The following is a 54,964-nucleotide window of genomic DNA, read 5'->3' as shown; positions in this document are numbered from 1 at the left end:
CCAATGCGTGCCGCACGCTCCCGTGCGAAAACAATAATTAGAAAACTTTCGTGGCAGCCCCGATGGAAATCCGTAAACCGATTGTTTATATCGTCGACGACGACAAGGACCTGCGAACCTCACTGGCCTGGTTGCTGGAGTCGGTCAGCGTGCAGGCGCAGTGCTTTGCCGGCGCCGAAGAGTTCCTCAGCCAGTACGACCCCAAGCAGCCCGCCTGCCTGGTGCTCGACGTGCGCATGCCGGAAACCAGCGGTTTCCAGTTGCAGGAAATCCTCAACCAGCGCGGCAGCACCTTGCCGACCATTTTCGTCTCGGCCCATGGCGACATTCCGATGTCGGTCACGGCGATGAAGAACGGCGCGCTGGATTTCGTCGAGAAGCCCTACAACCCGCAACAGATGATCGACCGCATCCAGGCCGCGCTGAAGACCGCCGTGCACGCCCAGGCCGATCAGCAGCAGCGTCAGAACCTGCAGGGCAAGCTGGCACTGCTGACCACCCGAGAGCGGGAAGTGTTGATGCTGGTGATCGATGGCAAGGCCAGCAAGGTGATTGCCCGGGAACTGAACATCAGCGTGAAGACCGTTGATGTGCACCGCACCAAGATCAAGGAGAAGATGGGCGTGAGCAGCATCGCCATGCTGGTGCGCGAGGTGCTGCATTTACCGGTGGATGAGCCGGCGCGGCACTGAGGGATCTGCGGCAGTCATGAGGCCGCCATCGCGAGCAGGCTCGCTCCTACAGGTCGATCCCGGCCAGGCACAAATTCTGTGTTCGCTGGAGATCCACTGTAGGAGTGAGCCTGCTCGCGATGAGGCCGGCAGACTCAACATCAATGGCGGGTGTCAGATCTGGCTATACCGCTTGCGATAAGCACCCGGTGACACGCCGAAGCGCGATTTGAACGCCGACGAGAAGTAGCTCGAATCCGAGAACCCCCACGCATAACACAGCGCCGAAAGCTTCTGCTCGACATCGGCGCGGCGCAGGTTTTCGGCGCAGAAATCCAGGCGTCGGTGCTTGATGTATTGCGCCACCACCAGCCCGCGCTTGGAGAACATCCGGTACAGGCCGCGCACGGAAATCCCGACTTCACGGGCAATCAGCTCGGGGCACAGTTCTTCGTCGCTCAGGTGCGCGTCGATGAAGGCGATGATCTTGCGAAATTGCCGCTCATGGGCGTCTGCACCGCAGTCGCGGGCGCTAATGCCCGGCAGCAACAAACTGGCCAGGGCATCGAGCACGGCCTCGCTTTCCTGCATGTCCAGCCCGTCCTGCTGGCGGGTGTCCAGCACCAGCTTGTTGGCCATCGCCGCCAGGGGGCTGCCGGCCGCGATGCGCGTGGCGCAGTTGACGGCATTGAAGTGCGAACCGCGCTCAACCACCTGGCGCGGAAGAATCAACGACAGTTGTCGGCAATCGTCGTTGTAGATCATGTCGCTGGGACGGCTGGCGTCGATCAGGGCGATGTCGCCACAGCCCAGTTGCGCGCGGTTGTCGCCCTGCTCCAGTTGCGAGCTGCCACGCAGCTGGAACACCGCGTAGTAGTGGCCGTCGCTGCTGGTGCTGACGTCCTTGCTGGTGCGGTACAAATGCACGTGCGCCATGTCGACCACACTGAGGTTGATCGCACCGCTGCGAAATTCTGCCAGTTCGCCGTAGAAATCGGTGTCCAGCGCCTGGGCATCGAAACGCCCACAAGCCTGGTTCACCTGGCTCAACCAACTTTCGAACGCCTCGTTGCGCACCGTCGATGCTGTAATCATGTCCGCAAGCCTCACGTTTTTGTTGTTATTTTTCGACCGCTTCATCGAGCGGTTCGTCAAAACGGTTACTTCTGTAGCCATCTCCTCCTTCGACGGCCGCCGGGCGCCCATTCAACAGGCTCCGGCCCAAGCTTTCCAGTCGACTTTCAGTTAAAGGTCCAATACCAGACGAGCGGAAAGCGCCCGTGATACACAGGCACAAATCTGCTTGTTGGAGGCCTTTTCCTTGTTCGACAGACAGTTGTCGCGGTGCTCCGGCAAGCCGTCCAGCACTTCGACGATGCAGGTGCCGCAGATGCCTTCGCGGCACTCGGTGTCGATGTCGCAACCATAGGCCTGCAACACATCGACCAGGCTGGCGTTGGCCGGCACTTGCAGTACCACGCCGGAACTGGCCAGTTCCACTTCGAACGTACCCGCCGGCGCGCTGTTGGCGGCCGGGTCTGCGGCGAAGTGTTCCAGGTGAATGGCATCGTCCGAGCGACTGCGGGACGCCACTTCCACCACTTTGTTCATGAAGGGTGCCGGGCCGCAGGTGTAGACGTGGGCGGCGCTGCCGGCACGCTCCAGGCATTCACTCAACGCTGCGTCGAGATCCGCGGGCTCCACGCCATAGTGAAACTCCACAGATTCAGCAAAGTTCGTCGCCAACAGTTCGGTAAACGCCGCGTACTGCGCCGAGCGGGCGAAATAGTGCAGGCGATACGGCTGGCCGCTTTCCGCCAATTTGTAGGCCATGCTCAGCAGCGGCGTGACACCGATACCGGCGGCGAACAACACATGTTCGCTGGTACTTTCATCGAGACGGAACAGGTTGCGCGGCGCACCCATTTCCAGCTCCATGCCCTCTTCCACTTGCTCGTGCAGCGCCAGCGAACCGCCGCGCGACTGCGCCTCTTTCTTCACCGCCACCAGATACGCACGGCGATCCTGTGGCGGGCTGCACAGCGAATACTGGCGGGTCACCCCGGTCGGCCCGGTCAGGTCGACGTGGGCACCCGGTTCATAGGTGTCGAGCGGCTGGCCGTCACTGCGCACGAGGCGAAAGGAACGGATATCCAGCGCTTCGTCGACGATCCTTTCGATCTTCACCTTCATCATTGCATCACCTAAAACTGGTTATTTCGGTTAATTCGGACAGCTAACAGTCTTGAGCCAGGCACCACCCTGTGGCGAGGGAGCTTGCTCCCGCTCGACTGCGCAGCAGTCGCAAAACTCTTCAGTGTCAGCAATATTTGGGGGCCGCTTCGCAGCCCAGCGGGAGCAAGCTCCCTCGCCACAGGTTCTAAATCACCCCTGCTTTCTCAGCGCATGAACAAACCGCCGTTGACGTCCAGGCACGCGCCAGTCACAGAGGTCGCGTTGTCGGCGACCAACAGCAACACGCTGTCGGCGATGAACTCGGGGTCACCGAGGGTGCCGGCCGGGATCATCTTGAGGATCTGTTCCAGTCGCTCCGGAGCCACGGTCTCGCGCACCACAGGCAAGTCCAGCGGACCCGGCGAGATGCTGTTGACCGTCACGCCCTGGGGCGCCAGTTCACGGGCGAAGACCTTGGTCAGGGTCGCCACGCCACCCTTGGCCGCCGCGTAGTGCGCGCCGGTGGCGGTGCCGCCGTTCTGCCCGGCAAGCGAAGCAATGTTGACGATGCGCCCGAAGCCGCGCTCGGCGAAGTGCGCGCCGAACACCTGGCAGGCAACAAAGGTGCCGCGCAGGTTGATCGCCATCGACTCGTCGAATTCTTCCGGCGTGATGTCCATCAGCGCCGCGACTTTCGACACGCCAGCGTTGTTCACCAGAATGTCAGTGCCGCCCCAGTGCGCGGCGAGCAGGTCGCGGGCGCGCTGGAAGTCGGCCTTGCTGCGCACATCCAGTTCGATGGCGACGGCCGTGGCGCCGCTGCCATCCAGCTCGGCGGCCAGATGCCGCACGCCATCGAGGCGCACATCGGCCAGGCCGACGCGATAACCCGCCGCGTGCAGACGGCGGGCGATGCACTCGCCCAGTCCGCGTGAGGCACCCGTTACAAGGGCTACTCGACTCATGATGTTGCCCTCACAAAAGGAAGCCGAGCGCGCTCAGGCTGTCGGTGGAGTTGATCAGGCGCACCACTTTGCGCTCCAGGGTCGGCACGCCATCGGTGAAGCGGATACGGTGGTTCAGGTCAGCCACAAACGGCGTGTGCACACCGCGCTTGTAGGCGTACAGCAGTTGCGCCGAGTTGACTTCGACGATGTCGCCGGCCGCTTCCACCAGACGGAAACGCGAGATCGTGCGGATGGTTTTCGCCGCGTCCACCGCCGACGGCGAGTAGCCGGCGGTCAGGCGTTCGATGCGCAGGTCACGCATGCGCGCATCGTCGTAGGCGTAGTTCAGGGTCGCTTCGAAATCTTCGGTGTCCGGGTCGATCGGCACGATGTACTTGCCGCTTTCGCTCCACAGGGTCGCCCATTCGGCGTAGTTCTTGTGGTCGAGCAGTTCGGCTTCGCGCCAGATGAATTCGATGGCCTGGGCCAACGGGCCGGAAAAACCATTCAGGGTGTCGTGATTGCTCATTGGCTCATCATCCTTTTCCACATGTCGTAGGCACCGCGCATGCCGCCTTCGTCGGTGGCGTGGCTGACCTTGTCGCCGTTTTCAGCGGTGATTTCGCGGTTCAGGCCGCGGTTGACCAGGATTGGCGCATCGACGCCGGCATACGAGCCGCGTTGCACGCGGTCCCAGGCCTCGGCATCGTCAGGGCTGCCGAAACCGAACGGGCCCTGGAAGTGTTCGTGGATGCGCATGCGTTCGCGGTTGGCGATTTCCGGGCCGCCGTCCATGCCGAGGGCAACGTGACGGATCTCGGTTTCGGTGACCGACACCGGGCGCAGCACGCGGAAGAACGACATCGACATCGCCACGTTGGGGAACAGGTTAAGGTTGAAACCGGCGCCGTGCAGCGAGCGCACGATGCGACGGACCTGATCGGCCGGCATGGTTTTCGACAGTTCTTCAGTCACATGGGCGAAGCGCTCCTGCAACTGCTCGGTGCCGTCGTCATGATCGAGATCGACGTGCTCCGGCACCATCACCATCACGCTGTGGCCGTTGCCCAGCGAGTGGGTGACGGCTTGTTCGTCGGTCATGAACGAGAGCATTTCCGAGGTTTCTTCATCCACCGACGACATGAACGACTTGTGCACGATCGGGAAGTGGTAACCGTCGGTGGTGTTTTCCAGCTGGATCTTCCAGTTGCCCTTGAAGCTGAACTTGTGTTCGCCCTGGGTCTTGATCGGGTAACCGGCGCCCTGCTTCATGAACAGGTCCATCCAGTGCTTGGCGCCGCCGAGGAAGTCTTCCAGCGGTTCGATCTCGTCGTTGTAGCTGGCGAAGATCATGCCGGCGTAGCGTTCGACGCGCAGGCTGGTCAGCGGCAGTTCGGATTTCTCCAGGATACCTTCGTAGCCATCCGGATACGGCAGCGCACGCAGCTTGCCGTCCAGGCCATAGGACCAGCTGTGGTACGGGCAGGTGAAACCGGTGGCGTTGCCCTTGTGCTTCTCGCACACGGTGGCGCCACGGTGCCGGCAACGGTTTTCCAGCACGTTGATGTTGTTCTTCTTGTCGCGCACGACAATCACCGGGCGACGGCCAATGGTGGCGGTCTTGAAGTCGCCGCTGTTGCGCACTTCGCTTTCGTGGGCAACCCACACCCAGGTGCGGTAGAAAATCTTGTCCAGCTCGGCTTCGAACAGCGCCGGGTCGTTGTACAGCGAGACATCGACGCGGTCGTGCTGGACCAGGTCTTCGGGGCTTTTCGACGTTGCGATCAGCTGATATTCATGAGTGCTCATGCGGTTCTCCTCATGGCTTCTTTTTATGATTTTGTTTTAGAGCCAGGCCGTTCGGCGGCCATGCTCTGTTGCAGTTGCGCACCAAAGGCGCAGACCAGTTCGTCCTGACCTTTACGACCGACGATTTGCAGGCCAACCTTCAGCCCGCCGCAGTCGAGTTCCACCGGCACCGTCAGAGCCGGGTGGCCGCTGAGGTTGAAAGGCCGAACCAGCGGAGTCATGCCGGCCACGGCCTTGCTGCCGGCGCGGGCTTCGCTGAGGGTCGGCGGCAGGGTCGGCATTGTCGGCAGCAGCAATACGGCAAAGTCTTCCAGCGCCGCGTCCACTTGTTGAGTGAACGCCGTGCGCACGGCTTCGGCCTCGGCCAGGTCTTGGCGAGTGGTGCGGCTGGCTGCCAGCAGACGTGTTTCCACATCGGCGCCGATCAGGCCCTTGCCGGTCAGGTGACCGAACGCCGCCCAGTTTTCAAAATTGATCACGGTCAGGCCGGCGGCGAACGCCGCTTCGAATTCGCTCAGGTGCAGGTTGCTTCGACGCCATCCGGCGCGGTCCGCGGCGGCACCCAGGCTGGCTTGCAGGTGCGCATCGCAGGCCACCTCGAGAAAACCGACCTTGGCGCCTTCGCCCGGCAAGTCTTGAATTGCAAAGCCCGGGCAGATCACCTGCATCGCGGCGATCAGGTCGTCCATGCTTTTGGCGAACGGCCCGACGCAATCGAGGCTGGATTCCAGCGGATGGGCGCCGACACGGCTGACGCGACCATAAGTCGGCTTGAGACCGGCAATCCCGCAGCAGGCTGCCGGCACCCGCACCGAACCACCGGTATCGGTGCCGATGGCGATGTCCGCCAACCCGGCCGCAACCGCCGAAGCCGAGCCGCTGGACGAGCCGCCAGGAACACGATCCGGCGCTTGCGGGTTGATCGGTGTACCGGTCCAGTCGTTGATGCCGGTGACGCCGAACGCCAGTTCATGCAGGTTGGTCTTACCGACGATCTGCCAGCCGGCGTCGAGGATCGCATCGACCACTTCGGCGTTTTTCGTCGCCGCCGGAGCATCGGCAAACGCGCGGCTGCCCGAGCGGGTCGGATGGCCGGCGATGTCGATGGAGTCCTTGATGGCGACGCGCTTGCCGTTGCCACCGAGGAGGAATTCGCTGATGAAAGTACTCATGTGCCCGCTCCCAAGGTGAAGAGCTCCGTATTGAACAGCCGTTGCGTGCGGAAATGCGCGATCAGCCAGACGCCGTCGTCACAACGAAAATCGATGTTCAGGCGCGTGCCGAACAGCTCGTTGCGGCCATCGGCGTAAGTCGAGATCTGCTGCATGATCCACTGCCCCTGCGCCGCCTTGCCGTCGACCAAAATCGATTCGCTGGTGAGGTAATGCAGGTTCAGCTTGAAGTGGTCGGACGGCGGCAGATAACCGCCGACAAACGCGGCCACCGCCTCACGCCCCTGGTGCTGACCGAAAGTCTGTGCGGTCTGGGTGCCGAGGCCTTCCCAGATCGCATCCTCGGTGAACAATTGCGCCAACTGGCTCAGATGAATCGCCGCCCGCGGCACGTCGCACAGGTCCATGTAGTGCGCCATCAGGCGACGCACTGCGCTTTCCCCTTCGAGCTTCGCCAGATCCCCTTCGAGCGTCGCCAGACGCTGCAGCAAGGCCTCGTTCATGGCTTACACCTTGGCCGCATCAGGAATGGTCAACGGGCGACCGATGCGCGCTTCGATCTTGGCGTAGCGCCACAGGCTGTATTGGCCGACCGGCGTGGTGCGGAACAGGTTGCAGGCGTCGATCACCGACTGGTGGCAGTCGACGTCGGCCATGATGTACACGGTCCACGGTGAGGTGGTGGACGGGCCGACCATCAGGCGGTCGTCGTCCATTGCGCCGAGCACGGTGATGCCGGGCATGGCGCCGAGGTCACCCATCATCTGGCTGAAGCCTTTCCACACGCTCAGGCCTTCGCCGGTGGGCAGGTCGAAAAAGTTCTGGGTGATGCCGATGCAGAAGACGACGCGCAACGGTTCCTGGGTAGCTTGGGACATGCTGTTGATCCTTGAAAAAGTGAAAAATCAATAGGGTTCAGATGTAACCCGGGAACGGCGGCACGCCGAGTAACACCGAGCCAGCGCCGTCGTACAGGCCTTCGCTGAGGAAGGCGTGCTGGGTCACCACCATCGAGTCGCGCAGGTAGCGTTGCAGCGGATGGCGCAGGTAAATGGCGGTGGTGCCGGCCAGGCTGTAGGCGCTCTGCACCACCTCGGCACCGGCTTGGGACACATGAATGGCCGACAGGCGCAACAGGCTGGTCTGCTCCGGGGTGACCGGGTTGCCGGCCAGGATCGAGTTCCACACCTGCTCGGTGGCGTTGTAGAAGAAACCGCGGGCGGCGCTGAGCTTGGCTTCAGCCTTGGCGATCTCGATGCGCACGTAAGCGCGGTCGGACAATTTCGGCGCGCCGGTGATGCCGCTGCCGCCAGCCATGCGGCTGATTTCGTCCAGTGCGGCACGGGCCAGGCCGAGGTTGACCACTGCCAGCACTTGCGCGGCGTAGGCGATCGACGGGTAGCGGAACAGCGGCTCGTCGATGGTTGCGGCACCACCACGGATAAACGTCCAGCGCTCATCAACGCGTTTATCGCTCACTCGCAAGTCATGGCTGCCGGTGCCTTTGAGGCCGACCACTTCCCAGTTCTCGACGATGTCTACCTGCTCCGGGCGGAACACAGCGGTGCGCGGCTTGCCGCCGGCGGCGCCGATGCCAACGCCCAGCAGGTCTGCGCCTTTGCAGCCGCTGGCGAATTTCCAGGTGCCGTTGACCTGATAGCCGCCTTCCACGGCCTCGGCCGGTTGCAAGGGGAACAGGCCGCCGGCGAATACCAGGTCAGGGCTTTCGGCGTAGAGCTCCGCCAGGGTTTCCCGCGGCAAGGCGGCAAGGTAGACGCCGGCGCTGCCGAAGCTGGCCACCCAGCCCGCCGAGCCATCGGCTTCGGAGATGCGCTCGATCATTTGCAGGAACAGCGACGGTGCCAGGGCATCGCCGCCGAAGCATTTCGGCGTGGCGGCGCGGTAGATGCCCACCTGCTTGAAGCGCTCGATCATGTCCCGAGGTACGTGGGAAACAGTGTCGAATTCTTCGCGACGCTGGCGAACCTCATCCAGCACTTGCTGAAATAGCTGACTCTCGACCATTGGTACGACCGGGGCGGACACAGGGTCTTGTTGCGCGACAGCTGAACGCAGCATGGGCTAGTTCTCCGTTTTGATTATTGTTAGTGGGGCTGCACCGAGAAGAGGTGTGGCTGCCCTTGCATTGAGGTCCAGTGTAAAAACCGCGTCCCGGCACAACTATTGGTGCGTGCAGCCCCCTCGCTAAAGAAAACCCCTAGACCTCCACCGGTTACCTCTGAGCGCATCCCGCTGTGCGAGCAGGTATAAAACGCCATACTGCAAATCTCTGCCGCCAGGGGCCGTGCGATGTACCAGCCAAAACCGAACGACTTTTATGCGCTGATCGAAGCCATGCCGCTGTGCATCATTCTTCATGACGCGCACACCAAGGAAATTCTCTGGGCCAACGCCGCTGCCCTGGCGGCGTTGGGCTTTACCCTGGAAGAACTGACGCCGCTCAAGGCCCCGGACATGACCCGCGACGCACCGAAGTACCGGCGCTCGGTGGGTTTGCGCTGGCTGGAAGGCGCCGCGCGCACCGGGCAACGGGCCATCGAGTGGTGCTATCGCTCCAAGCAAGGGGTCGAGATTCTTTCCGAGGCGGTGGCGACCCTGGTGCACCTGGACGGTCGCGATGTGTTGATGGTGCAGTTCCGCGACATTTCCAAGGAGGACAAGGTCAAGCGCGACCTCAAGCGGTTCGAAAGCCGACTCACGGCGTTCATGCAGGACCTGGCCGAAGGCGTGGCGGTGCTCGGCCCCGAGGGCGACATCGTTTTTATCAGTGACTCCGGCGCGCACCTGCTCAACAGCGAAGTGCACAAGCTGATAGGCAAGAACTTCCTGGCCTGGTGCGACGACGCATCCGGCCAGCGCCTGCTGCAACAGCTTGCCCATGAGCGACCGAAGCACGCGCCGTTCAACGTGCATTACAGGGTGCAGCGCCGCGATGGCGAGTGGCGCTGGCATGACGCAACCTGCCGCTACATCGAGATCGAGGACGATCTGGTCGGCCATCTGCTGTTGTTCCGCGACGTCACCGAGCAAGTGCTGGCCGAAGAGGCGCGGCGGGTCAGCGAGCAGAAAATCGAATACCTGGCGCGCTACAACGCCATGGGTGAAATGGCCGTGGCCATCGCCCACGAGTTGAGCCAGCCATTGGCGGCGACTCGCAACTTTATTGAAGGCGCGGTGATTCGCCTGGGCAACGCCGGCGAAACCGATCAAGGCGTCGCCTGGGGTTTGCAGAGCGCCGTGCGGCAGATTGAGCACGCCTCGGTGATCATCAAGAGTGTGCGCGATTACGTGGTCAAGCTGGAGCAGACCGAAGAACTGGTCGACCTCAATGAGCTGTTGCGCGAAACCCGCTACTTCATCAGCCTGCGGGCCGATCCGAGCCTGGTGCGCGTGGAAATCGTCACCGCGCCCGAACCGCTGCGGGTGAGTTGCGAGAAGGTGCTGATCGGTCAGGTGATCCTCAACCTGGCCTTCAACGCCATTGAAGAAATGGCTGACCTGCCTACTGAACGTCGATTGCTGCGAATCCATGCCAGCCGTGAGAACGACGTGGCCCTGGTGCGCATCGAAGACTGCGGTCGCGGCATTCAGGCCCAGGCGCGAGAAAAACTGTTCGACGGTTTCTTCTCGTCCAAGGTCAGCGGCAACGGCATCGGCCTGGCGCTGTGCAAGAACATCATCGGCCGCCACCGTGGCGATATCTGGGCGCAAAACCTCGAGCCGTGCGGCGCGGTGTTCAGCTTCTCCCTGCCCCTCGCCTGAAGCACACAAATCCTGTGGCCTGATCTACACAAACCCTGTGGCCTTACACAACCCCTGTGGCGAGGGGGCTTGTCGGAACGCCGCATCGCCCCGTTGGGCTGCGAAGCGGCCCCAGCATTTCCCAGTCACACCGCGCCAGCAGGCTTTGCGACTGCTGCGCAGTCGAACGGGGGCAAGCCCCCTCGCCACAAATTCGCCTACATCCTTCTCCCTCTCATTCCAGTCAACCCCCCGCCTTATCAGCTTGTGCAGCCAGTTTCATGACACTGGCACAGACACACAAACACTTGGCAGGCAGGGCAATTCTCCCGATCGCGGGGCACGGCAGAATCAAAGGGTAAAAATCTGCCAAAGCACCCGCGATCCGCGTTACCAACAATTCAGGAAGTTCCCCTTATGCGAACAAACAGGATCTCCGTACAGTCAGCGCTAGGCCTGAGCCTGCTTGTACTCGGTTTGAACAGTGCCCGCGCGGACTTGCCCGCCGGTACGATTGGCCAGACCGTTCTGGCGTTTCCACCCGAAGCTCACCGCGCGTTTGTCATCGACGTCGAGTTCGACAGCTTCGTGGCTGGCCGCGTGACCGTGGTCGACCCGGACCAGAAGCGCATCCTCGGCATGGTGCCGACCGGTTTTGCTGCGCCGTCGACCCTCAGTCACGACAAGAAGACCCTCTACAGTGCGGACATCTGGTATTCGCGCGGCACCCGTGGCACCCGCACCGACGTGCTCACCGCCTGGGACAGCTCGACCCTGTCGCCGGCCTGGGAAGTACTGATTCCGAACAAGCGCGCCGAATCGCTGACCCAGCGTTACTCGCTCAAGCCGAGCGGCGACGACAAGTTCGTCTACGTCTACAACTTCACCCCGTCGACGTCGGTGACCGTGGTCGATACCCAGGCCAAGGCCGTTGCCACGGAAATCGCCATCCCCGGTTGCGTGCTCAACTACCCGGTCGGCAACCGCCGCTTCGCCTCGCTGTGCGGTGACGGCAGCCTGCAGGTGGTGACCCTCAACGATCAGGGCCAGGAAACCGCGCGCAGCCGCACGCCGTTCTTTGATCCGAACGCAGAAAAACTGGTAGAGCGCGCGGTCAACGTCGGCGACACCTACTACTTCACCACCACGACCGGCACCGTACACCCAGTGGATTTCGCCGGCGACGCGCCGAAGGTCCTGCCGTCCTGGTCACTGGTTTCCGACGAGGAAAAGAAAGCCGGTTGGGCGCCGGGTGGCTGGCAGTTGATGGCCGTGGCACCGAAGCTGGACCGCTTGTACGTGCTGATGCACGACGCCCACGAAGCGATGAAGTGGGAAGACCCTAGCCCGCTGATCTGGGCGTTTGACCTCAAGACCCACAAGAAAGTGGCGACCCTGGAAGCCCCGGTTCCGGTGTGGAGCATGCAGGCCACCGGCGACGACAAGCCGCTGTTGCTCGGCGCCGACGTGGAAGGCGGTTTGCAGATTTTCGATCTGAAGACCAACAAGCTCACCGGCAGCATGCCGAAAGTCGCCAAAACCGCGACTCAAGTCCTGAGCTACTAAGAGGTTCGGCCATGCACACAGATCCGATCTTCATCATTGCCAGCGCCGTCGCCATCGCGGTGTTGCTGGCCAGCGCCGCGACCCACAAGTTGCGCGCGCCGGCCCGCTTCGCCCGGCAGCTGGCGGACTATCAACTGCTGCCCGAGGCGCTGGTGCGCCCGACGGCACGGTTGGTGCCGTTGCTGGAACTGGCCATCGCCTTTGCCCTGCTGGTGCCGGTCAGCCGTGGTTATGCCGCGTTGAGCGCCGCCAGCCTGTTGGCGCTGTACGCCGCCGCCATCGGCATCAACCTGTGGCGCGGTCGTGCGGACATCGATTGCGGTTGCGCCGGTCCCGACCAGGCACAGCCACTGCGCCCGGTACTGCTGCTGCGCAACAGCGCACTGGTGGCTCTGGCGCTGTTCGCCAGCGTGGCGCCGGTTGCCCGCGACCTCAACCTGTTCGATGGCTTCGTGACCCTGGCCGCCGCTGCGGTCGCGCTGCTCATCTACGCCGCGGCCGATGGCTTGCTGGCGAATTCCCCTCTTCTGCTCAAATTGATTGGTAGGTAATCGAAATGGAAGGCTTGATTGTTTCCAACGTTCTGCTCTGGGTGCTGCTGGTGGCTGTGGCGTTTGTCGTCATGGGCCTGGTGCGGCAGATTGGCGTGCTGCACGGTCGCCTGGCGCCGGCCGGCGCGTTGATGGTCGACAAAGGCGTGGCGGTCAATGAACCCGCGCCGCAAGTCACCGCCAGCGACCGTCACGGTCGTCCGGTGAACTTCGGTTATGCCGGCGAGAAATCGCAACTGCTGTTCTTCCTCTCGCCGACCTGCCCGATCTGCAAGTCGTTGCTGCCGGCGATCAAATCCATCGCCAAGGAACAGGCCGGTAACCTCGACGTGGTGTTCGTCAGCGATGGCGACATGGACGCCCAGCAAGCGCTGATCCGCGAACACAAACTCGAAGACGCCACCTACGTGGTCGGCCCGCAAGTGGGCATGACCTACCAGATCGGCAAGCTGCCGTACGCCGCGCTGATCGACAAGGCCGGCACCCTGCGCGCCAAAGGCCTGGTCAACTCCCGCGAGCACCTGGACAGCCTGTTCGAAGTCGAGCACCTGAAGCACGCCACGCTGCAGCAGTACCTCAATGCCCAACCGCACACCCACGATCACGACCACAGCCACGGCCATAGCCACTGATAAGGCAGGGAGACCTTTATGAAACTGCTGGATCTGTTGTTTGAGCGTTCGTCCCGCCGTGTCGCCGACACCACGTCGCGCCGCAAACTGCTGGCACGCATGGGTTCGCTGATGGTGGCCGGTGCCGCCCTGCCCCTGCTGTTGCCGCTGGATCGCACCAGCAAGGCCCTGGCCGCGGAGCCTGCACAGGCCGGCGACCCGGGTGATCCGAACAGCTGCGACTACTGGCGCTACTGCTCCATCGACGGCTTTCTGTGCAGCTGCTGCGGCGGGTCGGTGACGTCCTGCCCACCGGGCACCGAAGCCTCGCAAGTGACCTGGATCGGCACCTGCCGCAACCCGGCCGACGGCAAGGACTACATCATTTCGTACAACGACTGCTGCGGTAAGCAAAGCTGCGCCCAGTGCGCCTGCACCCGTAACGACAGTGAAGAACCGGCCTACCGCCCGTTCAACAACAACGATGTGAACTGGTGCCTGGCCGCCAAATCGCACATCTATCACTGCACCGTTTCGGTCATCCGCGGCGTCGCCGTTTAAAAACGCGCTTTCCGCCGGTTGTTCGCGCAATCGGCGGCTTTTTTATTTTGTCCGGTTGTTTTTTAACTTTCGCCCGCAACAAGCAAAAGGTGCTCAGTCATGCGCAAGTTGCTACTCCTCGGTCTCATCTGCGCCCTTGGCGCCCCGCTCGCCTATGCCCGGGCCATTCCCACCCCGAACCAGCATCACGCGCCGGGCAATGAATCACTGCAAACCCCGATTGCTCAGGCCGGTTACAGCGTCGGCGTGAACTACCAGCTGCAATGCGCCGGTTGCCACCTGGGCGACGGCAGCGGTTCCGCCGCCAACGACACGCCACGGATGAAAGGCTTTGTCGGCAATTTCCTGAAAGTCCCGGGCGGCCGCGAATTCCTCGTGCGGGTGCCGGGCATGTCGCAGTCGGCGCTGAACAACGCGCAACTGGCGGACTTGCTCAACTGGCTGATGCGTGAAGACGGCATGGCTGGCAATAGCCTGCCGGTCGACTATCAGCCCTACACCGCCGAAGAAGTCACGGCGTTGCGCGCCAAGACCATGCTCAACCTGCCCGGCACCCGTAGCGAGTTGATCAAGGCCATGCGTGCCCAGCGCATCGCGATCGATGACGGGATGAATGACTGAGATCGACATGCTCCAGGTTCGACTATCTGGACGATGGACGCGTTGACGGCAAATAAGTAACGTAACGGTGCTGTTTTCGAACCTGGAAAATCGAAAAGGGAGTTTGCATCGTGACCGAAGAGACAAAAACCAAAGGACCGGCTTCGTACTTTCCGTCCATTGAAAAAAAGTACGGGCAGCCGATCAGCCACTGGCTGGACCTGCTCAAGACCGTCAGCGACAAGAAACACATGGAACTGGTGGCCTGGCTCAAAGCCGAACACGGCATGGGTCATGGTCACGCCAATGCGCTGGTTGCCTACCATCTGGCAGCCACTAAAAGCGCCTAGCCATGCGCAGTCGGCGGAGCCGGGTAAACCGGCTCCACCGTAAATCTTCTGTTGCCCTATCCTTTCATCCAACCCATCACGCCGGACATCGACCATGTCAGCCCCCGAATCCACCCTCCTCGACAGTTGGCACCACAACGCCCGGGCCTGGATCGACGCCATTCGTAGCGGCACCATCGAAAGCCGCCAAAAGGTCACCGACCAGGCCATCCTGCTGGCGGTGCTAGGGCGTCAGCCCGAGCGTGTGCTCGACCTGGGTTGCGGCGAAGGCTGGTTGTTGCGGGCACTGGCAGACCGGGGTATCGAGGCGGTCGGCGTGGATGGCGATGCGACGCTGGTGGCGGCGGCGCGGGCGGCGGGCGCTGCGCCGGTGCATTTGGCGAGCTATGAACAACTGGCTGAAGCGAAAGTCGACATCGGCCGCGACTACAACCTGATTTGCGCCAACTTCGCCCTGCTGCATCAGGACATCATCCCCCTGCTCGCCGCCATGAACACCCTGCTCGCCCCGGGTGGCGCGCTGGTGATCCAGACGCTGCACCCGTGGGCGGCTGCGGCGGGCGATTATCAGGATGGTTGGCGGGAAGAGACCTTCGCAGGCTTCAAGGGGCAGTGGCAGCCCATGCCGTGGTATTTCCGCACCCTGTCCAGTTGGCTGAACGCACTGGACATGGCGGGTTTTGTGCTGGCCGGCTTGCAAGAGCCACAGCACCCGCAAAGCTCCGTGCCACAGTCATTGCTGTTGGTGGCCGAACCGCGCCGCTGAGTGGTTTCAATATCGCACACAGTTCTTGTACCCGCCGATAATCCCTGTGGGAGCGGGCTTGCCCGCGAAGAGGCCGGCACATTCGACATCGATGTCGCCTGACACTCCGTCATCGCGAGCAAGCTCGCTCCCACAGGTTTCACTGGTGCATCCAGTAAAGCGTCAGGCCCATTCTTTACGCAGGTGGCGCGCAGCGTTGACCATGTGCACCAGCGCCGCTTCGGTTTCCGGCCAGCCGCGGGTCTTGAGGCCGCAGTCCGGATTGACCCACAGGCGGTCGGCGGGAATACGCTTGGCGGCCTTGCGCAGCAGGTTGGCCATTTCCGAGGAGTCCGGCACCCGTGGCGAGTGGATGTCATACACGCCCGGGCCGATTTCGTTCGGGTAGGCGAAGGCTTCGAACGCGTCCAGCAGCTCCATGTCCGAGCGCGAGGTTTCGATGGTGATCACGTCGGCATCCATGGCGGCGATGGACTCGATCACATCGTTGAATTCGCTGTAGCACATGTGGGTATGGATCTGGGTTTCGTCACGCACGCCGGAGGCGCACAGGCGAAACACTTCGGTCGCCCAGTCCAGGTAGTGCTGCCACTGCGCCTGACGCAACGGCAGGCCTTCACGGAACGCGGCCTCGTCGATCTGCACGATCCTGATCCCGGCGGTTTCCAGGTCCACCACTTCATCACGGATCGCCAACGCCAGTTGACGGGCCTGCACTTCGCGGCTCACGTCTTCGCGCGGGAACGACCACATCAGCATGGTCACGGGACCGGTCAACATGCCCTTCATCACCTTGTCGGTGAGGCCTTGGGCATAGCGGATCCACTCCACGGTCATGGCTTTCGGACGACTCAGGTCACCGTAGATCACCGCCGGTTTCACGCAGCGCGAACCGTAGCTCTGGACCCAGCCGAAACGGGTGAGCACGTAGCCGTCGAGTTGCTCGGCGAAGTATTCGACCATGTCGTTGCGCTCGGCTTCACCGTGCACCAGCACGTCCAGGCCCAGGCGTTCCTGCACTTGCACGGCGTGACGGATCTCGCTGTGCATGGCTTCGGTGTATTCGGCTTCGGTCAGTTTGCCTTGCTTGAACGACTGACGAGCCAGGCGGATGGACGCGGTTTGCGGGAACGAACCGATGGTGGTGGTCGGAAACAGCGGCAGGTTCAGGCCGGCGCGCTGTTTCTCGATGCGCTGGGCAAACGGCGAATGACGCTGGCTGTCCTGGGCGGTGATGGCGTCAACACGCGCCTGTACGGCCGGCTTGTGGATGCGAGGCGATGCAGCACGGCTGGCCTGCACGGCGCGGCTTTGGGTCAGCGCTTCAAGCACGTTCGGCGCTTCCGGCTCGTTGACTGCCTGAGCCAGCACCGCGACTTCTTCACACTTCTGCACGGCAAACGCCAGCCAGCTTTTCAGTTCGGCATCGAGCTTGTCTTCACGACACAGGTCAACCGGGCTGTGCAGCAGCGAGCAGGATGGCGCGACCCACAGGCGATCACCCAGACGTTCTTGGGCGTGCTGCAAGGTGGCCAAAGCGTTTTCCAGATCGCAGCGCCAGACGTTACGGCCGTTGACCACGCCCAGCGACAGCACTTTGTAGGCTGGCAGGCGATCGAGGATGGTCGGGTACTGCTCAGGTGCGCGAACCAGATCGATGTGCAGGCCGTCCACCGGCAGGTTGGCGGCCAGGCCCAGGTTCTCTTCCAGCCCACCGAAGTAAGTGGCGACCAGCTTCTTCAACGGGTCACGCTGAATCAGGTTGTAGGCCCGCTCAAAGGCGTTTTTCCAGTCCTGTGGCAGGTCGAGTACCAGGATCGGCTCGTCGATTTGCACCCACTCGACGCCCTGTGCCGCCAGGCGCTGGAAGATCTGGCCGTACAGCGGCAACAGACGATCCAGCAGCTCCAGCTTGTCGAATTCGGCGCCCTTGGCCTTGCCCAGCCACAGGTAAGTCAGCGGGCCGATGATCACCGGCTTGACGTTGTGCCCCAATGCGCGGGCTTCTTCGACCTCTTCGAACAACTGGTCCCAGCCGAGCTGGAACTGCTGATCGGCGCTGAATTCAGGGACGAGGTAGTGATAGTTGGTGTCGAACCACTTGGTCATTTCCTGGGCATGCGCGCCGCCGCAGCAACTGTCGCTGACACCACGCGCCATGCCGAACAAGGTTTGCAGGCTGGCCTTGCCATCGTGCGGGCGGAACCGCTCCGGGATCACACCGAACATCAACGAGTGAGTCAGGACCTGGTCGTACCAGGCGAAGTCACCGACGGGCAGCAGATCGATGCCGGCCTTTTTCTGCAAATCCCAGTGGGTCTTGCGCAGGTCGCGGCCCACAGCGCGCAGACCGGCTTCGTCGAGCTCGCCCTTCCAGAACGCCTCTTGAGCCTTTTTTAGTTCGCGGTCGCGACCAATGCGCGGAAATCCAAGGGAATGGGCCACAGCCATGTCAAATAACTCCAATGCGTTCAATGGGGCCATTGTCGACAGTACCAACGAGTGAGACAAACTCATTTTAATCTTGATGATCACAAGTTCTTCTCATGATCGATGACACTGCACAGCCTGCACTGGATGGACACCTGATTCAGCGCACTCGCCCCGATGTTCAACCTGCACCTGAAAACCACTGGCGTGACCGAACCGTGGCGTGTGCGTAAGCCGAGCGTCGATGGCATCATCACCCGCTACGAAGGTTTCGATGCCCGCCCCCCTCTGATCGACTAAGGAATAGTCCCGATGCGTATCAAGACACTGCTGGCCTGTGCCACGACGTCCTACCCGGACACCACAGCGCAGGCCGCCGAGATCAGCCAATGACGGCCATTTTTCGGCCGCGTCCGACGTTGATCTTTTTGCTGTTATTGCTGGTGCTGGTTTTCTGGCTGTCCCTGGCCCTCGGGCCGGTCAGCCTGCCGCTGGGCGATACCTTGCTGGCCGGGATGCGTCTGCTGGGGTTGCCGCTGGAAGGTGGCGACACGCAGCAGGCGGAGTTGATCCTCGGGCAGATTCGCCTGCCGCGCAGCTTGCTCGGCATCGCCGTCGGTTCGGTACTGGCGCTGTCCGGCGTGGCAATGCAGGGGTTGTTCCGCAATCCCTTGGCGGACCCAGGTCTTGTCGGCGTCTCGGGTGGTGCGGCGCTCGGTGCCGCCCTTGCCATCGTCGGCGGCAGCCTGCTCGGTGGCTTGCCGCCGGCGATCGAACCCTACCTGCTGTCGGTCAGCGCCTTCGCCGGTGGCTTGATCGTCACGGCGGTGGTGTATCGCTTTGGTCGCCGCAACGGGCAAACCGACGTTGCCACCATGCTCTTGGCGGGTGTGGCGATGACGGCCATGGCCGGTGCCGGGGTCGGTCTGTTCACCTACCTGGCCGACGACGCCACTTTGCGCACCCTGACGTTCTGGAACCTGGGTAGCCTCAACGGCGCCAGCTACCCGCGCTTGTGGCCGTTGCTGATCGTCACCCTGGGCGTGGCGTTGTGGTTGCCCCGCCGGGCGGCGGCGCTCAATGCATTGCTGCTGGGTGAGTCGGAGGCCCGTCACCTGGGCTTCGACATCGAGCGGATCAAGCTTGAGCTGGTGTTGTGCACGGCGCTCGGCGTCGGCGCGGCCGTCGCGGCAGCCGGCCTGATCGGCTTTATCGGCCTGGTGGTGCCGCATCTGATGCGCCTGCTGGTCGGCCCGGATCACCGGGTGTTGCTGCCCGCGTCGTTGCTGGCCGGTGCCAGTCTGCTGTTGCTGGCCGATCTGGCGGCGCGCCTGCTGTTGGCGCCGGCCGAGTTGCCCATCGGCATCGTGACTGCGCTGATAGGCGCTCCGTTCTTTCTATATCTGTTGGTGCGAGGGCGTTCCTGATGCTGCGGGCAAACAACTTGCTGGTACGTCGTGGCAACCGCACGGTACTGGCGAACATCGATATCAAGTTGCGCCCAGGTGAAGTGCTGGGTGTGCTGGGGCCCAATGGCGCCGGCAAAAGCACCCTGCTCGCTGCTTTATGCGGCGACCTGGCGACCAGCGAAGGAACGGTCCGCCTCGACGAGCGTCCGCTCGCCGACTGGCCGGGTCAGGAGCGGGCCAAACGCCTGGCCGTGCTGCCGCAGAGTTCGAGCCTGAACTTTGCGTTTTCGGTCAATGAAGTCGTCGGCATGGGTCGCTTGCCCCACGCCAGCGGCCGCGTGCGTGATGCCGAAATCGTCGCCGAGGCGCTCAAAGCCGCCGATGCGCTTCATCTTGCCGGACGCAGCTACCTGGCCCTGTCCGGCGGTGAACGCCAGCGCGTGCATCTGGCGCGGGTGCTCGCTCAGCTCTGGCCCGGTGCCAAAGGGCAAACCCTGCTGCTCGATGAACCGACGTCAATGCTCGATCCGCTGCACCAGCACACCATTTTGCAAGCCGTGCGTGATTTCGCCGAGCGCGGCGCCGCGGTGCTGGTGATCCTGCACGACCTCAACCTGGCCGCACGTTACTGCGATCAACTACTGTTGTTGCAACAGGGCCTGCCCCACGCCTACGGCCCACCGGCAGAGGTGCTGACCGCCGAAGCGCTGGCGGCGGTGTATGGGCTGGAGGTGCTGATTCAGCAACACCCGGAGCGCGGCCACCCGTTGATCATCGCGCGCTGATGCCGCCCCCTCCTCTGTCATCGAGGGGGCACCTGTCCAATAAGGAAAACCGATGCGCTTTCTGTTGCTCTGTGCATTCAGCCTGTTGGCTGCCTGCCAAACCCATCAGGTCACACCACTGCCGGCGCCGATCACTCCGCAAGGGCGTGATCACACCGACCTTGGGGTCATCCGTGAACTCGCCACGGGCCGTACGCTGACACCGCAAGAACTGGTCGAACGCCTGGCCGTTGTGCCTCGGGTATTGGTCGGTGAACAACACGACAACCCGGACCACCACGCCCTGCAATTGTGGCTGCTGCGCGAACTGGCGGTACAACGGGCCCAGGGCAGCCTGCTGATGGAAATGCTCAACCCCGATCAGCAGGCCAGGGTCGATGCCGCGCAGGCCGCGACCCGCGCGGGCCAGCCACCGGCCGATGCGTTCAAGGCGCTGGCCTGGCAGGCCAATTGGGACTGGAGTGTTTATGGCGCACTTGTCACCTATGCGCTAAGGCAGCCGTATCCGCTGCTGGCGGCGAACCTGGACCGCGCGCAGATCATGCAGATCTACAAACAGCGCCCGGTACTCACGGGGCAAGCGTCCACCACCCAACAGGTGCAGGCGACCTTGCTGGACGACATCCGCGAATCCCATTGCGGCCTGCTGCCCGAAGCGCAGATGCCGGCCATGCTCGCCGTGCAGCAGCAACGTGACCGGCGCATGGCCGAGCGCCTGATCGCTGCGCCGACGCCTGCACTGCTGCTGGCCGGTGCCTTCCACGTGCGCAAGGATCTAGGCGTGCCGCTGCACCTGAAGGACCTCGGTGCCGGTGAAGGGAATGCGGTGTTGATCCTGGCCGAAGCAGGCAAGACCGTGACCGTCGAAAGTGCGGATTATGTCTGGTACACCGCCGCGCAACCGCAACAGGATCATTGCGCGAAGCTGCGTCGTTAACCGGAATCGAACGGGCCCTGCGAGTGTGCAAGGCCCGATCCTTACCGGAGCACCGTCATTCAGAAAGGAACGGTCAGCTTCAGCCGATAGGCATTGCCCTCGGCCCGATTGCGCACCTCGGTCTCCTGTTCCCATTTGGCCGTGAGAAACCACCCCGAGTTGCTGGTGTATTTCACGGACGGACCAATTGCCAGCGCCCGCCCCTTGTTGTCCTCTATACGCTCACCGTTCTGCCGGTCATCCGTGGTCTGGTACAGCACATAACCACCGACTCCGACCACCCAACCGTTACCAAGGCCCCAGCCCAGGGCGTAGTCAACATGCGCTTCCTGGCCGGAACGATAATCCGTGGCATCATTGCGCAGGTTGAAGTCGTACATCATTTTGGCGTCGACGTTGAGTCCGTTCGGATCGATATACGACACCGCCAGCACGGGCTCGATCACCCAATAATTGCGACCGATGTTCGCCTGGTCACCACGGTCGTAGCGACCCGAAGGTGCGATGAAATCCAGTGCCAGAATACTGTGCAGCTTTTCGCTGTGATGAAAACCCAGCGCTGGCCCGAAGATGATGTCGCCCAGGCCCTGCTTGCTTTGCGACTGGCCGTTGACTTCCACCTTGAGGTCAACCAGCGGCACCAAGGCGTGCACGGCCAGGTTGCCGCCGAGTATTTTCTGATCGGTCACCCAGATCAGGCGTGGCGCAATCGAGTCGGCCCGTACACTGAAATCCACGGGGAGCTTCTCCCCGTGATTGCCGCGCAAAGAATCCGCCTCGTAGTGACCGACAAAAAACTGTGAATACAGACCTGGCGGCGGCATCGCCCCGGACATGTAGTTCTCCGCCCCCATCGGATAGGATGAACCTCCGTTCTCCGTGGCCTGAACCCCGGTACTGGCAATCGCCAGCAAACTCAATCCGATATGGCACAAGGTGTTTGCACGTGTGGCTCTGAATACAGCATTCATGATCGAGGACCTTTTGTTATTTTTATAGGCAGCCAGGCGCAGCCGATCGTCAAGACGATCTGCTGCGTCCGGCATTTTTTGCAACCCGGAGACGGTGAAACTCAGATGCGTTTGAATAACGCCGAGCGTGTGTTCTCACCGGAGCCATCGGCGGCGCTGTAAAAACGCTCCATAAAGATGTCGCGCTCAAACAGCCGCCCTTGCATCAGGCAGGTAATAGCGGAATCGATCATCACTGGTGGTCCGCACAGATAAGCCTTGCGACCGCTGAAACGACCGTCGAAATGCTGTTTTGCAGCGTCATGCACGTATCCCTTGAACCCTGCCCATTCGCTATCCTCGACCGCCTGGCTGAGCGCTGGCACATAGGTGAAGTTGGCGTGCTCTCGCGCCAGCACTTCGAACAGCTCGCGGTTGTACAACTCCGCCCGATTGCGCGCCCCCTGGAACAGCACGATCTGGCGGATATCCCCCGCCTCAAGCAGGTCGATGATCATCGACTGCGGGCTCGACAGACCGGAGCCGCCGGCGATGAAGATCAAATCTCCCCCCTGCGAGGAACGGACGAAGAACTGCCCATAGGGCCCGGACAGTTCCACCGCGTCGCCGACCTTCAAGTCATCGTGGATCTTGCCGGTGACCACTCCGCCCTCGACCCGCCGCACATGCAATTCGACTTCATCGGCGCGGCTGGGCGGGTTGGCCAGCGAAAACGCTCGCGTGCCCTCGATCCCGGGTAACTGCAGGTTGATGTATTGACCGGCCTGGAACGCCATCGGCCGATCGAGTTTAAGATGCACGCCCTTGATGGTGGGCGACAGATCCACCAGTGCACTGACCACCGCATGGAAGTCCTCGATGGGGTGCCCGAGGAAGTCCGGGTCTGCATCGATGTCAGCCTCGATCACCATGTCGCTTTGCGGAATCGCACAGCACGCCAGCACCTTGCCCTCGTCGCGTTCCATGTCCATCAGCGCAAAGGACGAGGCCGCGCCAAGGTCCGCTTCGCCCTCCAGCACCTGGACCTTGCAGGTGGCGCACGTGCCATGGCCGCAGGCGAATGGCAACCAGACACCCTGTCGCAGCGCGGCCTGAAGAATCGTCTGGCCCTCTTCCACTTCGATCTGTTCGCCAGTGGGTTCGATGGTTACTTGGTAGCTCATCACCGAGTCCTCAATTGAAGCTGCCGGCAATGCCGTTCAAGCCAGGGGTGTCGAGGTGTAGCAGGCTCTTATGGTCGATGCCGTTGGCAACCAGGCTGTCTCCGTAGACCGGAGAGAACGGCTGATCGTTGAGGCGCCATAGCGCACGGCTGAAGTCGACCCGCGCCGCATCCGGGTGGGAGGCAATCGACGGTTTGACCACCTGCTCGATGAAGTCGCTGAACGGCATCGCCGGGGGCAGTGGAAAAGTAAACGGGGCACAGAACATCAGGTGTTTTTCCCAGCACAGGTACACCAGTTGCAGGCCATGGAAATTTTCCTGGCGGTCCAGGGGTTGGGCCTCATAGGCGCCAATGGCAGTCACGGGCATGATCGTTTCCTTATTGTTGTCAGTTGGAATGTGGGAGCGAGCCTGCTCGCGAACGCGGTGCAACAGACACTCAAGCGGTGAATGTCATGGACTCATCGCGAGCAAGCTCGCTCCCACAGTGATACGCAGGGTCAACCGGTCTTTTGCAGGTCCGGGTCAACGGGAGCGCTATTGCGATCGTTCGGATGCCAGTCCTGCCAGCGTCGATGTTCGGCGGAGCCCAAATATTCGAAGTTGTCCTGGCCGGGATTGATGTTGTAGTAGTCACGCACCACCGACTCGACATCCGCGCCACCACAGTTGCCTTGCAGGATCTGATGCACCGGTAGCCAGGCCTGGATGTACTTGGTCGGCTCGTACTCGAAAATGTCGCAGCAACCCTGGGAGCAGAAGTGATAACGCTCGCCTTCATGCTCGGCGCTGCGATGACTGAGGGTGGTCTGGTCATCCGGTTCGCCGAACGACAGCGGGATCTGGCAGATCTGGCAGAGCATCGGCAGCGTCGGGTTGTAAAACCGCTCGCCCTTTTCCTGCAGGGCACGCCAGTGTTCGAATCGTGGCCGATAGATTTTGTCGAAGGTGTCCGGGTACTTCTCCGAGAGCCAGTCCAGTTCCTCGTCGGTCGGCATCCAGGTGTGGAAGTTGGTCGCCTGGCTGTACTGGTAGAAAATTGACCAGGCCTGATGGCTGACGTGGTCCTTGGCGATATTGGCCTCTTCAACATGCTTGGGCGGACGAATGCCGTAGCGCTCAAGGTCCTTGAACAGCGCACCGCCGGCCTCTTCGAAATACACGCCCCAGGCTTCGGACCAGGACATGACTTTATTGGGCAGCATGTAGTCCATCATCATCCCCACCAGCGTCAGCAAGCGGTAACCGCGCCAGAACCACTTGTCGATCCAGCGCTGGATAATCGGCACGTTGTCTTCGTGCTGCTCCAGCAGGAACTTGATCACTTCCAGGCCCAGGGTCATGTGCCGGGCTTCGTCGGACTGTGCGGAGAAGCCAAACGTCACCGTGGCCATATCACCGTTGAACGCAGCACCCGACATGAAGGGAACGAACAACAGGTTGGTCAGCACGTATTCGAACGAGAACGAGATGGCCGTAAGAAACTCGAATGGGCCGGCCGTGCGCGCATCCTCGAAGAACGACTTGGGTACCGAGAGGAACCACACGCGATCATGCATATGGGCGAAATCATGCAGGCCGTTGAAGTGTTTGTTGTAATGGCTCATGGCGTGAATCTGCGTCTGCACGTGACGCAATTCATCGATGGCCTGCATCTGGCAGGCGATCCGCGCGCCGGCACCGCTGAACTGCCTGCCGACCCGGGCGAAACCTTGATAGGCCTGGTACTCCAGCGGCGTGACACCCGAGAGAAAGAGTTTCAGGGCATTGACGTAACGGGCATCCGACAGTGTGGTATGGCCGTTGTTTTGCGAGAACGCGTCGAAGATCGCGTAGAGTTTTTTCTCTTTCTCGGCCTGGTATTTCCAGTAGGTGTCCATGGTCAGGCGGAACGGATCTTCCCACTTGTCCCAGTCGGTGATCTTGATCCCCTCAAAGCGCTCATGAGGGTAAATATCCTCGTGTGTCTGGTAGCTGGGCTCCCAATCCAGGTCACGGGTCATGCAGCGGTATTTTTCTTTGGCATTGAGGCGTTTTTTCACGGCCATGATGGCACTCCCGAATTCTTGTTATGGATCAAACCCTGGCTTGAAACCGGCAATCAGTTGTTCCAGTACAGGGAGAAGCTGTCGTCCTCTTCCACGACGTTGCCGCCAAGGGTGATCACGTACATCAGCATTTCCTGGATATCCCAGGGGCTGCCAGTGAGCGCTTCGACCGTTTCGCGATGGATTTCCAGTCGACCCTGGGCTTCGATGCGGATCATCGATGGCTGATGCTCAATCGCGACATTCGGGTTGTCCTGGACGATGGCTTCGACGATCGAGCGCGCGTAGTCGGTGTCCTGCAGGTTCATGTACACGAAGGAAGTCATACGCAGGCTCCTGTCAGGCCGAGCTTCTTCAGGCGGGCGTTGAACTCGCTGCACACGGCATCCAGTGCGGACTCATCGATCCCCAGGCCAGCCAGCAGCTGGAGTGCATCGACCGAACGCTGGCTCCAGTGGTCGATCCAGCCTTGAACGAGGGCCTTGTTGGTGGTGCTTTCGTTGACCACGGTCTTGAGCAGGGCATCGACCCAGCGCTGGCTTTCGGCAAACCACAGGCGCATGAACTCGGTCAACATGCCGACCTGGCCTGCGCCATTGGCTGACAGTTGTTCGTCGAGCTTGTGGAACAGCAGCGGGTATACCAGGCCATCGCTGACCAGGTTTTGCGCCACGGTCAACTCGAACCAGTCGCGCACCACCAGCGTGTCCTCGACGTAGCGGCGCACGCCCTGCCACGCGGGATCGTCCAGCCACTGCTGCCGGGCTTGAGCCAGGAGAAGGACATCGCCGTCATCGAGCATCAGGCCGATGCGCGACAGGTATTGCGCAATGCCCAAGCGATCCATGGCCTGGAACATGTGCATCTGCGTCACGCTGGTGCCAAAACCGTCGGCCGCGATGTTGCTGTTGTTCATGTTGGCGCCCATCTCGGCGTGGCGCAGTGGCAACAGCAGCCGGCTGATCAGTTGGGCATTGGTCGCCGAGAGGCCGGCAAGCATGTCGCGCTTCTCGCAAAACGCGTAATCGTGCTCGGCGTTTTCCTGCATCCTGGCCCGGGCCTGGACATAGGCGCCGTAGTAATACTGGCGCGGGTCGCTGACGGCGTACCAGTCAGCCATGACCACCGCGGTACGTGTGGCATCGTTGAGCAGCTTGTCCGGTTGCCATAGCGGCCGATAATGGAAATTGGTCGCTGACTCCAGGTCGAAACTGGCTTCCTGGTAACGGCTGGCAACCTTGTCGCCAAACCGGCGACGAGTGTGGCTGAACGTGTTGCGGATCGTCTCGACGGTCGTCGTCTTGATCTCGACACTCATGGAGTGGACTCCTGTAATTATTGTTGGGGGGGTTGGTCGGATTCGGCATCTCGGGTTTCGCCGTAGCGCCACTTGCGCGCATCGGCATCGAGGGCTTCGGCCATCTGCGCGTCCATGTGCTGGACCCGGTGGTTTTCGCAGAACTGCTTGAACGCCTGATGCGGCAACACGAGTTCAACGAACAGCTCGGGATAGCCAATGGCGAAATCGAATTCGACAAAGGCATCGCCCGGCATGCTGCGTACACGGATGTAGCGCGGCATCTGGTCGAAGGTATTGGCAGGTTGGTTCATGCTCGGGTCTCCCTTGTTGTTCCGGGTATGGAGCAACAAGGGTGCCAGCGGTGGAAATCCACTCGAACAAAGATTTAAATACCCTTTAAAACAACGTCTTATGAAAAATAAAAGAGAGATGCGAAGGTTCATGAGCACTGTCGGGAGCAAGCAGTCGTACCAACGATTTGATCATTTGCTCAAACCTTGCCAACCCCTTCGAGCAAATGACCAATCGTGCGGAGATTGACTTTTGATGTACTTTCAGGCCGCTTAGAAAAAGAAAAACCGACCTGCCTTGCCCAAGAAATTCCGGTCGTTACGATGCGAAAAAAAACCGCCATTGCCTGAGCGGAAAAGCATCTCCACCCCAAATAACTACAATCAGGGGCGCACTGAATGATCACCAAGTACAAGGCCTCGCAGCACCCGCCGTCGCTCAAGGACCTGACCGACCAGGTGCGCTTTCTCGGCAGCGAAGGCAAGATCTGGCTGGATGAGCAACGCATGCTGTTGATCCAGGTTTCGATGATGGCCTCATGCAGACGCGAGCTGATCGAGATGCTCGGCGTCGAACGGGCCAAGGGCTTTTTTATGCGCCTGGGCTACCAGTCCGGACTCAAGGATGCGGAACTGGCACGCAAACTTCGGCCACATGGCAGTGATGTGGAGATGTTCTTCACCGGCCCGCAACTGCACTCGCTCAAGGGAATGGTCAACGTCCGCCCCCAGGAAATAGATATCGACCTGGAGAATGGCCAGTTCTATGCCGACATCGAGTGGCAGGACTCCTTCGAGGTCGAAAACTGCCAAACGGAAAACCTGCATTCCGACCAGCCGGTGTGCTGGATGCTGCTCGGCTATGCCATCAGCTACAGCTCGTTTTTCCTCGGTCGCCAGATCATCTACAAGGAGGTCAGTTGCCGGGGATGCGGCGGAGAGCAATGCCGGATCATCGGCAAACCCGCTGAGCAATGGGAGGATGCCGAAGAAATCATGCGCTACTTCCAGAGCGATCCAATCATCGATGAGCTGCAGGCACTGCAGGTGCAGGTGGCCAATATGCGCCAGCGCTTGCAGATCGAAGCCGGCAAGTTCTACGGCATCGGCCAGTCGGCGGTGTACCGCAAAACATGCGCATTGATCGACAAAGTGGCCCTGGGCAAGGCCTCGGTGCTGCTATTGGGTGAGACCGGAGTTGGCAAGGAAGTCATCGCCCGTAGCCTGCATTTGCGTAGCGAGCGCGCTGGCGGCCCTTTCATCGCGCTGAACTGCGCAGCCATCCCGCCAGACCTGATCGAAGCCGAGTTGTTCGGCGTGGAAAAAGGCGCCTACACCGGGGCGCAGCAGTCGCGCATGGGCCGCTTCGAACGGGCCAATGGAGGCTCGTTGTTTCTCGATGAGATTGTCGAGTTGACACCGCGTGCCCAAGCCTCGCTGCTGCGCGTATTGCAGGAGGAAGAACTGGAGCGCGTCGGCGACTCACAGACTCGTCAGGTCAATGTACGGGTCATCACCGCGACCCATGAAGACCTTGAAAACGCGGTCCGCCAAGGCCGATTCAGGGCAGACTTGTTCTATCGCCTGAACGTGTTTCCGGTACGTATCCCGGCCTTGCGCGAACGTCGCGAGGACATCCCGCTGCTGATCGAACACTTCCTGGAAAAACTCCATGCCAGCTACAGGAAAAAAACCCTGGGCCTGTCTGACCGAGCGCTGGAGGTATGCCTGCATTACGACTGGCCCGGTAATATCCGTGAGCTGGAAAACCTGATGGAACGCGGCGTGATCATCACCGACGAGAACCAGAGCATCACCGTTGATGCGCTGTTCCCCCATTCACCGCAACTGGCCGAAAGCATCGGGCTGGCCAGCGACGGGCGCCTGGTCAAGGCGACACCGAGCGATAACACGGGCTGGGTCGACAAGATCATCGACAGTGGCATGCCACTGGACTCGGTCGAAGACGCGCTGATTCACGCCGCCATGGAGCGCAGCCAGCAGAACGTGTCGGAAGCAGCTCGCCTGCTCGGCATCACCCGCCCCGCGCTGGCCTACCGCTTGAAAAAGTCCCCGACCTGATCCCTGCTCCAGGATTGTTCATTTGAACAATCCTGACAGCCGGTAGTGATCATTTGCTCAATGCCGGTTGTTCCAATGCCGCACCTGCGTCATTACGCCCCACCCCCCGGTCCAATCGTCTAATCCAGCCCCGCGCACCGGCACAGTTTGTTAACATCCCCGCGATTTTTTCGTCTGTACAGTCATCACGCTGTCATTTCAGCCTGTTCAACAGGATGCTTTTTTCCATGAGTACTTTGTATACCCGCCGAACCGTCCTGCAAGGCATGGGCCTGTTGAGCCTGGGCCTGCTCGCCGGTTGCGACGACAGCAGCAAGCTGTCGTTCAAGTACGGCAAAGACCTCAGCGACAAGATCATGGGGCGTAACTTCAAGCTCAAGAACGCTCAGGGCGAAACCCGGATGCTGGGCAGCTATCGCGGCCTGATGCCGATGGTGTTCTTCGGTTTCACCCAGTGCCCGGCCGTGTGCCCCACCACACTGGCCCGTGCGGCCCAAGCCAAGAAACTGATGGGTCGCGACGGCGAAAGGCTGCAGGTGATCTTCATCACCCTGGACCCTGAGCGCGACACGCCAGAGATGATCGATAAATACGTGAAAGCCTTCGACCCGAGTTTCGAAGCGCTGTACGGCACCCTGGAAGAAACCGCCACCACCGCCAAGGAATTTGGCGTGTTCTTTGAAAAAGTGCCGAGCGGCGATACCTATACACTCTCCCATACCGCGACCAGCTATGTCTTCGACTCCCGGGGCACTCTGCGCCTGGGACTGTCCACGTCCCTGACGGCCCAAGAGTGCGCAGAAGACCTGCTCACCGTGATGGAGGTTTGCTGAAATGAATGCCCCGCAGGCTAAAAACCGTTTCGCACAACGCTGCAAGCAACTGGCGTTGGGCTTGTCCCTGGTCGGCCTGGCCTTTCAAGTGTCGGCACAAACCGAGGTCGACGACGCCTGGGTCCGCGCCACCGTGGCCGGCCAGCCGTCGAGCGGTGCCTTCATGACCGTCACCGCGAGCAGCGACAGCAAACTGCTGAGCGTGCAAACGCCGGCTGCCAAGCTGGTGCAGATTCATGAAATGAGCATGAAAGACGACGTGATGAAAATGCAGCAGGTGCAGTCCGTTGCGCTGCCGGCCGGCAAGCCGGTGAGCTTCGATCCCAACGGCTATCACATCATGCTGATGAATCTCACAGGTCAGATCAAGGAAGGCGACAAGGTACCGCTGACCCTGACCGTCGAAAACGCCAAGGGCGAGAAAGAGTCGATTCAGGTTGAAGCCGTTGCCAAGGCGATTGGCACCATGGACCACAGCAAGATGATGCATGACCACAGCAAGATGAATTGATTTTCTCGTAGTATCGCAACACCAAAAAGATCGCAGCCTGCGGCAGCTCCTATGAAATCGGTGTAGGAGCCGCCGCAGGCTGCGATCTTTTTTTGATCAAGACCTTTTCATGTCAACTCAAACGAGCTTGAGCACCACGTTGATGTTGTTGCGCGTGGCTTTCGAGTACGGGCAATACTGGTGCCCAGTGTCGACGATTTTCTGTGCGGTTTCACGGTCCAGCCCTGGCAGGCTGACATTGAGCCGTGCCTGCAGCAGGTAGCCGCCTTCATTGGTGCCCAAATCAACCTCGGCATCGACGGCCACATCCTTGGGCAGCGCCACTTTCATTTCCCTGGCTGCAACCTGCATGGCGCCGATGAAACAGGCTGACCACCCGGCAGCGAACAGTTGCTCGGGGTTAGTACCGCCACCGCCCGCACCCGGCGACGACAGCTTCACGTCGAGGATTCCGTCGGAGCTGCGGGACGCGCCGTCACGCCCGCCGGTGGTGTGGGTTTGGGCGGTGTACAACACTTTATCGATCTGGCTCATGGTGACCTCCTGATTGAGTTGTAAGAAACCGGTTTTGCACCCCATCGGGTCGCTGGGATGGTCAATCAATATAGACGCCACAGCCCCACACCGCGGTCGATCCGACCGGCGCCCGCTTCTTCTTTATTTACGCGCCAACTTGTACCTGACGCAGTCCTCATAAAAGCTCTGGCGCACAGCAGTCGGTTTGAATCGCGACGGACTGTCATAAGTTTGCTCTGTAATGCCAAGAGCCATCATGCGCATCCAGCTTTTGGCGAACTTGTAGACCTGGATTTTCTGCCGGGCGGCATACAAGGAAACACCTGAAAGCTTGAGTTCCTGTGCCCTTGCAGCGGTGCCTGCACCCCAACTGCACATGTACTGATCATTGGCGGCAAGTTCTTTTGCTTGAGCCGAGTTAGCTATGCCCGCAACTATTAGCGGGATTAATGCGATCCATATCTTGCGCATTTCGACCTATCTAACCAATTGAAAACCAAGTAATTTTGAAGAGAACTTTGAAACTTGGGGGCCAGCATCGTGCCTTTTTTGCAAATAAATGAAAAAGCCGGATGGGGGGGCCGTCAATTTCTTGCGAGTTTTCAAACCTTTGCTATAGCTAAGGTTCTCAATCGCCAACTAAGTGAGGCAACGGAATGTCAGTCGCAAAGAAAATGAGTGTGGGGCAACTGACAATGTTGACCGCCGTCAACATGTTGGGCTCAGGCATTGTGCTACTACCGACGAAACTAGCGGAAGTCGGTGCGATTTCGATCCTCTCCTGGCTGGTGACGGCCACCGGTTCCCTCGCTCTGGCCTACGCCTTTGCGCGATGCGGGATGCTCAGCCGAAAGACCGGCGGCATGGGCGGTTATGCCGAATACACCTTCGGTAAAGCGGGTAACTACATCACCAACTACACCTACGGTCTCTCGCTGTTGATTGCCAACGTGGCGATCAGTATTACCGCGGTCGGCTATATCCAGGTGTTGTTCGGGATAAAACTCGATTCACTGCAAGTAGGCTTGGCGACTATTGCTCTGTTGTGGATCACCACCTTCGCCAACTTTGGCGGTGCGAGCATTACCGGCCGGATTGGCGCGATCACAGTCTGGGGTGTAATTGCACCGGTGGTGCTGGTATCCACGGTGGGCTGGTTCTGGTTCGACAGCAGCGTTTACGCCGCTGGCTGGAACCCCCACGACAAGGGTTGGTTCGAAGCGGCAGGCGCCTCGGTGGCAATTACCCTGTGGGCCTTCCTCGGTCTGGAATCGGCTTGCGCCAACACCGACGCGGTGGAAAACCCTGAGCGCAACGTACCGATTGCGGTGCTGGGCGGCACCTTGGGTGCAGCGGTGATCTACATCGTTTCCACCAACGTCATCTTCGGTATCGTCGGCAACGAAGAACTGGTCGCGTCCACCGCGCCGTTCGGCCTGGTGTTCGCCAAGATGTTCACTCCAATGGTTGGCGACATCGTGATGGCAGCGATGGTGCTCGCCTGCATCGGTTCGTTGCTGGGCTGGCAGTTCACGATTGCCCAGGTGTACAAAAGCTCGGCCGACACCGGTTACTTCCTGTCGATCTTCGCCAAGGCCAACAAGGCGGGCACACCGATTGTCGGCATGCTGGTACTGCTCGCCGCACAGACCGCGCTGGCCCTGCTCACCATCAGCCCCGACTTGAGCAAGCAGTTCGATACCCTGGTCAATCTCGCGGTGGTGACCAACCTGGTGCCTTACATCCTGTCCATGGCCGCGCTGATGACCATGCAGAAAGTCTCCAACGTGCCGGAAGGCAAGGCACTGGTGACCAACGTCATTGCCCTGATCGCGGCGGCCTACAGCTACCTGGCGCTGTACAGTTCCGGTGAGCAGGCCCTGATGCTGGGCGGCGTGGCCACGATCGTTGGTTACACCTTGTTCGGCTTCGTCAACAACCGTCTGATCCGCCTCGAAGCACTCAACAATAGCGTACCGACGCAAACCGTCAGCGCGCAGCACCTCACTGCCGAGCCAGTGCCGGTGAACAATCTGAATACAGCCACTATGGAGGTTCAAGCATGACGGAATATAAACACTCGCTGGGCATGTTGGCGCTACTGGTCAGCAGTCCGCCGGACAAACGAACGGTGTTTGGCCGCGCCCTGGATCAACTGGTCCACGACGTAGAGGGACGTGGTGTCAGCGTACTGGCCTCGGAAAGCCTCACCGATGCCGCCTCGATCCTGCGCTCGGACCCTGCCATTCAATGCGTGCTCATCCGATGGGAAATGGACACCAGCGAAGGCCACGCCGACTGCACCAAACTGTTGGTCAAGCTGCGCGAGCGCAACACCCGGGTGCCGGTGTTCCTGATCAGTGACCGTACCACCGCGTCGACCATTCCGTTATTGGTCATGCAACACGCCGACGACTTCATCTGGCTGCCCGAGGACACCTCCCGTTTCCTCAGCGGGCGCATCCTGGCGGCCATCGAACGCTATCGCCAGGCCGCCCTGCCGCCGATGTTCGGCGCGCTGGTGAAGTTTGCCCGCAGCTATGAATACTCGTGGCACACCCCCGGCCATGCCGGCGGCACCGCGTTCCTGAAAAGCACCGCAGGCCGAGCCTTCTACGAGTTCTTCGGCGAGAACCTGCTGCGTTCCGACCTGTCGATCTCGGTGGGCGAACTCGGTTCGCTGCTCGATCACAGCGGCCCTATCGGCCAGGGCGAACGCTATGCCGCCAAGGTCTTCGGCGCCCACCGCACGTACTACGTGACCAACGGCTCGTCGATGTCCAACCGCGTCATCCTCATGGCCAGCGTCACGCGCAACCAGATCGCCCTGTGCGACCGCAATTGCCACAAGTCCGCCGAGCACGCGATGACCCTGTCCGGGGCGATTCCGACCTACCTGGTACCGACCCGCAACCGCTACGGCATCATCGGCCCGATCCTGCCGCAGACCCTGAGTGCCGAAGGCGTGAAAGCCGCCATCGCCAACAACCCGCTGGTCAAGGCAGGCATCGACCCGACGCCGGTGCACGCCATTGTCACCAACTCCACCTACGACGGCCTGACCTACAACGTCACCCGCGTCGAAGAGTTGCTGGGCGAAAGTGTGGATCGTCTGCACTTCGACGAAGCCTGGTACGGTTATGCGCGTTTCAACCCGCTGTACAGCGGACGCCATGCCATGCACGGCAACCCGGCCGATCACGACAAGTCCAAGCCGACCGTGTTCGCCACCCAGTCGACCCACAAGTTGCTGGCCGCACTGTCCCAGGCCTCGATGATCCACGTGCGTAACGGGCGTAACCCGATCGAACATGCGCGCTTCAACGAGTCGTACATGATGCACGCCTCGACCTCGCCGAACTACGCGATCATGGCCTCCTGCGACGTCAGCTCGGCGATGATGGAAGCTCCGAGCGGGCAGATTCTCACCAACGAGTCGATCGAAGAAGCCATCAGTTTCCGCCAGGTTCTCTCGCGCATGCACAACGAGATGCTGAGCAAGGATGACTGGTTCTTCACCTGCTGGCAGCCGCCGACCGTACAGGTTGGCGCAGCGACCGTGCCGTTCCATGAGGTCGACCCGGCCACGCTGAAAACCGACCCGAATTGCTGGGTCCTGCACCCGAACGCGGTCTGGCACGGCTTCGGCGACATCGAAGACGGTTACTGCATGCTCGACCCGATCAAGGTTTCGGTACTTGCCCCGGGCATGGGCGACGACGGCAACCTGCTCGCCAACGGCATCCCCGCCTGCGTGGTCACGGCGTACCTGGGTCGTCAGGGTATCGTGGTCGAGAAGACTACCGACTTCACCATCCTGTTCCTGTTCTCCATCGGCATCACCAAAGGCAAGTGGGGCACGCTGCTCAACGCCCTGCTCGACTTCAAGCGTGACTACGACGACAACGCCGAGCTCGAGCTGTGCCTGCCCGACCTGTACAACGCCAACCAGCATCGCTATGCCGGCATGGGCCTGAAGGATCTGGCCGACGAAATCTTCGCCGCCATGAAGAAACACAAGACCACCGCCAACATGTCCCAGGCCTTCGGCACCCTGCCAAAAGCCGAGTTCAGCCCGGTGGAGGCCTACGAAAAACTGGTGCGCAACGACATCGAGCTGGTGACGCTCAACGAAGCCGCCGGACGCCTCGCCGCGACCGGTATCGTGCCGTATCCACCAGGTATCCCGTTGCTCATGCCGGGAGAGAACGCGGGGCCTGCGGACGGTCCGTTGCTGGCGTATCTCAAGGCACTGGAAGCCTTCGACAAATCCTTCCCCGGCTTCACCCATGACACCCACGGGATCGAAGTCGAAGACGGCGTTTATCGGATGCTGGTACTGAAATAGGTCACGCAGTTTCACCGCAACACCTGTGGGAGCGAGCCTGCTCGCGATAGCGTTTTTGCAGTCAACATCACTGTTGCCTGACACGACGCCATCGCGAGCAAGCTCGCTCCCACATTGCTTTGCATCCCCCAAAAAATCCCTATGGGCAAACTCGATCACAGCGCTCTATGATTGATCCCCATGACCACCACCGCTGCGATCCGCTCACCCTGCCCGCCCGGCGCCTGCGACTGCGGGCGTGACCCGTTGCTGGAAACACCAGGGGCGGACCTGCGCATTCTGTTTCTGACCCGCAACGAAGAAAAACGCCTGATCGAACGCCTGGAGAACCTGCAGAGCCTGAGCGATCTGGAGCACCTGCAACGGCGCATGCTCGAACAGTTGGGCATCCGCGTGGACATCGCCCCCGGTTTCAACGAAGTGCGCACCATGCGCGGCATCGGTATCCAGGTTGGTGAACTGCCGGGGCTGTGTCGCAAGACCCGCGCCAACATCCCCGCCGCCATCCGCCGGGCCTTGGAAAAGCGCCCGGAGATCGCCTACGACCTGCTCAATGCCAACGACCTGTTGCGTGACGCCTGATGAAACCTCCTCTCGAATTCCCCCTCACCGACGAGATTCTCACCTCGTTCGCCCTGGCCATCGGGGCCGACCTGCAGGGCTACCGCAACCACATTTACCGAGTGCTGAATTTCCATGGTGCCCTGCGCGGTGCCGATGGCCTGTCCCCGGACGCCGTACAAATCGCGGCGGCGTTTCATGACATGGGTATCTGGACCGATGACACCCTCGACTACCTGCCGCCGTCCATTGCCCTGGCCACCGAGTACCTCGACAACCAGCAACGGCCGGAACTGAAGGATGAAGTCAGCGCGTTGATACTTGAGCATCACAAGCTGCGCCGATATCGCGGTGCCTACGCCGACAGCGTCGAACCCTTCCGCCAGGCCGATCTGGTGGACGTGTCCCTGGGTCTGGTGCGTTTCGGCTTGCCCCGCAGCTTCATCAAAACCGTGCAGGCGACCTTTCCCGATCACGGTTTTCACTCGATGCTGATGAAGCTTTCAGCCCGGCAACTCATCCGCTCGCCGCTGCGCCCGCTGCCCATGTTGCGCTGGTGAAACAGGCGTCTGTTACCCCCCTCGAAAATGCACCGGAACAGGATCAGCGGTCATACAGGAATCGCGAGGCACTGCTATGCCTTCCTTGGGAGATTTTGCCGCAAGCCAGCCAGGACGGAACTGGAAACCCAAGCGTGGCCACGGCCCCGGCGCCAGCCAGGTACGCGCAGACAACAGGTGCCGATGTGCAACAGGAGGTGGCCGATGTTATTCATCGTCAGCTGGACAATCAGCCCGGACAACCGTGATGCCGCAATCGCACGTTTTCTCAAGACCGGTGGCGCACCGCCCGCAGGCGTCACCATGCACGGGCGCTGGCACGCTGTAGGGAGTTCGGCCGGCTTCGGCATTGCCGAGGCGAGTGATTTTGTGCCGATTCAAAAATGGGTACTGGAGTGGAACGACCTGATGAGCATGGACGTGCATGCCGCATTGACCGATGAGCAAATCGCGCCATTGCTGGCCGCCACTGCCGACCGGAAATGACGAAGGGAGGGCGGCGAGTATCGCTCGCCGCCCGATTTGAGCGGCTGCTTTAGCGGAACGCCATTTCGCAGAAAAGTGCCTGAAACACTCACTTTCTGACTATTCATTACTGGATATTTCGCAATTCAAACCTACTCTCTTCGCGGGGGGTAACGCATTTCAACGACGGTTGGGGGCTCGTCTCGATGTACTCACGCTAGTACGCAGGAGCTCGACATGAACCGGACAACCTTATCCTCGATGTTTGCAGTCCCCCTGTTGCTGTCTGCAATGGCGTTTCCCGGTCAGGCCCTGGCCGCCGACAAGGCCCCCAACATCCTGGTGATCATGGGCGACGATATCGGCTGGTCGAATATCGGCGTCTACAACCAGGGCATGATGGCCGGCAGAACCCCCAACCTCGACCAACTGGCGAATGAAGGCATGCGTTTCACCGATTACTACGCCGAAGCCAGTTGCACCGCCGGACGCGCCAACTTCATCACCGGCGAACTGCCGATTCGTACGGGCATGACCACCGTCGGCCAGGCCGGCTCGCCCGTGGGGATTCCCGCCGAAGCCGTCACCATCGCGACCGCGCTCAAGGCCATGGGGTATGCCACCGGCCAGTTCGGCAAGAACCACTTGGGCGACCTCAACCAGTTCCTGCCCACCGTCCACGGTTTCGATGAATTCTTCGGCTACCTCTATCACCTCGACGCCATGGAAGACCCGGCGCACCCCAATTATCCGAAGGAGCTGCTGGACAGCGTCGGCCCACGCAACATGGTCCACAGTTGGGCCTCCACCACCGATGACACGACCGTGATGCCGCGCTGGGGCAAGGTGGGCAAGCAGAAAATCGAGGATGCCGGCACGCTCTATCCGGAGCGGATGAAAACTGTCGACGAGGAGATTCGCGACAAGGCCTTCTCTTTCATCGACAAGGCCAAGCAGGACAACAAACCGTTCTTCGTCTGGCTCAACCCGACCCGCATGCACATCGTCACGCACCTGTCCGACAAGTACGAAGCCATGCGCAACTCGCAGAATGGCTGGTCGGAACAGGAAGCCGGCATGGCGCAGCTCGATGACATCGTTGGCGACGTCCTGGCGAAGCTGAAGAAAGACGGCATGGACGACAACACCATCGTGATCTTCACCACCGACAACGGTGCGGAAAACTTCACCTGGCCCGATGGCGGCACCACCCCGTTCGCCATGGGCAAAGGCACGGTCATGGAAGGTGGCTTCCGGGTGCCGGCAATCATTCGCTGGCCAGGCAAGGTGCCGGCCAATCAGATCGCCAACGGCATCATGTCCGGCATGGACTGGTTCCCGACCCTGGTCGCGGCGGCAGGCAACCCGAACATCACCGCCGAACTGCTCAAAGGCAAACAATTGGGCGATACCACCTACAAAGTTCACCTGGACGGCTATGATCAAACTCCAATGATCACCGGAAAAGGTCCGTCGAACCGACATGAAGTTTTCTACTTCGGAGAAAGCTCCTTGGGTGCAGTGCGCATAGACGACTACAAATATCGCTTCATTGACCAACCGGGTGGCTGGTTGGGGGCTAAAGTTGATGTGGACGTGCCGAACCTGACCAATCTTCGACTCGACCCATTCGAGCGCATGGGCTGGCCGGAAAATCAGGCCGCACAGGGTTCGCAACAATACTTCGACTGGTTCAAGTTCCAATTCTGGCGTTTCGTGTTCGTCCAGCAGCAGGTGGCCAAACTGGCTGAAACAGCGATCGAGTTCCCGCCGATGCAAAAAGGCGCGAGTTTCAACCTCGACTCGGTTAAAGCCAAGATCGCCAAGGCTCGAGCAGAGATGGCCAAGTAACAGCCGAATCCACGGGTGGCTGGTGCAGTCCACCCGTATTCGAAATGGACAATTGCTGAGGGATTTCAATGCAGATAAAAACAACTACCCTGCCCGCCTCTGCGCTACTTGCCCTGTGCTGCCAGCAAGCCTGGGCCGGCGGCATCATGCTCTATGAAATCGGCACCGATAACGCCGGCCTGGCCAACGCCGGTGCCGCCGCCCGTGCCCAAGGCCCCTCGACCATCGCCAGCAACCCCGCGGGCATGAGCTTTCTGCCCGGTACACAAATCACCGCCGGCCTGCAGGTCCTGTACGGCGACCTGAGCTTCGACCGCGACTCTGGCAGCAATACCCCGGGCAGCGGCAGTGGCAATGCCCTTGATCCGATTCCCGGTGGCAGCTTCTTCATCAGCCATGAACTGGACGAGCACTGGAGCGTCGGTTTCGGCCAGTACGGTGACTTCGGCCTGGCGGTCAATTACGACAATGACTGGTCCGGCCGCTACTTCGCACAAAACTCCAGCCTGCTCGGCTTGTCGCTGGTGCCCAGCGTGGCGTATCGCTTCAACGAGCAGTGGTCGGTGGGCCTTGGCATCAAGGCCATGTACGGCATGTTGAAGGCCGACACCGCCATCGACCGCTCCCCTTTCGGCTTCACTGACCGCGCTGACGGCCAATACAAGTACCGGGACAACACCTGGGGCTATGGCGCCAACGTCGGCGTGATCTACGCCCCGCAACCCGGCACGCGCATCGGCCTGACCTACACCAGCCAGGTCGACCTGGACTTCGAGGACCGGCTCGACGTGAAGGGCGATGGCCGGCTGCTGGACCGCGTGAACAACACCAATACCGAACTGGACATGAAGGTGCCGCAAACCGTCACCCTGAGTCTGTTCCAGCAACTGGACCGGCAATGGGCGCTGCTGGCCTCGGCCAACTGGCAGGACTGGTCGGAGTTCGGCGACATTGCCGTAGAGGTCGACACCACCGCGTTTGGAGCGCAATCGAAAACGGTCGACGCCGGCTTCAAGGACACCTGGCACCTCTCCCTTGGCGCACAATACCAGGCCACCGAGCAGTGGTTGTGGAACTTCGGCGTGGCCTACGACAGCAGCGCCGTCTCGGACAGCAACCGCAGTGTGGTGGTGCCAATGAATGAATCCTGGCGTATTGCCACAGGAGCCACCTATGCTCTGAACAAGGACACCGATGTCAACGTCAGTTGGGCCATGGTCTGGCTCGGCGACATGCCGGTTGAGCAGACCAAATCCGTATCGGGCGATCGAGTATCCGGTCAATTCGACAATGCCTGGATTCAAGCTTTGACCGGGAACATGACCTGGCGATTTTGATGTCTTGTAAACAAAAGAACGAAGATTTCTTCCAAGGAGTAAACACCACTATGAATCTGTCCCGAAAACTGCTCGTCGGCGCCACGCTGGCCAGCCTGCTGCTAGGCGGTTGCACCTCGAAAGTGACGGAGAAGGAGCAATACTCAGGCTTCCTGTCCAACTACAACAACCTGCAGGAAGTCGAAACGCCGAGCGGCGGTACCGCGATGCGTTGGGTCAGCCCTTCGTGGAACCCGAATGCCTATGACACCGTGGTGTTCAACAAACTGGAGCTCTACCCGGCCCCCAAACCCGACGAGCGTGTCAACAAACAGACGCTGACTGACATTCAGAACTACATGACCAGCAAGGCCAAGGCCTCCCTGGGTCAGAAGTACCGCGTAGTGTCCAACACCTCGTCCGCTCCGGCGGGTTCCCGCCCTCTGATCATGCGTGCGGCGATTACCGGGGTGAATGCCGAGAACGAAGGCATGAAGTGGTATGAAGTGGTGCCCATCGCGGCTGTAGTCGGGGCAACACAGGCTGCTACCGGTCACCGTGACCAGGACACCACCCTGTTCATCGAAGCCGAGTTCATCGACGCGAAGAGCAACCAGACCGTGGCCAAAGTGGTACGCAAGGTGTTCGGTACCGCCCTGGAAAACGAAAGCCAGAAGATTACCGCCAAGGACTTCAAGGCGGCGATCGACAAACTGGGTACCGACTTCCAGGCGTTCCTCAAGTAACACGCTCAGGTGGCGAGGGAGCTTGCTCCCTCGCCACATGGAGTTCCTTCCTGACTCTTGTGGTCACTCCTTCATCCCCTCGTTTCAGTTGCCCAAGGTAATTTAGGCCGCAACGCCCTTGGCCTGCTGTTCCAGATGCAATTGCAGCTCCGGCTCGATCTGCAACGCCGCGGCCAGTTCATCCAGATAGTTGCGCTCGGCGTCCTGCTGGTCGTCCACCAGCATCACGCTGGCCAGATACATCTCCGAAGCTATGCCGGGGTCGGTGGCCGATTGCGCGACGTCATTGGCGTCCAGTGGCTTGGCGACCTCGTCGTCCAGCCATTGCTGCAATTGCGGATCGTCGGTGTGACGGCCGATTTCAGTGCTGATCATCTGCTTCTCGGCTTCATCGATGCGGCCATCGGCCTTGGCCGCCGCAATCAATGCTCGCAGGATCGCATGGCTGTGCTCCTCGGCCTCCGGGCCAGCCAGCAAGTCCACGGTCCGTGGCGCTTCTTGCGGTGCTGACGCCTGACTGCGCTGCCAAGCCTGGTACGCCTGGAACGCCATCATGCCCAGGGACGCCAGCGCCGCATAATGGGTGCCGCCAGCGGAACGACTTTGCGGTGCGCCGCCCATCGGCGAACCACCGCCGAGCAAGCCACCGAGCAAATCGCCCAACCCTGCGCCACCACCGCCGCCACCTGCACCAGCACCACCGCCCAACAAGCCGCCGAGCAAACCACCCAGATCGCCGAGCCCGCCCTGGGCCGACGCGCCAGCGCCACCCTGTTGCGCCATCGAGCCCTGGCCGGCGCGCAGTAATTGTTCGAGCAGATCGCTGGTGTTCATGACGTTTTTCCTCTTGAAGGGCGTTTATCCAGTCAGGCAACGATAGCCCCCGCCGGCGAATGTGCCAGCACCGTTGGGCTGACCCGCCCGCGCTACCGCGGATTGCTCCGGGGTATTTCTTTAGGGCGCAGCTAAGATTCATAGGTGGTGAACCTTATTCCCGGATACCCGGTCGATACCTGCAACCCGACCCGGTTTGCCACCGCCCCGTACGCGGGGTGACAACTGGCTTGCTTCATTCACTGGAGAACGCCCCCGTGATTTCAACCCTGTACATCGCCAGGCTCAAAGCATGGGGCGCCCATGGCTTTACCGCCACTGGCGTGGTCACCGCTTTCCTCGCCACCCTGTCCCTGCTGGATAACCAGCCGACCCATTGCCTGCTGTGGCTGGGTGTCGCCCTGATCGTCGACGGACTGGACGGTGCGCTGGCACGCAAGGTCAACGTGCAGTCGGTGTTGCCGAGTTTCGATGGCTCGATCCTCGACCTGGTGATCGACTACCTGACGTACGTGTTTATCCCGGCACTGTTCATCTATCGCTACATCCCGTTGCCGGACTACACCTTGCTGCTGAGCGTGTCGCTGATTCTGGTGTCGTCGCTGTTCTGCTTCTGCAACGTCAACATGAAGAGCACCGATAACTACTTCCAGGGTTTCCCCGCCGCCTGGAACGTAGTTGCCCTGTGCCTGTACATCATCGCCCCGTCGCCGTGGATCACCTTCGTCACGGTCATCGGCCTGGCGCTGCTGACCGTGACCCGGATGAAGTTCCTGCACCCGTTTCGCGTGCGCCGGTTCATGCCGATCAACATTGCTGTAACGGCCATCTGGTTACTGTGCAGCCTGTCACTGGTGCTCAACCATCCGCAGATCAATCCGTTGGTGATGGGGCTGTGGCTGCTGATGTCGGCGTACTTCCTGGGCATCTGCCTGTGGCGCACGGCGCTGGAGTGGTTCGACGAATCGAGGCTCAAGTAGCCATGGCGGTCCATATCGTCCAACTCGGTTCACCCCGGCGACCCGACGAAGGTTTGCGCCTGGGCACAGTCCGCCGCCCTCCCCGTGGCGTACCGAAAGCCGAATTCGCCCGTCTGGACTTTTATGATGTCTGGCAGCCGCTGCTGTCGCCTAGTGCGCAGCTGGTGGCCGAGGCCAAGGCTGCGCAAGATGCCAAGGCCTGGGAGGTGTTCCGGCGCAAGTTCAAGGCCGAGATGAGCCAGCCCGCGGCCAGTCAGTTACTGGACCTGCTGGCCGCGCTGTCCCATCAAACGTCCCTGGCCGTGGGCTGTTACTGCGAGGATGAAGCGCATTGTCATCGGTCGGTGTTGCGCGAATTGCTGGAGGCGCGGGGGGCGGAGGTCGTTTAGCTGGTCTGAACACTGGCCCTCGTAGGAGCGAGCTTGCTCCGGGCGGCATTCCGACGATTGCGGTGTATCAGTCACAACACTTGCGACTGGACGCCCCCTATCGTGAGCAAGCCCAAACGGAAACGGCACCTTTCGGTGCCGTTTGCGATTATGGTTTCACCAAATCCCATTGGCACTCTTTCAACCTATCTACATCAATACCACTTCCTTTCTGCATATCAATGTTGCCGTCGGCGTCGAGGAAAATATGCATGTTGGGCCACTTCGGTGTGATGCTGATGCAGTGCCAACGCTCGTTCTCAACAGCCCAAGAAAACTCCATGAAAAATTCGGTATCCGGAAATAGATATCCGTGGTCACTGGTGGCACCTCCGGGAGACATCCGTCCCCTGTATATCCGGTCTTGGACGTTCCATGTGTACCGCAATCCCCGCTCGGCATCCTTGGAATAATTGACGGTTGCGCTGGGTAGAACATAAATATTCCATAGGGCCATCAACTGCAGTACCAGCAGCGGAAACAATGGAATCCATAGCCATCCTATGTACCGAAATCGTGGTTTATTTACAGACGTGGACACTGACTCCATCTCCCCAATTCTCTGGAGCTACCGCCAACACTTTATTCATGATCATCTGCGCTGTTATCCCGCCATTAGGGTGCTGATTGGCGAGCTTTATACCGATACTTATCGACACTCTATCAGCTACATCATCCCATGATCGCAATTGAGTCCAAGGGCTGGCTGTAGGACGAGGGCCAGGGAGTTCTCTATCCTTTTTGGGGGTTGTTCGTAACTCTTCGGCCTTGCGCAAGGTATCTGATGCAATTTGTTCGGCCCCTGCGCCGTCTAGCAGCAAGCTTTCGGAAAGCCCCCCTATGATTCCGACATAACCGTAGTGGATGTTCGACCAAATATCGTAGTAGTACAGGTACTTCCCTTGCTTGTGCCGGACTCCGGGGAATAGTTCACGAAGCTTCGGCTTATGATCCCACTCCATATTTTGACCCACTTGTTTAGTCCAGATCGCCATCGCCTCAAGCTTCTTCGCCAACGCGATAGCGTTGAAATTCGGTGGTCCAGCCAGTCTGGCGTACCATGGTAGTTCCAGAAATTTCCTGGCGGCTGCGCTACTTTCATAGTTGATCAATTCCTTCATTTACAGCACGGCCGGACGCTGGATTTTTCGATTCATTTTTCCAGCGATATCGGCGTCTTCTAATATCTGCGCCTGATAGTCACCCTGTGCTTGATGGCTCGGTTCTCCCGCTGGATGGCGTAGCGGTACCGATAGCAATGAACCCAATGTCACAGGCAGCCTGAATCAAGGCACCTGCTTCGCAAGTAAACGGGAGCAAGCTCCCTCGCCACAGATGATTTGTTGTCCTGATAAGTGCGTTCGGGCTGGAGAACTTGGTTGCCTGGGATAACCTCTTCGCGGGCAAGCCCGCTCCCACAGTGGATCTCCTGAGTACTCAGCCTTTGTGAGTGCCTGCGATTAATTGTGGGAGCGAGCCTGCTCGCGAAGGCGATGGAAAAGGCAGAAAAAAAACGGCACCTTTCTATGGGCTCGCGGTATCCGTGATGCATTGTTTCAAGCGATCCGAATCCGTACTGCTGCTTGGGCTTTTGTCGAGAACCCCATCCGCTGCGATGTAGATACTGGTCGTTGGCCAGCTAGGGCTTATCATTACACAATGACTTTTATTTGAGGCCGTCCAGTCAAGCCGCATAAAGAAATCATCATCGGGAAAAAGATGGCCAGCCCCCCCTGTAGATTCGCCGGGAGAAATGTCACCTCTAAAGATATCGTGTTGAGTATTTAGGATAAATTCCATCTTCCCATTTCCTTCTTCCGAGAAATAGATTTTTACCCTCGGGACGGTGACGTACCAGACAAGATAAATAAGCAGCAATAGCGTTAACAGTCTGCGCTTGAGATAAAAGCGAGCCTTTTTATTTGCAGTTGTGGACACTTATACCCTTCCCCCAATCAGAAGGATCACCTGCAAGCACTTCATCCATAATTATCTTGGCGCTGACCCCACCGGTTGAATAAGCTTTGAAGAGGCTCACGCCAATAGTTATAGACTTTCTGTCTGGAATGTCATCCCACGCCCTTAATCCCTTTATGTCATCTGAGCGATGAGGCCCTGGCTTATTTTCCCAATCTTGAAACTTACGTACCGTGTCGGAAATGATCTGCTCAGCACCTGCACCATCCAATAACACCTGCTCCGAAAAACCTGCAGCCATTCCTACATATCCATAATGAATATTCGACCAAATATCGTAAAAATAATCATATTTCCCCTGTTTATGGCGAACATCGCCCCCGAACTGAACCTTTATCTTCGGTTTATGATCCCAGGGCCGATTCTGCCCGACCCGCTCTGTCCACAGCGCAAACGCCTCGGCTTGCTTGACAAGGGCGATGCTGTGGAAATTGGGTTGGTGGCCGAGTCGCAGGTAAAACGGGATCTCCATGTATTTATTATTTTCAGCCACCGGGTCATAGCTGTTCAGCTCCTTCATTTTCGGAACCGAAGGGTGGGTGATGTTCCGGTTCATCTCATTGGCTATGTAGCTGGCCAGTTCTTCCATTCGGTCCGGGTGATTGCAAGAAGCAGGATTGCCAAGAGAGGCCGTGACCTTCGCTGCAGGTTTCAGACCTGTCATCTGGGGATTCGTTGTAAACCTGCTATCCGTTTGGGTCGTCGGAGGAGCGGCGGCCCTGATAGCACTCCGCATGGGGCTTGCCTCATTTTGATAGCTGGCCGTAAACACCGAGGGAATCAGTTGGGCTTTGCAGGGACAATTACTGTGACTATCCAGCGTGCCAGCCATAGCTTTGCCATGGCTGATCTTGTGTGAAATACCACCGACAATCTGATAAGTCTTGCCATCTTTGCCGCAAGTGACCCGATCACCTTCGCGCGCATGAGCGATACCGTACATCATGATTCGGGTGTCACCATCCAGCACTTTGCCGCCGCAGGTGGTCTTGTCATGCAGGCCGATGAAATATCCTTTCTCCATTAGTTCTCTACTCCCTCTATGGAGGGCAGAAAATCCTCTCCCATGGGCACGCCTTCACGCGCCACGTACATGCAAATGCCTTGGGATGTATTGATGATCTCGTCGCCATTGCACAGACGACTACCGACCAGCGCCAGATGGCTATTCTCTTCGCCTGCTGTCGTTACGATCTGCGCCGTCCTGCCATCGGCATACACGACGAAATCGCCTTTCTGCGCTCCACGTACTTTTTGACCGCTGTCCAATATGAACTCCAGCGGCGACGTCGCTTGCTGGATCACCCCGCCGTCACGGGTCTGACTGCCCTCGGATGCGACTCGGTAAATAGCGCGAGGTGGATGTGTTTCAACGTAAGCACGCTGCTGATCAATGATCGCCCGGGCCTCCTCGGCAAATTGCGCAAGTTGCTCCTCGGTGAAAGGCGAGTTGTCCAGACTGCGGAGAAATTCAGGAGAAACTTCGTTGGTATACAAGGGGTGCAGAGGTGCATTCATTTACAACTTCCTTATCGTCATCGATTTGAGTTGCCTTCTCTCTCGTCTCGGCAGAAGCGCTGAGCAAAGAAAATATTGGGCGACGACGAATAAGACGGTGGGACGCGTGCTGAAAGCAATCCAATGGCATAGCCAAATGAACGAATAGGAATTTTCGCAATAACCAACAACCCATTTCCTACAGCGATAGTTCCATAAGTTAATTTTTCGCGCAGTGGAGGCCCACTCAAAGAAATTTAAACGCGCCCGTTTAATCGCTTGGGAAATTACTTCCTGAAAGCTACACCACCTTGCGCCGTTGCCTACCGGTGCGACAGAATCCGCCGGCTTGTGCGTCGTGGGCTTGGGTTCTATCGTTTGCCGGTCATTGAAAAATCAGTGATCGGGCTTGGTAGGCCCGTAGCATCGACGCATAGCGTCACCTTTACTGCCCAGTGTCTGGGCGGTGTTTTTATGGTGACCATGCGCAGGGCTCCTTCGGGGGCGCCGGTTCCGATGCCCGGTCTACCAACCTTCGTATGGTCGCCACCCTTCGTTTGGTAGCGAGGCGGTGATGGCTCCTTTTAAATAGCGTCGGAGTTCCATCTATGTTCAAGGTCACACCCAATCCGCCGGAGACCGATCCGCCATCCCCGTACGAAAACGCCGCTTCAGAAAAATCTCACGTAGACGCCGAGCAGCCGCTCGACTATGACCTGAAGCCAGACGTCCCCATCATGGACATTCCGCGCTCAGTCGGCACGATGTTCTTCGTCAACCCAGAGCTCGATGCAGAAACCCTGCTGGCCCATGCATGCGAATCACTGGCTTCGGCCAATGTCATGACCATGGATCTGGCGGATCATATGGAAGGCCCCAGGCGCAACTCCCTGCTCGGCATTGCGCAAGTCATCATGCTGGGCGAGCTGGCGGTGAATCGCGCGCTGGACCAACTTGACCCACATGAGTAACCGCCGCTGCCTTTGACCGAGTCGCTTGACCTGATTTTCTGATCTCCGTTTACAGGAACAGGCACGAACAAAAACGGCACCTTCGGGCGCCGTTTTTGCGTGTAGGAGCGAGCTTGCTCGCGAAAGCGGTGTATCAGCCACAGAAACTGCGACTGGAAGACCATCGCGAGCAAGCTCGCTCCTACAGAGGGTTTTGCATTGTTATCGATCACCGCCGCGTGATCACCACCTCCAGGTATTCACTCGGTACCACCAACGAATTGTCGCCCGCCCGGTTCATCCGGTTGATCAGCTCGGTCAAGTCGGTCTCCAGGGCCTTGGCGCCATCCGCGGGCAGCGCAGCGAAGGCCTTGTGCACCGGCCCGTACCATTCGCGGAAGGTGTCGATGAAATGCGCCGCTGAGCGATAGCGGAAATTGAACGTGCGGCGCGTCACCTGGAGCAGGAACTCACGCTCGTCGAAATGCTCGTGCAGCCAGGCTTCGCTGCCCCAGCGTGAGGGCGGATTCGCACCAGGAGGGGGTGGCAGGTGCTGGCCCAGGGTCTTGAACATCTGGCCGACGAATCCTTCCGGCGTCCAGTTGGCCAGGCCGATCCGCCCGCCCGGGCGACACACCCGCGCCAGTTCCGCGGCGGCCTTGGGCTGGTCCGGTGTGAACATCACGCCGAAGGTCGACAGCACGGCATCAAAACTGCCGTCGGCAAAGGGCAAGGCTTCGGCATCGGCGACCTGGAAGGAGACGTTGAAGCGTTCTGCCCGGGCCCGTTCTTCACCGCGTTCGAGCAAGGCAGCGACGTAGTCGGTGGACGTCACCTGGCAGCCACGGCGGGCAGCCGCGAGGGTTGCGTTGCCGTTGCCGGCGGCAACATCGAGCACGCGCTCATCGCACAACAGGTCGCAGGCTTCGGCCAGTTGCTCGCCGACGATCTGCAGGGTGGTGCCGATCACGGCGTAGTCGCCGCTGGCCCAGGAGGCCATCTGGCGGTTTTTCAAGGCAGTCAGATCAATGGGTGTACTCATGGAGACGGTCTCTGGGTTGAAACACGAATCGCGCCTGGCGGGCATTCACTCCGCCGTTGTCGGATCGATGATGTTCATGACCTGGGAAATGCGGTTGGCGGGAAAACCACTGATCCTGGCGTGCTCCTGGATCTGCTCCTCGTTCGGCGAGATGTACACGCAGTAGAGTTTGTCACCGGTGACATAGCTCTGCAGCCACTGCACCTCTGGCAACTCACGCAACGCCTGGCAGGACTTTAGCGAAGCGGCTTTCAAATCCCTTTCCGAAAGACCTCCTGCGCCCTGGATCTCGCGTTCAATCACGAACTTCGGCATGGCAACCTCTCTTTTCTTGTTCTGGGTAGCAGGGCCGGTATTGACCCCGTAGACAAACTATCGTCCTGACGGGCGCTGGCGTCCTGTCCGATCGTCGCCCAACCCTGCCCGATCGTCCGGAGATTCCACGTTGCGCACCGGCGCGCTCACAATCAGGAACCTCCCACGGGGAAACCCCAATGGACGCTCTGTCACAGACCCTGCGCGTCGTGCACCTGGTCGGCGCTATCTTTATCAACGCCCGGTTCACCGCGCCCTGGTGCTACCAGTCGCCCAGCGCCGATACGGCGGCGCCGTTTCTGGAGCCCGGTGCGGAACGGGTGGTGATCTTTCACCTGATCACCGAGGGCGAGTGCTACGTGGAATTGGGCGATGACCCGCCGCTGCTGCTGAGTGCGGGCGACGTGGTGATCTTCCCCCAGGGCGATGCTCACCGCATGTGCTCACATCCCGGATTGCCCCCGGCCACGGGTGCGCGACTGGATGCGGTGCTGGCGCGCCGCCCCCGGCAATTGAGTTATGGCGGGGGTGGCGCGGTCACCCGGTTGGTGTGCGGTTACCTGGCGTGCGATACGCGCCTGGCGGGCATGTTGCTCAAGGGCTTGCCGGCGGTGGTGCGGGTCAACGTGCGCGGGTCGGATGCCGGTATCTGGCTGGAATCCTCCGTGCGTTATGCCCTCGCCGAAGCCCGCTCGCCTCGCCCTGGCGGCGAAGGGGTGTTGGCCAAACTGGCCGAAGTGCTGTTCATCGAAGTACTTCGCCTGTACATGAACGAACAGGGCGAAGGCCGCACCGGTTGGCTGGCCGGTGTGCGCGACCGCATCGTCGGCGCCGCCCTCAACGCCTTGCACAAAAAACCCTGCCACGCCTGGACACTGGACGAACTGGCGCGCACCGCCAGCACTTCAAGATCGGTGTTGGCCGAACGCTTCCAGCAACTGGTGGGCGTATCGCCGATGCAGTACCTGACGCAATGGCGGATGTTGCTCGCCGCCAACCTGTTACGCAGCAGCAACAGCTCATTGACGCGCATCGCCGAAGAAGTGGGATACCAGACCGATACCGCCTTCAGCCGCGCCTTCCGTCGCGAGTACGGTGCGCCGCCAGCGGCGTGGCGGCGCGGTCAGGCCACCTCGAATCACTTGAGCAGTCGCTGAACCGGCGGGGGCGACAGCACCGCCCAAGCCCGCTACTCTCGCTACCCAGCGACCAACCTATGAAAGGACTCACAACATGGCACCCCGCCTGGACTGGCTTGCTCGACATATGCAGCACAGCAATACATTCGCTTCGTGGATCCACCAACAGTTCCACTACGAATACGCCGGACAGCCCCTGCCCGACTGGCAACGAGAGTTCGCCGAAGGCCAGAACAACGGCGACTGGAAATGTCTGATCGCCCTCGACCATGACGAGTTGCTGGGCGGCGCGGCACTGGCCAGGGCTGACCTGGCCCATCGCACGGATCTGAGGCCCTGGCTCGCTTGTGTCTTCGTCGCCCCCGAAGCGCGCGGAAAGGGCCTGGCGGAGCAGTTGATAGAAGGGATTTGCGCGCAAGCCAAAGCCAGCGGCGAGACGAAAATCTACCTGCACACCCACGACCAGAGCGTTTACTACGCCAAGCGCGGCTGGGTGGTGCAAGAGCGGTTTCAGGCATGGGAAAAAGATCAATGGCTCATGGCGCGGGACCTGTGAGCCATTGATCGAGCAAATTACGCCGCTGGCGCGCTGGCCTTGGCCTCCTCCAGCAATTGCTGAATCATTTGTTCCTGAGTGTCGTAGCTACCTTCACCGAAGTGGGTGTAACGCACCTGCCCCTTGGCATCGATCAGGTAGTGCGCCGGCCAGTACTGGTTGTCGAAGTTGCGCCAGATCGCGTAGTTGTTGTCGATCGCCACCGGGTAGGTGATGCCGTACTCCTTCACCTTGGCCCTGACGTTGTCGATGATGCGTTCAAAGCCGTATTCAGGTGTGTGCACACCGATCACCACCAGCCCGTCCTTTTCATACTTCTTCGCCCAGTCCTTCACGTACGGCAAGGTGTGCTTGCAGTTGATGCAGTCGAAGGTCCAGAAGTCCACCAGCACCACTTTGCCTTTCAGGGCTTCGTTGCTCAGTGCCGGTGAGTTGAGCCAGTCCACCGCACCGGACAGCGAGGGCATGGCGCCCTGGGCATCGCCCATGGTGGTGTCGGCCTTGACCTTGCTGACCAGGTAATCGACGACTTTCGGCACGGTTTCCAGCACGCCTTTCTCTACGCTGCCGACACCTTCCGAGGAGGTGTTGGCCAGCAACAGGTCGTTGGCCCCCGTTGCAATCACAGCCGCACCGGCAAGCACCGCAACCCCGGCGCCACGGCGCAACCAGCCGGTGACCGGAATCGAAGGTTTCAAGCGATTGACCAGGCCGCGACCGGCAAAGATCAAGGTGCCCAGGGACAGCGCGCTGCCCACGCCATAGGCCACCAGCAACAGACTGGTGCCGGCGTTCGCCCCTTGCAGCATGGCGCCGGTGAGAATCACCCCGAGGATCGGCCCGGCGCAGGGTGCCCAGAGCAGCCCGGTGGCGACACCGATCATGATCGACGCCAGCGGCCCGGACATCTTGCGCGAGTTCGGGTCGATGCGATTGCCCAGCAGCACGAAGGGCCGCGCCAGCCAGTCACCGACCCGGGCGGAAATCAGCGACAGAGCGAACAGCACCATCACCAGCAGCGCTACGTGGCGGCCGGTGTTGCTGGCCTGGATCACCCACTCACTGCTGACCACGGCCAGGCTGGAGACCAGGGCAAAGGTCAGGACCATGCCGCCGAGGGTCAGCAGGATCGAGGAGCGTGTGCGGTCGGCCCCGGCAAACAGGAATGGCACGACCGGCAGGATGCACGGGCTGAGGACGGTCAATATGCCGCCCAGGAAAGCGATGAGTAACATGGGATCACCTAATACACATTAGAGGGCGACACATCACCACTGTAGGAGCGAGCCTGCTCGCGATGGCGTCCGGTCAGGCGACACATCCTTGACTGAACCATCGCTTTCGCGAGCAGACTCGCTCCTACAGTTGATTTGGGGTGTTCTCAAGCCGTTTGCTCATCCAGCAGCTGCCCCTGCGGCGTACGGCTGGCACCGTTCTCGGCGAGCATCTGCCCTTGCGGCGTACGGCTGGAACCGTCCTGCGCCAGGAAGCCTTGGGTGCCCTTCTCCGCCACCGGCGTGAGCTGGAAGCAGGTGTTACTGGCGCAGGCGCTCTGCTCGACAGCGGCGTTGGCATGGGCGGCCGCACCGGCGACGGAAAAGGCGATGGCGGTCAAAAAGCGGGAAATGTTGTTCATGATGTCCTTCCTGTTTCAAATGGATTAAGCGGCGGTTGATCGCAACACTCAGTTTTCCGAGTTGCAGTTGTCGGCGAATTTGCGGTAATCCAGCACCTGGGTTTTCGACTGGGAGTCGAGGTACGTCATCTGCGCATTCACCACGCCGCAGGACGCCGTAGTGTCCTCGGTCAGTGACACCACTTTCCTGATATCCAGTTGGGTGCCGTAGGTGTAGGTTTTGGGGGCGACATCGGCTTCGGCACGGGCCGACAGGGTGCAGATGTTCAGGGCGGCAAACAGGCAGGCGGCGTAGATGGCCTTGGTGTTCATGGCGAGCTCCTCAGGGTTTCAACAGGTTGATCGTTGATTGATCCGAGGCGCTCTGGCTGGCCTCGATGGAACCTATTAAAAGCCTGGGAGGTATCTCGTCTGTGTCGGGAATCGGCGTGAATTAATCGCTGCGTATCAGAACGGTGCCTGGATACACAGCAATACAAAACCGCTGGAAATCGGCTTTTTTGCCTTCGTGTGTATCCGCAGGCAAGCCAGATACACTGCAATACAAAGGGCGGCAGGCGAGCCCGCCCAGGCTCGATAGACTGTGTGGCATTCCCCATTTACCAGAGGTTTGGCCCAATGGATCACGTTGATCACATCCTCATCGTTGACGATGACCGCGAAATCCGCGAGCTGGTTGGCAACTACCTGAAGAAGAACGGCCTGCGCACCACGGTCGTGGCGGATGGACGGCAGATGCGCGCTTTTCTGGAAACCACTCCGGTGGACCTGATCGTGCTGGACATCATGATGCCGGGGGACGATGGCTTGCTGTTGTGCCGCGAACTGCGCGCTGGCAAGCACAAGGCCACGCCGGTGCTGATGCTCACCGCTCGCAACGATGAAACCGATCGCATCCTCGGCCTGGAAATGGGCGCCGACGACTATCTGGTCAAGCCATTCGCCGCCCGTGAACTGCTGGCGCGGATCAACGCGGTGCTGCGACGCACGCGCATGCTGCCGCCGAACCTGGTGGTGACCGAAGCCAGCCGCCTGTTGGCCTTCGGCCGCTGGCGCCTGGACACCTCAGCCCGTCACCTGCTCGATGCAGACGGCACCATGGTGGCCCTGAGTGGTGCCGAATATCGATTGCTGCGGGTGTTTCTCGACCATCCGCAGCGGGTGCTCAACCGCGATCAATTGCTCAACCTGACCCAAGGCCGCGACGCCGATCTGTTCGACCGCTCCATCGATCTTTTGGTCAGTCGCCTGCGCCAGCGCTTGCTCGACGACGCCCGCGAACCGGCCTACATCAAGACCGTGCGCAGCGAAGGCTATGTGTTTTCCCTGCCGGTGGAAATCCTGGGCGATCAATCATGACCCTGGCGCTGCATTGGCCGCGCACCCTCGCCTCGCGGCTGTCGCTGATTTTCCTGATCGGCCTGATCCTCGCCCAGGCGCTGTCCTTCGGCGCGCAGTACTACGAACGCTACGAGTCCTCGAAAAACACCATGCTCGGCAACCTGGAAACCGACGTTTCCACCTCCGTTGCCATCCTCGACCGCTTGCCCGCCGATGAGCGAGCCGGCTGGCTCAAACAACTGGAGCGGCACAATTACAGCTACATGCTCAATGAGGGGTCGCCGGGCACGCCCATCCGCACCGACATGCCCGATGCCCCCATTGCCATTGCCTCGATCAAGGACGCCATCGGCCACGATTACCCGATGACCTTTACCGACATTCCCGGGCCGAAAAAACATTTTCAAGTGCACTTGAACCTGGCGGATGGCAGCCCGCTGACCATCGACGTCCGCCCGACGATGGTGCCGTTGTCGCCCTGGCTGCCCATCGTGTTGCTCGGGCAACTGGCGCTGATGCTGGCCTGCTCCTGGCTGGCGGTGAGAATTGCCATCCGCCCCCTCACCCGCCTCGCCGGTGCCGTCGAAACCCTGGACCCCAACGCGCACCCGGTGCTCCTGGACGAAAAAGGCCCGAGCGAAGTCGCCCACGCCGCCCGGGCCTTCAACTCGATGCAGGCACGCATCGCGGCGTACCTGAAGGAACGCATGCAATTGCTCGCGGCAATCTCCCACGACCTGCAAACCCCCATCACTCGCATGAAACTGCGCGCCGAGTTCATGGACGACTCCAGCGAAAAAGACAAACTGTGGAACGACCTCGGCGAGATGGAACACCTGGTACGCGAAGGCGTGGCCTACGCCCGCAGCATCCACGGCGCCACCGAAGAAAGCCGCCGCACCGACCTCGACTCGTTCCTCGACAGCCTGGTATTCGACTATCAGGACGTGGGCAAGGACGTTCAGCTCACAGGCAAGAGTGCAGCCGTCATCGACACCCGCCCCCACGCCTTGCGCCGGGTGCTGGTCAACCTGACGGACAACGCATTGAAGTTTGCCGGTGCTGCCGAGTTGCAGGTGGAAAGGCAGGCCGATGGCGACCTCTCGATCAGGATCCTCGATCGTGGCCCGGGGATCGCCGAGGAAGAACTCAAGCAAGTGATGGAGCCCTTCTACCGCGTTGAGAATTCCCGCAACCGCAGCACCGGCGGCACTGGGCTGGGGCTGGCGATAGCCCAGCAACTGGCGGTCGCGATTGGAGGGTCGTTGACCTTGAGCAATCGAGAAGGGGGCGGGTTGTGTGCGGAGTTGCGATTGCCGGTGTAGATGTTTTCGGTTCGGGTTCTCGGGTTTACTCGGGGCTTGTGGCCACTGAAGATCCCTGTGGGAGCGAGCTTGTTCGCGATGGCTTTGTGTCAGGCGGCGTGGATTTTTGAAGGTGTACATATCCGTTGCTGCGGTAACGGCCACTTAGGGTTCCGCTCTTACAGCGGGTCACTTTGAAAAGCGCAAAGTAACCAAACGCTCTTGCCCCTGACATTCGGTGCCTCGCCGTGGCTCGGCATGCCCTCGCTCCGGTCCTGCGCCGTGGGCCCGCCGCCATCGG

General features: G+C 60.4%; 59 protein-coding genes and 1 pseudogene. 31 read left to right on the top strand and 29 right to left on the bottom strand.

Going from position 1 to position 54,964, the window contains the following annotated elements:
* Positions 1-62: 62 nt before the first annotated feature.
* Positions 63-692: a response regulator transcription factor gene (locus VC35_RS12430; RefSeq protein ID WP_046040364.1), complete on the top strand. Its 630-nt coding sequence runs from the start codon at positions 63-65 to the stop codon at positions 690-692.
* Positions 693-845: 153 nt separating this feature from the next.
* Here the strand turns inward: VC35_RS12430 and feaR are convergent, their stop codons facing one another.
* The 9 genes from feaR to VC35_RS12385 all read right to left on the bottom strand — a co-directional run bounded on the left by feaR (position 846) and on the right by VC35_RS12385 (position 8,853).
* Positions 846-1,766: a transcriptional regulator FeaR gene (feaR, locus tag VC35_RS12425; RefSeq protein WP_046040363.1), complete on the bottom strand. Its 921-nt coding sequence runs from the start codon at positions 1,764-1,766 to the stop codon at positions 846-848.
* Positions 1,767-1,916: 150 nt separating this feature from the next.
* Positions 1,917-2,867, bottom strand: a complete 951-nt coding sequence (locus VC35_RS12420; protein ID WP_046040362.1) for a PDR/VanB family oxidoreductase — start codon at positions 2,865-2,867, stop codon at positions 1,917-1,919.
* Between the two features lie 203 nt (positions 2,868-3,070).
* Positions 3,071-3,811 carry an SDR family NAD(P)-dependent oxidoreductase gene (locus VC35_RS12415; protein WP_046040361.1) on the bottom strand — a complete coding sequence of 247 codons (741 nt, stop codon included), beginning with the start codon at positions 3,809-3,811 and terminating at the stop codon, positions 3,071-3,073.
* A 10-nt stretch (positions 3,812-3,821) separates the two neighbouring features.
* Entirely contained in the window at positions 3,822-4,322 is a 501-nt protein-coding gene (locus tag VC35_RS12410) for an aromatic-ring-hydroxylating dioxygenase subunit beta (protein ID WP_046040360.1), read from the bottom strand.
* Complete coding sequence (locus tag VC35_RS12405; RefSeq protein ID WP_046040359.1) at positions 4,319-5,602, bottom strand: aromatic ring-hydroxylating oxygenase subunit alpha; 1,284 nt, start codon at positions 5,600-5,602, stop codon at positions 4,319-4,321. The genes VC35_RS12410 and VC35_RS12405 overlap by 4 nt, the downstream gene beginning before the upstream one ends.
* 23 nt (positions 5,603-5,625) lie before the next feature.
* Positions 5,626-6,774 carry an amidase gene (locus VC35_RS12400; protein ID WP_046040357.1) on the bottom strand — a complete coding sequence of 383 codons (1,149 nt, stop codon included), beginning with the start codon at positions 6,772-6,774 and terminating at the stop codon, positions 5,626-5,628.
* A complete protein-coding gene (locus tag VC35_RS12395; protein ID WP_046040356.1) occupies positions 6,771-7,277 on the bottom strand; it encodes a nuclear transport factor 2 family protein in 507 nt (168 codons plus the stop codon). The genes VC35_RS12400 and VC35_RS12395 overlap by 4 nt, the downstream gene beginning before the upstream one ends.
* A gap of 3 nt (positions 7,278-7,280) precedes the next feature.
* Positions 7,281-7,652, bottom strand: coding sequence for a hypothetical protein (locus VC35_RS12390; RefSeq protein WP_046040355.1), 372 nt, complete (start codon positions 7,650-7,652; stop codon positions 7,281-7,283).
* Positions 7,653-7,689: 37 nt separating this feature from the next.
* Positions 7,690-8,853: an acyl-CoA dehydrogenase family protein gene (locus VC35_RS12385; protein WP_046040354.1), complete on the bottom strand. Its 1,164-nt coding sequence runs from the start codon at positions 8,851-8,853 to the stop codon at positions 7,690-7,692.
* A gap of 231 nt (positions 8,854-9,084) precedes the next feature.
* On the opposite strand from VC35_RS12385, the gene VC35_RS12380 reads away from it, so the two are divergent.
* The 8 genes from VC35_RS12380 to VC35_RS12345 all read left to right on the top strand — a co-directional run bounded on the left by VC35_RS12380 (position 9,085) and on the right by VC35_RS12345 (position 15,541).
* A complete protein-coding gene (locus tag VC35_RS12380; protein ID WP_046040353.1) occupies positions 9,085-10,557 on the top strand; it encodes a sensor histidine kinase in 1,473 nt (490 codons plus the stop codon).
* Positions 10,558-10,953: 396 nt separating this feature from the next.
* Entirely contained in the window at positions 10,954-12,102 is a 1,149-nt protein-coding gene (locus VC35_RS12375; RefSeq protein WP_046040352.1) for an amine dehydrogenase large subunit, read from the top strand.
* Between the two features lie 11 nt (positions 12,103-12,113).
* Positions 12,114-12,653 carry a MauE/DoxX family redox-associated membrane protein gene (locus VC35_RS12370; protein WP_046040351.1) on the top strand — a complete coding sequence of 180 codons (540 nt, stop codon included), beginning with the start codon at positions 12,114-12,116 and terminating at the stop codon, positions 12,651-12,653.
* A gap of 5 nt (positions 12,654-12,658) precedes the next feature.
* Positions 12,659-13,285, top strand: a complete 627-nt coding sequence (gene mauD, locus VC35_RS12365; RefSeq protein WP_046040350.1) for a methylamine dehydrogenase accessory protein MauD — start codon at positions 12,659-12,661, stop codon at positions 13,283-13,285.
* An 18-nt stretch (positions 13,286-13,303) separates the two neighbouring features.
* Positions 13,304-13,825 (top strand): methylamine dehydrogenase light chain, encoded by a 522-nt coding sequence (locus tag VC35_RS12360; RefSeq protein ID WP_008050506.1) that lies wholly within the window; start codon positions 13,304-13,306, stop codon positions 13,823-13,825.
* 99 nt (positions 13,826-13,924) lie between these two features.
* Positions 13,925-14,446: a hypothetical protein gene (locus VC35_RS12355; RefSeq protein WP_046040349.1), complete on the top strand. Its 522-nt coding sequence runs from the start codon at positions 13,925-13,927 to the stop codon at positions 14,444-14,446.
* A 110-nt stretch (positions 14,447-14,556) separates the two neighbouring features.
* Entirely contained in the window at positions 14,557-14,775 is a 219-nt protein-coding gene (locus tag VC35_RS12350; RefSeq protein WP_046040348.1) for a DUF4287 domain-containing protein, read from the top strand.
* A gap of 94 nt (positions 14,776-14,869) precedes the next feature.
* Positions 14,870-15,541: a class I SAM-dependent methyltransferase gene (locus VC35_RS12345; protein WP_046040346.1), complete on the top strand. Its 672-nt coding sequence runs from the start codon at positions 14,870-14,872 to the stop codon at positions 15,539-15,541.
* A gap of 162 nt (positions 15,542-15,703) precedes the next feature.
* Here VC35_RS12345 and metE read toward each other — a convergent pair whose 3' ends face one another.
* On the bottom strand, positions 15,704-17,992 hold the full coding sequence (metE, locus tag VC35_RS12340) for a 5-methyltetrahydropteroyltriglutamate--homocysteine S-methyltransferase (protein ID WP_046040345.1): 2,289 nt from the start codon (positions 17,990-17,992) through the stop codon (positions 15,704-15,706).
* A 138-nt stretch (positions 17,993-18,130) separates the two neighbouring features.
* Here metE and VC35_RS28870 point away from each other — a divergent pair.
* The 4 genes and pseudogenes from VC35_RS28870 to VC35_RS12325 form a co-directional block, all read left to right on the top strand.
* Positions 18,131-18,265: pseudogene (locus VC35_RS28870) on the top strand (hemin-degrading factor); the annotation flags it as partial.
* A 149-nt stretch (positions 18,266-18,414) separates the two neighbouring features.
* The gene (locus tag VC35_RS12335) at positions 18,415-19,398 is read left to right on the top strand and encodes a FecCD family ABC transporter permease (protein ID WP_185754776.1); all 984 of its coding nucleotides are present in this window, start codon (positions 18,415-18,417) and stop codon (positions 19,396-19,398) included.
* Entirely contained in the window at positions 19,398-20,165 is a 768-nt protein-coding gene (locus VC35_RS12330; protein WP_046040342.1) for a heme ABC transporter ATP-binding protein, read from the top strand. Before VC35_RS12335 ends, VC35_RS12330 begins: the two co-directional genes overlap by 1 nt.
* 52 nt (positions 20,166-20,217) lie before the next feature.
* On the top strand, positions 20,218-21,102 hold the full coding sequence (locus VC35_RS12325; protein ID WP_046040341.1) for a ChaN family lipoprotein: 885 nt from the start codon (positions 20,218-20,220) through the stop codon (positions 21,100-21,102).
* A gap of 59 nt (positions 21,103-21,161) precedes the next feature.
* Here the strand turns inward: VC35_RS12325 and VC35_RS12320 are convergent, their stop codons facing one another.
* From VC35_RS12320 to VC35_RS12290, 7 genes are all read right to left on the bottom strand, one after another.
* Entirely contained in the window at positions 21,162-22,073 is a 912-nt protein-coding gene (locus VC35_RS12320) for a SphA family protein (RefSeq protein ID WP_080925304.1), read from the bottom strand.
* 101 nt (positions 22,074-22,174) lie between these two features.
* Complete coding sequence (locus VC35_RS12315) at positions 22,175-23,236, bottom strand: NADH:ubiquinone reductase (Na(+)-transporting) subunit F (RefSeq protein ID WP_046040339.1); 1,062 nt, start codon at positions 23,234-23,236, stop codon at positions 22,175-22,177.
* Between the two features lie 10 nt (positions 23,237-23,246).
* Entirely contained in the window at positions 23,247-23,606 is a 360-nt protein-coding gene (locus tag VC35_RS12310; protein WP_046040338.1) for a phenol hydroxylase subunit P4, read from the bottom strand.
* A 131-nt stretch (positions 23,607-23,737) separates the two neighbouring features.
* Positions 23,738-25,285: an aromatic/alkene/methane monooxygenase hydroxylase/oxygenase subunit alpha gene (locus VC35_RS12305; protein ID WP_046040337.1), complete on the bottom strand. Its 1,548-nt coding sequence runs from the start codon at positions 25,283-25,285 to the stop codon at positions 23,738-23,740.
* 53 nt (positions 25,286-25,338) lie between these two features.
* Entirely contained in the window at positions 25,339-25,611 is a 273-nt protein-coding gene (locus VC35_RS12300; protein WP_046040336.1) for an MmoB/DmpM family protein, read from the bottom strand.
* Positions 25,608-26,603, bottom strand: coding sequence for an aromatic/alkene monooxygenase hydroxylase subunit beta (locus tag VC35_RS12295; RefSeq protein WP_046040335.1), 996 nt, complete (start codon positions 26,601-26,603; stop codon positions 25,608-25,610). Before VC35_RS12295 ends, VC35_RS12300 begins: the two co-directional genes overlap by 4 nt.
* Before the next feature lie 17 nt (positions 26,604-26,620).
* Complete coding sequence (locus VC35_RS12290; RefSeq protein WP_046040333.1) at positions 26,621-26,896, bottom strand: phenol hydroxylase subunit; 276 nt, start codon at positions 26,894-26,896, stop codon at positions 26,621-26,623.
* A gap of 378 nt (positions 26,897-27,274) precedes the next feature.
* On the opposite strand from VC35_RS12290, the gene VC35_RS12285 reads away from it, so the two are divergent.
* From VC35_RS12285 to VC35_RS12275, 3 genes are all read left to right on the top strand, one after another.
* The gene (locus tag VC35_RS12285) at positions 27,275-28,957 is read left to right on the top strand and encodes a sigma-54-dependent Fis family transcriptional regulator (RefSeq protein WP_046040332.1); all 1,683 of its coding nucleotides are present in this window, start codon (positions 27,275-27,277) and stop codon (positions 28,955-28,957) included.
* Positions 28,958-29,184: 227 nt separating this feature from the next.
* Positions 29,185-29,790, top strand: a complete 606-nt coding sequence (locus VC35_RS12280; protein WP_046040331.1) for an SCO family protein — start codon at positions 29,185-29,187, stop codon at positions 29,788-29,790.
* A 1-nt stretch (position 29,791) separates the two neighbouring features.
* A complete protein-coding gene (locus tag VC35_RS12275; RefSeq protein ID WP_046040329.1) occupies positions 29,792-30,301 on the top strand; it encodes a copper chaperone PCu(A)C in 510 nt (169 codons plus the stop codon).
* Positions 30,302-30,418: 117 nt separating this feature from the next.
* Here VC35_RS12275 and VC35_RS12270 read toward each other — a convergent pair whose 3' ends face one another.
* Positions 30,419-30,835 carry an organic hydroperoxide resistance protein gene (locus VC35_RS12270; protein WP_046040328.1) on the bottom strand — a complete coding sequence of 139 codons (417 nt, stop codon included), beginning with the start codon at positions 30,833-30,835 and terminating at the stop codon, positions 30,419-30,421.
* Between the two features lie 123 nt (positions 30,836-30,958).
* Positions 30,959-31,288 (bottom strand): hypothetical protein, encoded by a 330-nt coding sequence (locus VC35_RS12265; RefSeq protein WP_046040326.1) that lies wholly within the window; start codon positions 31,286-31,288, stop codon positions 30,959-30,961.
* 185 nt (positions 31,289-31,473) lie between these two features.
* Between VC35_RS12265 and potE the strand changes: the two genes are divergently transcribed.
* The 8 genes from potE to VC35_RS12225 all read left to right on the top strand — a co-directional run bounded on the left by potE (position 31,474) and on the right by VC35_RS12225 (position 40,664).
* Complete coding sequence (gene potE / locus VC35_RS12260) at positions 31,474-32,883, top strand: putrescine-ornithine antiporter (RefSeq protein ID WP_046040324.1); 1,410 nt, start codon at positions 31,474-31,476, stop codon at positions 32,881-32,883.
* Entirely contained in the window at positions 32,880-35,165 is a 2,286-nt protein-coding gene (locus VC35_RS12255) for an Orn/Lys/Arg family decarboxylase (protein ID WP_046040323.1), read from the top strand. The genes potE and VC35_RS12255 overlap by 4 nt, the downstream gene beginning before the upstream one ends.
* A gap of 180 nt (positions 35,166-35,345) precedes the next feature.
* Positions 35,346-35,747 (top strand): hypothetical protein, encoded by a 402-nt coding sequence (locus tag VC35_RS12250; RefSeq protein ID WP_046040322.1) that lies wholly within the window; start codon positions 35,346-35,348, stop codon positions 35,745-35,747.
* A complete protein-coding gene (locus tag VC35_RS12245; RefSeq protein ID WP_046040320.1) occupies positions 35,747-36,286 on the top strand; it encodes an HD domain-containing protein in 540 nt (179 codons plus the stop codon). Before VC35_RS12250 ends, VC35_RS12245 begins: the two co-directional genes overlap by 1 nt.
* A 204-nt stretch (positions 36,287-36,490) precedes the next feature.
* A complete protein-coding gene (locus tag VC35_RS12240) occupies positions 36,491-36,772 on the top strand; it encodes a DUF3303 domain-containing protein (RefSeq protein ID WP_046040318.1) in 282 nt (93 codons plus the stop codon).
* Positions 36,773-36,988: 216 nt separating this feature from the next.
* Entirely contained in the window at positions 36,989-38,602 is a 1,614-nt protein-coding gene (locus VC35_RS12235) for an arylsulfatase (RefSeq protein ID WP_046040316.1), read from the top strand.
* A gap of 68 nt (positions 38,603-38,670) precedes the next feature.
* Positions 38,671-39,939, top strand: a complete 1,269-nt coding sequence (locus VC35_RS12230) for an OmpP1/FadL family transporter (RefSeq protein WP_046040315.1) — start codon at positions 38,671-38,673, stop codon at positions 39,937-39,939.
* Between the two features lie 50 nt (positions 39,940-39,989).
* Positions 39,990-40,664, top strand: a complete 675-nt coding sequence (locus tag VC35_RS12225) for a DUF3313 domain-containing protein (RefSeq protein WP_046040313.1) — start codon at positions 39,990-39,992, stop codon at positions 40,662-40,664.
* 102 nt (positions 40,665-40,766) lie between these two features.
* On the opposite strand, the gene VC35_RS12220 is transcribed toward VC35_RS12225, so the two are convergent.
* Entirely contained in the window at positions 40,767-41,498 is a 732-nt protein-coding gene (locus VC35_RS12220) for a tellurite resistance TerB family protein (RefSeq protein ID WP_046040312.1), read from the bottom strand.
* 257 nt (positions 41,499-41,755) lie between these two features.
* Between VC35_RS12220 and pcsA the strand changes: the two genes are divergently transcribed.
* Together pcsA and VC35_RS12210 are read left to right on the top strand one after the other, a co-directional pair.
* Complete coding sequence (gene pcsA, locus VC35_RS12215) at positions 41,756-42,478, top strand: phosphatidylcholine synthase (RefSeq protein WP_046040311.1); 723 nt, start codon at positions 41,756-41,758, stop codon at positions 42,476-42,478.
* Between the two features lie 2 nt (positions 42,479-42,480).
* A complete protein-coding gene (locus VC35_RS12210; RefSeq protein WP_046040310.1) occupies positions 42,481-42,867 on the top strand; it encodes a DUF488 domain-containing protein in 387 nt (128 codons plus the stop codon).
* Between the two features lie 148 nt (positions 42,868-43,015).
* On the opposite strand, the gene VC35_RS12205 is transcribed toward VC35_RS12210, so the two are convergent.
* The 4 genes from VC35_RS12205 to VC35_RS12190 form a co-directional block, all read right to left on the bottom strand.
* Positions 43,016-43,390 carry a hypothetical protein gene (locus VC35_RS12205; RefSeq protein ID WP_223464966.1) on the bottom strand — a complete coding sequence of 125 codons (375 nt, stop codon included), beginning with the start codon at positions 43,388-43,390 and terminating at the stop codon, positions 43,016-43,018.
* Between the two features lie 37 nt (positions 43,391-43,427).
* The gene (locus VC35_RS12200) at positions 43,428-44,027 is read right to left on the bottom strand and encodes a polymorphic toxin type 44 domain-containing protein (protein ID WP_052960554.1); all 600 of its coding nucleotides are present in this window, start codon (positions 44,025-44,027) and stop codon (positions 43,428-43,430) included.
* 797 nt (positions 44,028-44,824) lie between these two features.
* A complete protein-coding gene (locus VC35_RS28370) occupies positions 44,825-45,907 on the bottom strand; it encodes a polymorphic toxin type 44 domain-containing protein (protein ID WP_052960553.1) in 1,083 nt (360 codons plus the stop codon).
* Positions 45,907-46,401: a hypothetical protein gene (locus VC35_RS12190; protein WP_046040309.1), complete on the bottom strand. Its 495-nt coding sequence runs from the start codon at positions 46,399-46,401 to the stop codon at positions 45,907-45,909. Before VC35_RS12190 ends, VC35_RS28370 begins: the two co-directional genes overlap by 1 nt.
* Positions 46,402-46,988: 587 nt before the next feature.
* Here VC35_RS12190 and VC35_RS12185 point away from each other — a divergent pair.
* Entirely contained in the window at positions 46,989-47,351 is a 363-nt protein-coding gene (locus VC35_RS12185) for a DUF6124 family protein (protein ID WP_046040308.1), read from the top strand.
* A 208-nt stretch (positions 47,352-47,559) separates the two neighbouring features.
* Here the strand turns inward: VC35_RS12185 and VC35_RS12180 are convergent, their stop codons facing one another.
* Positions 47,560-48,372, bottom strand: coding sequence for a class I SAM-dependent methyltransferase (locus VC35_RS12180; protein WP_046040307.1), 813 nt, complete (start codon positions 48,370-48,372; stop codon positions 47,560-47,562).
* Between the two features lie 45 nt (positions 48,373-48,417).
* On the bottom strand, positions 48,418-48,687 hold the full coding sequence (locus VC35_RS12175) for a DUF4242 domain-containing protein (RefSeq protein WP_046040306.1): 270 nt from the start codon (positions 48,685-48,687) through the stop codon (positions 48,418-48,420).
* 179 nt (positions 48,688-48,866) lie between these two features.
* On the opposite strand from VC35_RS12175, the gene VC35_RS12170 reads away from it, so the two are divergent.
* Positions 48,867-49,844, top strand: coding sequence for an AraC family transcriptional regulator (locus tag VC35_RS12170; protein ID WP_046040304.1), 978 nt, complete (start codon positions 48,867-48,869; stop codon positions 49,842-49,844).
* Between the two features lie 76 nt (positions 49,845-49,920).
* Positions 49,921-50,382, top strand: a complete 462-nt coding sequence (locus VC35_RS12165; protein WP_046040303.1) for a GNAT family N-acetyltransferase — start codon at positions 49,921-49,923, stop codon at positions 50,380-50,382.
* Positions 50,383-50,399: 17 nt separating this feature from the next.
* On the opposite strand, the gene VC35_RS12160 is transcribed toward VC35_RS12165, so the two are convergent.
* The 3 genes from VC35_RS12160 to VC35_RS12150 form a co-directional block, all read right to left on the bottom strand.
* Positions 50,400-51,617 carry a cytochrome c biogenesis protein DipZ gene (locus tag VC35_RS12160; protein WP_046040302.1) on the bottom strand — a complete coding sequence of 406 codons (1,218 nt, stop codon included), beginning with the start codon at positions 51,615-51,617 and terminating at the stop codon, positions 50,400-50,402.
* Between the two features lie 146 nt (positions 51,618-51,763).
* On the bottom strand, positions 51,764-52,018 hold the full coding sequence (locus VC35_RS12155; RefSeq protein ID WP_046040301.1) for a hypothetical protein: 255 nt from the start codon (positions 52,016-52,018) through the stop codon (positions 51,764-51,766).
* Between the two features lie 48 nt (positions 52,019-52,066).
* Positions 52,067-52,330, bottom strand: a complete 264-nt coding sequence (locus VC35_RS12150) for a DUF2790 domain-containing protein (protein ID WP_046040300.1) — start codon at positions 52,328-52,330, stop codon at positions 52,067-52,069.
* A 306-nt stretch (positions 52,331-52,636) separates the two neighbouring features.
* On the opposite strand from VC35_RS12150, the gene VC35_RS12145 reads away from it, so the two are divergent.
* Positions 52,637-53,377: a response regulator gene (locus VC35_RS12145; RefSeq protein WP_008023822.1), complete on the top strand. Its 741-nt coding sequence runs from the start codon at positions 52,637-52,639 to the stop codon at positions 53,375-53,377.
* A complete protein-coding gene (locus VC35_RS12140) occupies positions 53,374-54,684 on the top strand; it encodes an ATP-binding protein (RefSeq protein ID WP_046040299.1) in 1,311 nt (436 codons plus the stop codon). Before VC35_RS12145 ends, VC35_RS12140 begins: the two co-directional genes overlap by 4 nt.
* Positions 54,685-54,964 lie beyond the last annotated feature (280 nt).

The sequence above is a fragment of the Pseudomonas fluorescens genome (genome assembly GCF_000967965.1).
Taxonomy (GTDB): domain Bacteria; phylum Pseudomonadota; class Gammaproteobacteria; order Pseudomonadales; family Pseudomonadaceae; genus Aquipseudomonas; species Aquipseudomonas grandcourensis.
The sequence above is the reverse complement of the archived record's forward strand: the minus strand, read 5'-3'. Positions and strand labels throughout refer to the sequence as shown.

Bases quoted from the DNA above. Each gene is read 5' to 3' on its own strand.
- VC35_RS12430 (WP_046040364.1), top strand. From the start codon at position 63: ATGGAAATCCGTAAACCGATTGTTTATATCGTCGACGACGACAAGGAC.
- feaR (WP_046040363.1), bottom strand. From the start codon at position 1,766: ATGATTACAGCATCGACGGTGCGCAACGAGGCGTTCGAAAGTTGGTTG.
- VC35_RS12420 (WP_046040362.1), bottom strand. From the start codon at position 2,867: ATGATGAAGGTGAAGATCGAAAGGATCGTCGACGAAGCGCTGGATATC.
- VC35_RS12415 (WP_046040361.1), bottom strand. From the start codon at position 3,811: ATGAGTCGAGTAGCCCTTGTAACGGGTGCCTCACGCGGACTGGGCGAG.
- VC35_RS12410 (WP_046040360.1), bottom strand. From the start codon at position 4,322: ATGAGCAATCACGACACCCTGAATGGTTTTTCCGGCCCGTTGGCCCAG.
- VC35_RS12405 (WP_046040359.1), bottom strand. From the start codon at position 5,602: ATGAGCACTCATGAATATCAGCTGATCGCAACGTCGAAAAGCCCCGAA.
- VC35_RS12400 (WP_046040357.1), bottom strand. From the start codon at position 6,774: ATGAGTACTTTCATCAGCGAATTCCTCCTCGGTGGCAACGGCAAGCGC.
- VC35_RS12395 (WP_046040356.1), bottom strand. From the start codon at position 7,277: ATGAACGAGGCCTTGCTGCAGCGTCTGGCGACGCTCGAAGGGGATCTG.
- VC35_RS12390 (WP_046040355.1), bottom strand. From the start codon at position 7,652: ATGTCCCAAGCTACCCAGGAACCGTTGCGCGTCGTCTTCTGCATCGGC.
- VC35_RS12385 (WP_046040354.1), bottom strand. From the start codon at position 8,853: ATGCTGCGTTCAGCTGTCGCGCAACAAGACCCTGTGTCCGCCCCGGTC.
- VC35_RS12380 (WP_046040353.1), top strand. From the start codon at position 9,085: ATGTACCAGCCAAAACCGAACGACTTTTATGCGCTGATCGAAGCCATG.
- VC35_RS12375 (WP_046040352.1), top strand. From the start codon at position 10,954: ATGCGAACAAACAGGATCTCCGTACAGTCAGCGCTAGGCCTGAGCCTG.
- VC35_RS12370 (WP_046040351.1), top strand. From the start codon at position 12,114: ATGCACACAGATCCGATCTTCATCATTGCCAGCGCCGTCGCCATCGCG.
- mauD (WP_046040350.1), top strand. From the start codon at position 12,659: ATGGAAGGCTTGATTGTTTCCAACGTTCTGCTCTGGGTGCTGCTGGTG.
- VC35_RS12360 (WP_008050506.1), top strand. From the start codon at position 13,304: ATGAAACTGCTGGATCTGTTGTTTGAGCGTTCGTCCCGCCGTGTCGCC.
- VC35_RS12355 (WP_046040349.1), top strand. From the start codon at position 13,925: ATGCGCAAGTTGCTACTCCTCGGTCTCATCTGCGCCCTTGGCGCCCCG.
- VC35_RS12345 (WP_046040346.1), top strand. From the start codon at position 14,870: ATGTCAGCCCCCGAATCCACCCTCCTCGACAGTTGGCACCACAACGCC.
- metE (WP_046040345.1), bottom strand. From the start codon at position 17,992: ATGGCTGTGGCCCATTCCCTTGGATTTCCGCGCATTGGTCGCGACCGC.
- VC35_RS12330 (WP_046040342.1), top strand. From the start codon at position 19,398: ATGCTGCGGGCAAACAACTTGCTGGTACGTCGTGGCAACCGCACGGTA.
- VC35_RS12325 (WP_046040341.1), top strand. From the start codon at position 20,218: ATGCGCTTTCTGTTGCTCTGTGCATTCAGCCTGTTGGCTGCCTGCCAA.
- VC35_RS12320 (WP_080925304.1), bottom strand. From the start codon at position 22,073: ATGAATGCTGTATTCAGAGCCACACGTGCAAACACCTTGTGCCATATC.
- VC35_RS12315 (WP_046040339.1), bottom strand. From the start codon at position 23,236: ATGAGCTACCAAGTAACCATCGAACCCACTGGCGAACAGATCGAAGTG.
- VC35_RS12310 (WP_046040338.1), bottom strand. From the start codon at position 23,606: ATGCCCGTGACTGCCATTGGCGCCTATGAGGCCCAACCCCTGGACCGC.
- VC35_RS12305 (WP_046040337.1), bottom strand. From the start codon at position 25,285: ATGGCCGTGAAAAAACGCCTCAATGCCAAAGAAAAATACCGCTGCATG.
- VC35_RS12300 (WP_046040336.1), bottom strand. From the start codon at position 25,611: ATGACTTCCTTCGTGTACATGAACCTGCAGGACACCGACTACGCGCGC.
- VC35_RS12295 (WP_046040335.1), bottom strand. From the start codon at position 26,603: ATGAGTGTCGAGATCAAGACGACGACCGTCGAGACGATCCGCAACACG.
- VC35_RS12290 (WP_046040333.1), bottom strand. From the start codon at position 26,896: ATGAACCAACCTGCCAATACCTTCGACCAGATGCCGCGCTACATCCGT.
- VC35_RS12285 (WP_046040332.1), top strand. From the start codon at position 27,275: ATGATCACCAAGTACAAGGCCTCGCAGCACCCGCCGTCGCTCAAGGAC.
- VC35_RS12280 (WP_046040331.1), top strand. From the start codon at position 29,185: ATGAGTACTTTGTATACCCGCCGAACCGTCCTGCAAGGCATGGGCCTG.
- VC35_RS12275 (WP_046040329.1), top strand. From the start codon at position 29,792: ATGAATGCCCCGCAGGCTAAAAACCGTTTCGCACAACGCTGCAAGCAA.
- VC35_RS12270 (WP_046040328.1), bottom strand. From the start codon at position 30,835: ATGAGCCAGATCGATAAAGTGTTGTACACCGCCCAAACCCACACCACC.
- VC35_RS12265 (WP_046040326.1), bottom strand. From the start codon at position 31,288: ATGCGCAAGATATGGATCGCATTAATCCCGCTAATAGTTGCGGGCATA.
- potE (WP_046040324.1), top strand. From the start codon at position 31,474: ATGTCAGTCGCAAAGAAAATGAGTGTGGGGCAACTGACAATGTTGACC.
- VC35_RS12255 (WP_046040323.1), top strand. From the start codon at position 32,880: ATGACGGAATATAAACACTCGCTGGGCATGTTGGCGCTACTGGTCAGC.
- VC35_RS12250 (WP_046040322.1), top strand. From the start codon at position 35,346: ATGACCACCACCGCTGCGATCCGCTCACCCTGCCCGCCCGGCGCCTGC.
- VC35_RS12245 (WP_046040320.1), top strand. From the start codon at position 35,747: ATGAAACCTCCTCTCGAATTCCCCCTCACCGACGAGATTCTCACCTCG.
- VC35_RS12240 (WP_046040318.1), top strand. From the start codon at position 36,491: ATGTTATTCATCGTCAGCTGGACAATCAGCCCGGACAACCGTGATGCC.
- VC35_RS12235 (WP_046040316.1), top strand. From the start codon at position 36,989: ATGAACCGGACAACCTTATCCTCGATGTTTGCAGTCCCCCTGTTGCTG.
- VC35_RS12230 (WP_046040315.1), top strand. From the start codon at position 38,671: ATGCAGATAAAAACAACTACCCTGCCCGCCTCTGCGCTACTTGCCCTG.
- VC35_RS12225 (WP_046040313.1), top strand. From the start codon at position 39,990: ATGAATCTGTCCCGAAAACTGCTCGTCGGCGCCACGCTGGCCAGCCTG.
- VC35_RS12220 (WP_046040312.1), bottom strand. From the start codon at position 41,498: ATGAACACCAGCGATCTGCTCGAACAATTACTGCGCGCCGGCCAGGGC.
- VC35_RS12210 (WP_046040310.1), top strand. From the start codon at position 42,481: ATGGCGGTCCATATCGTCCAACTCGGTTCACCCCGGCGACCCGACGAA.
- VC35_RS12200 (WP_052960554.1), bottom strand. From the start codon at position 44,027: ATGAAGGAATTGATCAACTATGAAAGTAGCGCAGCCGCCAGGAAATTT.
- VC35_RS28370 (WP_052960553.1), bottom strand. From the start codon at position 45,907: ATGGAGAAAGGATATTTCATCGGCCTGCATGACAAGACCACCTGCGGC.
- VC35_RS12190 (WP_046040309.1), bottom strand. From the start codon at position 46,401: ATGAATGCACCTCTGCACCCCTTGTATACCAACGAAGTTTCTCCTGAA.
- VC35_RS12185 (WP_046040308.1), top strand. From the start codon at position 46,989: ATGTTCAAGGTCACACCCAATCCGCCGGAGACCGATCCGCCATCCCCG.
- VC35_RS12180 (WP_046040307.1), bottom strand. From the start codon at position 48,372: ATGAGTACACCCATTGATCTGACTGCCTTGAAAAACCGCCAGATGGCC.
- VC35_RS12175 (WP_046040306.1), bottom strand. From the start codon at position 48,687: ATGCCGAAGTTCGTGATTGAACGCGAGATCCAGGGCGCAGGAGGTCTT.
- VC35_RS12170 (WP_046040304.1), top strand. From the start codon at position 48,867: ATGGACGCTCTGTCACAGACCCTGCGCGTCGTGCACCTGGTCGGCGCT.
- VC35_RS12165 (WP_046040303.1), top strand. From the start codon at position 49,921: ATGGCACCCCGCCTGGACTGGCTTGCTCGACATATGCAGCACAGCAAT.
- VC35_RS12160 (WP_046040302.1), bottom strand. From the start codon at position 51,617: ATGTTACTCATCGCTTTCCTGGGCGGCATATTGACCGTCCTCAGCCCG.
- VC35_RS12155 (WP_046040301.1), bottom strand. From the start codon at position 52,018: ATGAACAACATTTCCCGCTTTTTGACCGCCATCGCCTTTTCCGTCGCC.
- VC35_RS12150 (WP_046040300.1), bottom strand. From the start codon at position 52,330: ATGAACACCAAGGCCATCTACGCCGCCTGCCTGTTTGCCGCCCTGAAC.
- VC35_RS12145 (WP_008023822.1), top strand. From the start codon at position 52,637: ATGGATCACGTTGATCACATCCTCATCGTTGACGATGACCGCGAAATC.
- VC35_RS12140 (WP_046040299.1), top strand. From the start codon at position 53,374: ATGACCCTGGCGCTGCATTGGCCGCGCACCCTCGCCTCGCGGCTGTCG.